The 55,141-nt window shown below is 69.1% G+C and carries 57 protein-coding genes (1 of these 57 cut by a window edge); 25 read left to right on the top strand and 32 right to left on the bottom strand.

Going from position 1 to position 55,141, the window contains the following annotated elements:
• The 3 genes in view from BI335_RS05350 to BI335_RS05340 are tightly spaced (at most 43 nt apart) and all read right to left on the bottom strand, a layout consistent with a single transcriptional unit that may run on beyond the window.
• Positions 1–11: the beginning of a heavy metal translocating P-type ATPase gene (locus tag BI335_RS05350; RefSeq protein WP_094405890.1), read on the bottom strand. Its footprint begins 2,248 nt before the window's first position; only the first 11 of its 2,259 coding nucleotides appear in the window; the start codon lies at positions 9–11; its stop codon lies beyond the left edge, outside the window.
• A gap of 37 nt (positions 12–48) precedes the next feature.
• Complete coding sequence (locus BI335_RS05345) at positions 49–261, bottom strand: heavy-metal-associated domain-containing protein (RefSeq protein ID WP_094355254.1); 213 nt, start codon at positions 259–261, stop codon at positions 49–51.
• Positions 262–304: 43 nt separating this feature from the next.
• Positions 305–619, bottom strand: a complete 315-nt coding sequence (locus BI335_RS05340) for a metal-sensitive transcriptional regulator (RefSeq protein WP_208109210.1) — start codon at positions 617–619, stop codon at positions 305–307.
• A 595-nt stretch (positions 620–1,214) separates the two neighbouring features.
• Between BI335_RS05340 and dnaB the strand changes: the two genes are divergently transcribed.
• From dnaB to BI335_RS05320, 4 genes are all read left to right on the top strand, one after another.
• Positions 1,215–2,528 (top strand): replicative DNA helicase, encoded by a 1,314-nt coding sequence (dnaB, locus tag BI335_RS05335; protein WP_229119460.1) that lies wholly within the window; start codon positions 1,215–1,217, stop codon positions 2,526–2,528.
• Positions 2,529–2,620: 92 nt separating this feature from the next.
• On the top strand, positions 2,621–3,517 hold the full coding sequence (locus tag BI335_RS05330; protein WP_094405889.1) for a sugar phosphate isomerase/epimerase family protein: 897 nt from the start codon (positions 2,621–2,623) through the stop codon (positions 3,515–3,517).
• A gap of 77 nt (positions 3,518–3,594) precedes the next feature.
• The gene (locus BI335_RS05325) at positions 3,595–4,017 is read left to right on the top strand and encodes a hypothetical protein (RefSeq protein WP_094405888.1); all 423 of its coding nucleotides are present in this window, start codon (positions 3,595–3,597) and stop codon (positions 4,015–4,017) included.
• A 59-nt stretch (positions 4,018–4,076) separates the two neighbouring features.
• Positions 4,077–4,520, top strand: coding sequence for a hypothetical protein (locus BI335_RS05320; RefSeq protein WP_094405990.1), 444 nt, complete (start codon positions 4,077–4,079; stop codon positions 4,518–4,520).
• Here the strand turns inward: BI335_RS05320 and BI335_RS05315 are convergent.
• Positions 4,513–5,379: a LysR family transcriptional regulator gene (locus BI335_RS05315; RefSeq protein WP_094405887.1), complete on the bottom strand. Its 867-nt coding sequence runs from the start codon at positions 5,377–5,379 to the stop codon at positions 4,513–4,515. The two genes, BI335_RS05320 and BI335_RS05315, sit on opposite strands and share 8 nt — an antisense overlap.
• Positions 5,380–5,440: 61 nt before the next feature.
• Between BI335_RS05315 and BI335_RS05310 the strand changes: the two genes are divergently transcribed.
• Positions 5,441–6,430 (top strand): aldo/keto reductase, encoded by a 990-nt coding sequence (locus BI335_RS05310; protein WP_094405886.1) that lies wholly within the window; start codon positions 5,441–5,443, stop codon positions 6,428–6,430.
• A 28-nt stretch (positions 6,431–6,458) separates the two neighbouring features.
• On the opposite strand, the gene BI335_RS05305 is transcribed toward BI335_RS05310, so the two are convergent.
• Positions 6,459–8,822 (bottom strand): arylsulfatase, encoded by a 2,364-nt coding sequence (locus tag BI335_RS05305; RefSeq protein WP_094405885.1) that lies wholly within the window; start codon positions 8,820–8,822, stop codon positions 6,459–6,461.
• Positions 8,823–8,825: 3 nt separating this feature from the next.
• Positions 8,826–10,154, bottom strand: a complete 1,329-nt coding sequence (locus BI335_RS05300; RefSeq protein ID WP_094405884.1) for an MFS transporter — start codon at positions 10,152–10,154, stop codon at positions 8,826–8,828.
• A 104-nt stretch (positions 10,155–10,258) separates the two neighbouring features.
• On the opposite strand from BI335_RS05300, the gene BI335_RS22460 reads away from it, so the two are divergent.
• The 4 genes from BI335_RS22460 (at position 10,259) to BI335_RS05280 (ending at position 12,460) form a co-directional block, all read left to right on the top strand.
• On the top strand, positions 10,259–10,465 hold the full coding sequence (locus tag BI335_RS22460; RefSeq protein WP_094405883.1) for a helix-turn-helix domain-containing protein: 207 nt from the start codon (positions 10,259–10,261) through the stop codon (positions 10,463–10,465).
• Positions 10,405–11,016 (top strand): LysR substrate-binding domain-containing protein, encoded by a 612-nt coding sequence (locus tag BI335_RS05290; RefSeq protein ID WP_166646757.1) that lies wholly within the window; start codon positions 10,405–10,407, stop codon positions 11,014–11,016. Before BI335_RS22460 ends, BI335_RS05290 begins: the two co-directional genes overlap by 61 nt.
• 63 nt (positions 11,017–11,079) lie before the next feature.
• Positions 11,080–11,970 carry an SDR family NAD(P)-dependent oxidoreductase gene (locus BI335_RS05285; protein WP_094405881.1) on the top strand — a complete coding sequence of 297 codons (891 nt, stop codon included), beginning with the start codon at positions 11,080–11,082 and terminating at the stop codon, positions 11,968–11,970.
• A gap of 13 nt (positions 11,971–11,983) precedes the next feature.
• The gene (locus BI335_RS05280) at positions 11,984–12,460 is read left to right on the top strand and encodes a MerR family transcriptional regulator (RefSeq protein WP_094355265.1); all 477 of its coding nucleotides are present in this window, start codon (positions 11,984–11,986) and stop codon (positions 12,458–12,460) included.
• Between the two features lie 5 nt (positions 12,461–12,465).
• Here BI335_RS05280 and BI335_RS05275 read toward each other — a convergent pair whose 3' ends face one another.
• Together BI335_RS05275 and BI335_RS05270 are read right to left on the bottom strand one after the other, a co-directional pair.
• Complete coding sequence (locus BI335_RS05275) at positions 12,466–13,872, bottom strand: DHA2 family efflux MFS transporter permease subunit (protein WP_094405880.1); 1,407 nt, start codon at positions 13,870–13,872, stop codon at positions 12,466–12,468.
• Positions 13,869–14,486: an NADPH-dependent FMN reductase gene (locus tag BI335_RS05270; RefSeq protein ID WP_094405879.1), complete on the bottom strand. Its 618-nt coding sequence runs from the start codon at positions 14,484–14,486 to the stop codon at positions 13,869–13,871. The genes BI335_RS05275 and BI335_RS05270 overlap by 4 nt, the downstream gene beginning before the upstream one ends.
• Positions 14,487–14,556: 70 nt before the next feature.
• On the opposite strand from BI335_RS05270, the gene BI335_RS05265 reads away from it, so the two are divergent.
• Positions 14,557–15,153 carry a TetR/AcrR family transcriptional regulator gene (locus tag BI335_RS05265; RefSeq protein WP_094402931.1) on the top strand — a complete coding sequence of 199 codons (597 nt, stop codon included), beginning with the start codon at positions 14,557–14,559 and terminating at the stop codon, positions 15,151–15,153.
• An 85-nt stretch (positions 15,154–15,238) separates the two neighbouring features.
• Here the strand turns inward: BI335_RS05265 and BI335_RS05260 are convergent, their stop codons facing one another.
• Both BI335_RS05260 and BI335_RS05255 read right to left on the bottom strand, forming a co-directional pair.
• On the bottom strand, positions 15,239–15,880 hold the full coding sequence (locus tag BI335_RS05260) for a maleylpyruvate isomerase family mycothiol-dependent enzyme (protein ID WP_094405878.1): 642 nt from the start codon (positions 15,878–15,880) through the stop codon (positions 15,239–15,241).
• Positions 15,881–15,963: 83 nt separating this feature from the next.
• Positions 15,964–16,944 (bottom strand): aldo/keto reductase, encoded by a 981-nt coding sequence (locus tag BI335_RS05255; protein ID WP_094405989.1) that lies wholly within the window; start codon positions 16,942–16,944, stop codon positions 15,964–15,966.
• 79 nt (positions 16,945–17,023) lie between these two features.
• Here BI335_RS05255 and BI335_RS05250 point away from each other — a divergent pair, with 79 nt between their 5' ends.
• Both BI335_RS05250 and BI335_RS05245 read left to right on the top strand, forming a co-directional pair.
• Positions 17,024–17,356, top strand: a complete 333-nt coding sequence (locus tag BI335_RS05250; protein ID WP_094355270.1) for an ArsR/SmtB family transcription factor — start codon at positions 17,024–17,026, stop codon at positions 17,354–17,356.
• A gap of 1 nt (position 17,357) precedes the next feature.
• On the top strand, positions 17,358–17,846 hold the full coding sequence (locus BI335_RS05245; RefSeq protein ID WP_094355271.1) for an SRPBCC family protein: 489 nt from the start codon (positions 17,358–17,360) through the stop codon (positions 17,844–17,846).
• 13 nt (positions 17,847–17,859) lie between these two features.
• Here the strand turns inward: BI335_RS05245 and BI335_RS05240 are convergent, their stop codons facing one another.
• Both BI335_RS05240 and erm read right to left on the bottom strand, forming a co-directional pair.
• Positions 17,860–19,569: an NAD(P)/FAD-dependent oxidoreductase gene (locus BI335_RS05240; RefSeq protein ID WP_094405877.1), complete on the bottom strand. Its 1,710-nt coding sequence runs from the start codon at positions 19,567–19,569 to the stop codon at positions 17,860–17,862.
• Between the two features lie 159 nt (positions 19,570–19,728).
• Complete coding sequence (gene erm / locus BI335_RS05235) at positions 19,729–20,490, bottom strand: 23S ribosomal RNA methyltransferase Erm (RefSeq protein ID WP_094405876.1); 762 nt, start codon at positions 20,488–20,490, stop codon at positions 19,729–19,731.
• 257 nt (positions 20,491–20,747) lie between these two features.
• Between erm and BI335_RS05230 the strand changes: the two genes are divergently transcribed.
• Entirely contained in the window at positions 20,748–21,038 is a 291-nt protein-coding gene (locus tag BI335_RS05230) for an ArsR/SmtB family transcription factor (RefSeq protein ID WP_094405875.1), read from the top strand.
• Position 21,039: 1 nt separating this feature from the next.
• A complete protein-coding gene (locus BI335_RS05225; RefSeq protein WP_094405874.1) occupies positions 21,040–21,429 on the top strand; it encodes a VOC family protein in 390 nt (129 codons plus the stop codon).
• Positions 21,430–21,483: 54 nt separating this feature from the next.
• Here the strand turns inward: BI335_RS05225 and helR are convergent, their stop codons facing one another.
• A complete protein-coding gene (helR, locus tag BI335_RS05220; RefSeq protein ID WP_094405873.1) occupies positions 21,484–23,637 on the bottom strand; it encodes an RNA polymerase recycling motor ATPase HelR in 2,154 nt (717 codons plus the stop codon).
• Between the two features lie 111 nt (positions 23,638–23,748).
• On the opposite strand from helR, the gene BI335_RS05215 reads away from it, so the two are divergent.
• The gene (locus BI335_RS05215; RefSeq protein WP_094405872.1) at positions 23,749–24,081 is read left to right on the top strand and encodes a YnfA family protein; all 333 of its coding nucleotides are present in this window, start codon (positions 23,749–23,751) and stop codon (positions 24,079–24,081) included.
• Between the two features lie 93 nt (positions 24,082–24,174).
• Here the strand turns inward: BI335_RS05215 and BI335_RS05210 are convergent, their stop codons facing one another.
• The gene (locus BI335_RS05210; protein ID WP_208109211.1) at positions 24,175–24,861 is read right to left on the bottom strand and encodes a GntR family transcriptional regulator; all 687 of its coding nucleotides are present in this window, start codon (positions 24,859–24,861) and stop codon (positions 24,175–24,177) included.
• Between the two features lie 148 nt (positions 24,862–25,009).
• On the opposite strand from BI335_RS05210, the gene BI335_RS05205 reads away from it, so the two are divergent.
• The 3 genes from BI335_RS05205 (at position 25,010) to BI335_RS05195 (ending at position 28,020) form a co-directional block, all read left to right on the top strand.
• On the top strand, positions 25,010–25,912 hold the full coding sequence (locus BI335_RS05205; RefSeq protein ID WP_094405871.1) for a fumarylacetoacetate hydrolase family protein: 903 nt from the start codon (positions 25,010–25,012) through the stop codon (positions 25,910–25,912).
• Positions 25,909–26,829, top strand: a complete 921-nt coding sequence (locus BI335_RS05200) for a VOC family protein (RefSeq protein ID WP_094405870.1) — start codon at positions 25,909–25,911, stop codon at positions 26,827–26,829. Before BI335_RS05205 ends, BI335_RS05200 begins: the two co-directional genes overlap by 4 nt.
• Positions 26,830–26,949: 120 nt before the next feature.
• Complete coding sequence (locus tag BI335_RS05195) at positions 26,950–28,020, top strand: DUF418 domain-containing protein (protein WP_094405869.1); 1,071 nt, start codon at positions 26,950–26,952, stop codon at positions 28,018–28,020.
• Here BI335_RS05195 and BI335_RS05190 read toward each other — a convergent pair.
• Positions 27,933–28,826, bottom strand: coding sequence for a 3-hydroxyacyl-CoA dehydrogenase family protein (locus tag BI335_RS05190; RefSeq protein WP_166646758.1), 894 nt, complete (start codon positions 28,824–28,826; stop codon positions 27,933–27,935). The two genes, BI335_RS05195 and BI335_RS05190, sit on opposite strands and share 88 nt — an antisense overlap.
• Before the next feature lie 47 nt (positions 28,827–28,873).
• Here BI335_RS05190 and BI335_RS05185 point away from each other — a divergent pair, with 47 nt between their 5' ends.
• Positions 28,874–29,206, top strand: a complete 333-nt coding sequence (locus BI335_RS05185) for a TfoX/Sxy family protein (protein ID WP_094405867.1) — start codon at positions 28,874–28,876, stop codon at positions 29,204–29,206.
• 137 nt (positions 29,207–29,343) lie between these two features.
• Here BI335_RS05185 and BI335_RS05180 read toward each other — a convergent pair whose 3' ends face one another.
• Complete coding sequence (locus BI335_RS05180; protein WP_094405866.1) at positions 29,344–30,315, bottom strand: NAD-dependent epimerase/dehydratase family protein; 972 nt, start codon at positions 30,313–30,315, stop codon at positions 29,344–29,346.
• A gap of 358 nt (positions 30,316–30,673) precedes the next feature.
• Between BI335_RS05180 and BI335_RS05175 the strand changes: the two genes are divergently transcribed.
• Entirely contained in the window at positions 30,674–32,047 is a 1,374-nt protein-coding gene (locus BI335_RS05175) for an HNH endonuclease signature motif containing protein (protein WP_172421748.1), read from the top strand.
• Between the two features lie 253 nt (positions 32,048–32,300).
• Here BI335_RS05175 and BI335_RS05170 read toward each other — a convergent pair whose 3' ends face one another.
• The 6 genes from BI335_RS05170 to BI335_RS05145 all read right to left on the bottom strand — a co-directional run bounded on the left by BI335_RS05170 (position 32,301) and on the right by BI335_RS05145 (position 39,023).
• Positions 32,301–33,161 (bottom strand): exodeoxyribonuclease III, encoded by an 861-nt coding sequence (locus BI335_RS05170; RefSeq protein ID WP_094429872.1) that lies wholly within the window; start codon positions 33,159–33,161, stop codon positions 32,301–32,303.
• A 10-nt stretch (positions 33,162–33,171) separates the two neighbouring features.
• The gene (locus tag BI335_RS05165; protein WP_094355286.1) at positions 33,172–34,656 is read right to left on the bottom strand and encodes an alanine/glycine:cation symporter family protein; all 1,485 of its coding nucleotides are present in this window, start codon (positions 34,654–34,656) and stop codon (positions 33,172–33,174) included.
• A 191-nt stretch (positions 34,657–34,847) separates the two neighbouring features.
• Positions 34,848–35,189: a tetratricopeptide repeat protein gene (locus BI335_RS05160; RefSeq protein WP_094427062.1), complete on the bottom strand. Its 342-nt coding sequence runs from the start codon at positions 35,187–35,189 to the stop codon at positions 34,848–34,850.
• A gap of 61 nt (positions 35,190–35,250) precedes the next feature.
• Positions 35,251–36,219, bottom strand: coding sequence for a DUF808 domain-containing protein (locus BI335_RS05155; RefSeq protein WP_094429871.1), 969 nt, complete (start codon positions 36,217–36,219; stop codon positions 35,251–35,253).
• Between the two features lie 109 nt (positions 36,220–36,328).
• On the bottom strand, positions 36,329–37,951 hold the full coding sequence (locus BI335_RS05150; RefSeq protein WP_144009074.1) for an LCP family glycopolymer transferase: 1,623 nt from the start codon (positions 37,949–37,951) through the stop codon (positions 36,329–36,331).
• A 127-nt stretch (positions 37,952–38,078) separates the two neighbouring features.
• Complete coding sequence (locus tag BI335_RS05145; RefSeq protein ID WP_094429869.1) at positions 38,079–39,023, bottom strand: LysR family transcriptional regulator; 945 nt, start codon at positions 39,021–39,023, stop codon at positions 38,079–38,081.
• Between the two features lie 106 nt (positions 39,024–39,129).
• On the opposite strand from BI335_RS05145, the gene BI335_RS05140 reads away from it, so the two are divergent.
• The 3 genes from BI335_RS05140 to BI335_RS05130 are packed head-to-tail and all read left to right on the top strand — an operon-like array spanning position 39,130 to position 42,289.
• Positions 39,130–40,572 carry a CitMHS family transporter gene (locus BI335_RS05140; protein ID WP_094429868.1) on the top strand — a complete coding sequence of 481 codons (1,443 nt, stop codon included), beginning with the start codon at positions 39,130–39,132 and terminating at the stop codon, positions 40,570–40,572.
• Positions 40,560–41,969 (top strand): acyclic terpene utilization AtuA family protein, encoded by a 1,410-nt coding sequence (locus BI335_RS05135; RefSeq protein WP_229119454.1) that lies wholly within the window; start codon positions 40,560–40,562, stop codon positions 41,967–41,969. Before BI335_RS05140 ends, BI335_RS05135 begins: the two co-directional genes overlap by 13 nt.
• Positions 41,966–42,289, top strand: coding sequence for an AtuA-related protein (locus tag BI335_RS05130; protein ID WP_094429867.1), 324 nt, complete (start codon positions 41,966–41,968; stop codon positions 42,287–42,289). Before BI335_RS05135 ends, BI335_RS05130 begins: the two co-directional genes overlap by 4 nt.
• Here the strand turns inward: BI335_RS05130 and BI335_RS22455 are convergent.
• From BI335_RS22455 to BI335_RS05095, 7 genes are all read right to left on the bottom strand, one after another.
• Positions 42,267–42,902: a septal ring lytic transglycosylase RlpA family protein gene (locus BI335_RS22455; protein ID WP_094429866.1), complete on the bottom strand. Its 636-nt coding sequence runs from the start codon at positions 42,900–42,902 to the stop codon at positions 42,267–42,269. The genes BI335_RS05130 and BI335_RS22455 overlap by 23 nt on opposite strands.
• A gap of 194 nt (positions 42,903–43,096) precedes the next feature.
• Positions 43,097–44,098: an alpha/beta hydrolase gene (locus tag BI335_RS05120; protein ID WP_094429865.1), complete on the bottom strand. Its 1,002-nt coding sequence runs from the start codon at positions 44,096–44,098 to the stop codon at positions 43,097–43,099.
• On the bottom strand, positions 44,095–45,108 hold the full coding sequence (locus BI335_RS05115) for a cation diffusion facilitator family transporter (RefSeq protein ID WP_094355295.1): 1,014 nt from the start codon (positions 45,106–45,108) through the stop codon (positions 44,095–44,097). Before BI335_RS05115 ends, BI335_RS05120 begins: the two co-directional genes overlap by 4 nt.
• Complete coding sequence (locus tag BI335_RS05110) at positions 45,105–45,641, bottom strand: hypothetical protein (RefSeq protein ID WP_094355296.1); 537 nt, start codon at positions 45,639–45,641, stop codon at positions 45,105–45,107. Before BI335_RS05110 ends, BI335_RS05115 begins: the two co-directional genes overlap by 4 nt.
• Before the next feature lie 69 nt (positions 45,642–45,710).
• Positions 45,711–47,021, bottom strand: coding sequence for a peptidoglycan recognition protein family protein (locus BI335_RS05105; protein ID WP_094429864.1), 1,311 nt, complete (start codon positions 47,019–47,021; stop codon positions 45,711–45,713).
• Between the two features lie 89 nt (positions 47,022–47,110).
• Positions 47,111–48,517: an FAD-binding oxidoreductase gene (locus tag BI335_RS05100; protein ID WP_094429863.1), complete on the bottom strand. Its 1,407-nt coding sequence runs from the start codon at positions 48,515–48,517 to the stop codon at positions 47,111–47,113.
• A gap of 43 nt (positions 48,518–48,560) precedes the next feature.
• Positions 48,561–49,052 carry an ASCH domain-containing protein gene (locus tag BI335_RS05095; protein ID WP_094355328.1) on the bottom strand — a complete coding sequence of 164 codons (492 nt, stop codon included), beginning with the start codon at positions 49,050–49,052 and terminating at the stop codon, positions 48,561–48,563.
• Positions 49,053–49,270: 218 nt separating this feature from the next.
• Here BI335_RS05095 and BI335_RS05090 point away from each other — a divergent pair, with 218 nt between their 5' ends.
• The gene (locus BI335_RS05090) at positions 49,271–50,056 is read left to right on the top strand and encodes a VOC family protein (RefSeq protein WP_094427075.1); all 786 of its coding nucleotides are present in this window, start codon (positions 49,271–49,273) and stop codon (positions 50,054–50,056) included.
• A 12-nt stretch (positions 50,057–50,068) separates the two neighbouring features.
• On the opposite strand, the gene BI335_RS05085 is transcribed toward BI335_RS05090, so the two are convergent.
• Positions 50,069–50,983: an amidohydrolase family protein gene (locus BI335_RS05085; RefSeq protein WP_094429862.1), complete on the bottom strand. Its 915-nt coding sequence runs from the start codon at positions 50,981–50,983 to the stop codon at positions 50,069–50,071.
• 28 nt (positions 50,984–51,011) lie between these two features.
• On the opposite strand from BI335_RS05085, the gene BI335_RS05080 reads away from it, so the two are divergent.
• The gene (locus BI335_RS05080; RefSeq protein WP_094429861.1) at positions 51,012–51,812 is read left to right on the top strand and encodes a DUF7134 domain-containing protein; all 801 of its coding nucleotides are present in this window, start codon (positions 51,012–51,014) and stop codon (positions 51,810–51,812) included.
• A 103-nt stretch (positions 51,813–51,915) separates the two neighbouring features.
• Here the strand turns inward: BI335_RS05080 and BI335_RS05075 are convergent, their stop codons facing one another.
• Positions 51,916–53,358: an alkaline phosphatase PhoX gene (locus BI335_RS05075; RefSeq protein WP_094355302.1), complete on the bottom strand. Its 1,443-nt coding sequence runs from the start codon at positions 53,356–53,358 to the stop codon at positions 51,916–51,918.
• Between the two features lie 405 nt (positions 53,359–53,763).
• On the bottom strand, positions 53,764–54,993 hold the full coding sequence (locus BI335_RS05070) for a septal ring lytic transglycosylase RlpA family protein (RefSeq protein ID WP_229119459.1): 1,230 nt from the start codon (positions 54,991–54,993) through the stop codon (positions 53,764–53,766).
• Between the last annotated feature and the right edge of the window lie 148 nt (positions 54,994–55,141).

Below are 55,141 nucleotides of genomic sequence, written 5' to 3'. Positions count from 1 at the left end.
AGCGCCGTCATGATCAACTCCTCGTGCTGCTGTTCTTCGGGGTACGCCTCAGGCCTGCGCGACCTGGTAGTCACCGGCCTCATCGACCGCTTCGGCGAGCTGGGACAGGTCCAGCGGCTGCTCGGAGGTGACGGTCATCCGGCCGCCCTCGAGCTCGACGGACACGTCGGTCACCCCGGCCAGGGCGGAGACCTCTTCGGTGACGGCCTGGACGCAGTGCCCGCAGGTCATGCCGGTGACGGTGTAGTTCGCGGTGGTCATGGTTCTCCTCTGATTGATCGTTGGGGGATTGATCTTGGTTCGGTCAGCTGCGGACGAGCCGGGCGATGGCCGCGGTGGCCTCGTCGATCTTCTCCTGGCCGTCGCCGCCGTCGGCGATGGCGTGCGCGACACAATGGTGCAGGTGCTCATCGAGCAGTCCGAGCGCCACGGACTCCAGCGCCCGAGTCGCGGCCGAGACCTGGGTGAGGACGTCGATGCAGTACTTGTCCTCATCGACCATCCGCTGCAGGCCCCGGATCTGCCCCTCGATGCGACGCAGCCGCTTGAGGTGCGCCTCCTTGTTGGCCGTGTAGCCATGGGTCGGCTGGGCCTGGTCGACCGCGGTCTCGTTCTCCATGGCCATAACCATACCCCCCTATGGTATCTGTCGCAAGACCTGGTCAGTTGATCACGGGCTGGGCCGGAGGAGTGTCCATGATCGTCAAGTTATGCACAGGTCGGCCCCAATCCCACACGCCTCAGGGCGCTGTCAAGCCCGCTCGGCGTGTCCCGAAGTCCCCAAAAATCGGTTCAAGATTTTCTTTCATCCACCGCCATTCTCGGGCGTTTCTGCTTGTCAGAGCGATGTTACTGGTGAGACTCCAGACTTACCCACAGGTCCATCCCCAGACCGTGCACAACTCCGCGCGGGGTTCACACAGGCTGTCCACATGCCCTGTGGATAACTTGGTTTCGGTCGGGCCCTCGGAGGGCGTACGGTGTCGGGGTCCGGTCCGCAGAACGGGACCACCAGGGGCTCCCGATGACACGCGCGGGAGCGTACGCGAACGAGTGTCAGTGGTCCCGGTTAGCGTCGAGAACATGCATCAGATCTGCCCGTGGGAGGTTGTGTGAGCACCGAGGTCTCCGACGACCTGGAGAGTGATTTCCGACCCGGACCCGGACCCGGACCCAGTGATCGCGCCCAGCGTGCCGAGCGGGCCGCCGGTGGCATCGACCGGACCCCGCCCCAGGACAATGAGGCCGAGCAGTCGGTGCTGGGCGCGATGCTGATGAGCAAGGATGCGATCGCCGATGTGCTCGAGGTGCTCAAGGGTGTCGACTTCTATGCGCCCAAGCACGAGTTCATCTTCGATGCGATCCTCGACCTCTACGGCCGCGGTGAGCCGGCCGATGCGGTGACGGTGGCCAACGAGCTGAGCCGCACCGGGCAGCTGCAGCGGGTCGGCGGCCACCCCTACCTCTATGACCTGCTCGCCTCGGTGACGATCGCCGCGAACGCCGGCTATTACGCCCAGATCGTGCGCGACAAGGCGATCCTGCGGCGGCTGGTGGAGGCCTCGGTGAAGATCGCCCAGCTGGGGTACGCCGGCGAGGGCGATGTCGCCGAGATCGTGGACCGCGCCCAGGCGACGGTCTATTCGGTCAACGACGGCAAGTCCAGCGAGGACTACCAGCCGCTCGCCGACATCATGGAGGCCACCCTCGACGAGATCGAGGCGATCGGCTCCCGCTCCGGCGACATGGCCGGCGTGCCGACCGGTTTCGTCGAATTGGACGAATTGACCAATGGATTGCACGGCGGACAAATGGTCATCCTGGCCGCCAGGCCTGCCGTCGGGAAATCAACTTTGGGCCTTGATTTCGCCCGCGCCTGCTCGATCAAACACGGCCTTTGCTCGGCAATTTTCTCCTTGGAAATGAGCAAGGTCGAAATCGTGATGCGCCTCCTTTCGGCCGAGGCGCAGATCCCGTTGAACCACATCCGCAAGGGCACGATGAACGAGGACGACTGGCAGCGGCTGGCCAGCAAGATGGCGGCGATCTCGGAGGCGCCGCTGTTCATCGACGACTCGCCCAACCTGACGATGATGGAGATCCGCGCGAAGGCCCGCCGGCTCAAGCAGCGGCACCAGCTCAAGCTGATCGTGATCGACTACCTCCAGCTGATGAGCTCCGGCAAGCGCGTCGAATCCCGCCAGCTCGAGGTCTCAGAATTCTCCCGCCAGATCAAATTGCTGGCGAAAGAATTGGAAGTTCCGGTCGTCGCGATGTCGCAGCTCAACCGTGGCCCGGAGCAGCGGACCGATAAGAAGCCGATGGTCTCCGACCTCCGCGAATCGGGATCGCTGGAGCAGGATGCCGATATCGTCATCCTGCTTCATCGCGAAGATATCTACGACAAGGAGTCCGCGAGACTGGGCGAAGCCGACTTCATCGTCGCCAAGAACCGTAACGGCCCCACCCGGACCATCGTGACGGCCTTCCAGGGCCACTACTCACGGTTCATCGACATGCAGCACTGACGGCCGGGGCACGCGTGTCCGGATGCGCGCGTGAATCACGTCGCGCCCGGGCAAGAAGCCCGGTGCCGGCGCCTATCCGATAGGAAGGAACCATGACCGACACCGCACCGACCGCTGCTCCGACCAACAAGCTCGGCGTCCACGCCCTCGTCTGGGTCGGCGATACCTCTCCCGAGAGCGTCGAGACCGCCGTCAAGCAGACGGCTGCCGCGGGCTACGACATCCTGGAGTTCTCGCTGCACGACTCGGTGAACCTGGATCAGCGGGCGACCCGTGAGCTCCTCGAGGCGAACGGGCTCGGCACGGTGTGCTCCCGCGGCCTGGCCAAGGACGCCGATGTCTCGAGCGAGGACCCCGCGGTGGTGGCCCGCGGTCAGCAGTTGCTCCAGGATTCGCTGGAGGTGACCGCCGGCATCGGCGGCACCATCCTCACCGGCGCGCTCTACAGCGCGTTCGGGAAGGCACCCGGCCCGCTCAGCAAGGCCGGCCGGGACAACGTCGTCGGTGTCCTCAAAGAGTTCGCCGCCGAGGCCGCCAAGGTGGGTGTCACCCTCGGCCTGGAGGTCTGCAACCGCTACGAGACCAATGTGGTGAACACCGCCCAGGACGCGCTGCGGCTGGCCGACGACATCGGTTCCGACAACGTGATGATCCACCTGGACAGCTACCACATGAACATCGAGGAGAAGGACTTCGCCTCCCCGATCATCGAGGTCGGCGACCGGCTCGGCTACGTCCACATCGGCGAGAACGATCGCGGCTACCTCGGCTCCGGCCACCTCGACCTCCCCGCACTGTTCGAGGCCCTCGCCACGATCGACTACCGCGGCGCGGTCACCTTCGAATCCTTCTCCTCCGCCGTGCTCTCCCCCGGCCTGTCCAACGATCTGGCGATCTGGCGGAACCTGTGGGACGACGGCTTCGACCTGGCCACCCACGCCCGCGAGTTCATGGCGGCAGGGCTCGCCGCACCGACAACCGGGCGCTGACGACTCCGCTCAGATTTCTTGTGGATAACCCCGTTCCGGCCCGGACACGGGTGCCCCGGGCGAACCAGACTCGAGGCATGACTTTCGAACAGCTCAAGGAAAACTGGAACACCCGACCGATCACCGACAGCAACCTCGCCGACGTCGTCGACCTCTTCCTCGCCCTCCGCGACCGGCACCGCAACAGCCTGCTGCTGCTGATCACCGACGACGCCGGCCGCCCCATTCCGACACCGATCATGCTCAACGAGGTCGACTGGCACATCGACCCGACGCAGGACCGGAACTTCATCGAGTTCCTGACCATGATCGCCGACCACGGCAGCGGCGTACTCGTCGGGATCGGCCACCCGCAACCGGGTGTCACCCTCGACGACCTGCGCTGGCGCGCCGCCCTGGCGAAGATCCTGCCGCGGATCGGGTTGCACCCACTCGGCTTCTTCACCGGCGACATGGACACGGTGGTGCCGATCCCCGACAGCGCGGACCTGGCCGCCTGAGGCGTACGCCGATCGGGCGCCTCCCGCGCAGGCAGAGACGCACGCCTAAAATGGCGGCCATGAATCTCACCGATCTTCCGCTGCGCGCGACCACCGGCGCCTTCATCCTCAACTCCGGGCTGACCAAGCTGCAGGGCGACGAGGCGACCGCTCAAGGGATCCACGGGATGGCCTCCACCGCCTACCCGGCGTTCAAGGACATGGACCCCAAGCAGTTCCTCAAGCTGCTCGGCGCCGGCGAGACCGCGCTCGGCGCGCTGCTGCTGGCCCCGCCGGTCTCCGGCACGGTTGCCGGGCTCGGCCTGCTCGGCTTCGGCGCCGGTCTGATGGGGCTCTACTTCAAGGTCCCGGGAATGCGGCAGGAGGACGGCATCCGCCCGACCCAGCAGGGCACCGCGATCGCCAAGGACTCCTGGCTCGTCGGCGCCGGGGCCACCCTCGTCCTGCAGAGCCTGGCCACCAAGCGGCGCAAGGCCCGCAAGGAGCGCAAGCTCATCAAGTGACCCGACCGGGGAACGCCGCCAGGTACGCCTCGGCGTTCCCGCTCACCCGGGTGGCGGTGCACAGCACCAGCCGAGCCGGTTCGAGGTCGCGGATCGGGATCGCCGCGACCTCGGATCGGCGATACAGCTCACCGTTGCCCTGCGCGATGATCGCGATGCCCAGCCCCGCATTGACCGCCTCGAAGGTCTCATCGGCGTTCTCGGCCTCCGCCGCGATCCGGGCCGCCACACTCCGCCGATCCGCCGCCAACCAGTAGTCCCGCACCACCCCGGCCGTGGCCGGCAGCGCGATCACCGGGTCGTCGGCGATCTCGGCGAAGTCGACGGCCGCCCGACCGGCCAGCCGATGGTTGGCCCCGACGATCACCGACCGCGGTTCCTCCCGGAGCACCCGCAGCGCGGTCACCCCGTCGGGCACCGGCTCCCACAGCAGCCCCAGATCCGTCGCACCGTCGACCAGGCCGGCGGTCGGGTCGGTCCAGGGCACCAACCGGACCGAGATCTGCCAACGCCCCGGATCCAATACCTCGGTCAGTTCGGCGACCACACCCCGACCGACCGCGGTCTGCAAGCCGATCCGCAACACCCCGGGCGCGGCTGCGGCCTGCGCCGCCCGGAGCCCGTCGGACCAGTCGGCGAGCAGGATCCGGGCCCGCGCGATCAATACCTCCCCGGCCGGTGTCAGCGAGACGCCGCCGGGTCGGCGTACGAAGATCTCGAAACCGACCTGCCGCTCCAGTGCCCGCACCTGCTTGGACACCGTCGGTTGCGCGATGTAGAGCCGGTGCGCCGCGGCCGTCACGTTCAGTTCGTCTGCCACCGCGACCGCGTACCGCAGATCACGCAGGTGAATGTCCATAGCCAAAGGCTATGCCGACGACTCTTGGACAGCCCGGGTCGAGCGCACCGAGCCTTGGACCATGACATCTGCGAACCGCACTCTCGGCGACCTCAGCACCTCAGCCATCGGCTACGGCGCGATGGTCCTCTCCCCCGGCATGTACGGCCCGATCGATGACGAGTCCGCCGCCCTCGCGCTGGCCGCCGCCGTCGACGCCGGCTGCACCCTGATCGACACCAGCGACGGTTACGGCACCGGCGGCCACAACGAACAGCTCGTCGGCCGAGCGGTCCACGACCTCGGCGACCGGGTCCAGGTGGCCACCAAGTTCGGCTTCCTGCTGCAACCCGGTGCCGAACCGCACACCTTCCCGGTGCGCTACGAGTTCGGCCAGCTTGCCGTGAACACCGACCCACGCCACGTCCGGGCGTACGCCGAGGCCAGCCTGCGGCGTCTCGGGCGGGACGTCATCGATCTCTACTATCCGCACTTCCCCGATCCGCAGATTCCCTATGCCGACACGATCGGTGCGGTCGCCGACCTGATCGACGCCGGCCTGGTCCGGCACCTCGGTGTCTCCAACGTGACCGCCGCCCAGCTCCGGGAGGCGCACGCGATCCATCCGGTCGCCGCCGTGCAGACCCAGTGGTCGATGTGGGCACCGATCGATCCCGAGCTGTACGCCGCAGCGCGCGAGCTGGGCGTCGGGGTGACGGCCTGGTCCCCGGTCGGCGGCGGTTTCCTCACCGGGCAACTGCCCGAGCTGGCGGCCGACGACTTCCGCAGGGCGATCCCGCGGTTCAGCGCCGAGAATCTGGCGACCAACCGCGACCGGTATGCCCCGATCCGCGAGCTCGCCGCCGGGCTGGGTATCACCCCGGGGCAACTCGCCCTGGCCTGGCTCCTCGATCAGTACCCGCATGTCGTCCCGATGCCGGGCAGCCGGACTCCGGCGCACATCCGCGAAAATGCTGCTGCAGCACAGATCGCGCTGGATGCGGAGACCCGCTCCGCGCTGACCGCGGCGCTTGCCGAGATCCGACCGGCAGGCGAGGTGAGCGTGCTCTGAGCGGGCAGTACCTGTCGGTCACCCGCCATCACTCGTGGACCAGCTGGGCCACCCGTTCGATGTCGATCAGCACCTCGGGGTCGTAATCGGCCTTCGCCCCGGGCAGATAGCGCACGGCGCGAAGTCCTCCCTGGTAACGGAATGCGCCGTGCACGCGATGGAGCTCCCAGTCGACCGGACCACCGCGATCGACACCGACACTGATCCCGGTGAACGGCGCCAGTCCGCACAGCTGCCGGACCACCGGCACCTCGACCGAGCGGCCACCGGCGGACAGGGTGACCGACCAGCAGACCCCCGGCAGCGCCTCGAATCGCAGCCGGACGTCCTCGACACCGGCCGGATCGAGCGGTAGCGCGACCCGATGCATCGTGCCGTATTCGTTGTAGCTGAAGCAGATCTCGTCGTCGCGGACGAACAGCACGTAACCGCCGCCCTGATCACCGTGGGAGACCAGCACCCCGCTGTCACCGGGGCGTACCGTGGCATCGATCTCGATGTCGAAGGACCGGAACTTGGTCAGTTTGCTGGATCGGAACCGCTCCAGGGTCGGGGTGAACGCCAACAGCTCGACGGGCCGCTCCAGCAATTCCTCGGTGGAGGGGCGCTGCCGGCTCAACGATCCGTCGTCGTTGATCGGGAACACCGTGTTGTACCAGGCGGTGCGGGTCCACTGCTCGGCCAGCTGCCGGGTCAGCTCCGGCAGGCTTTCGGCCAGATCGCGGGTCTCGGTCGGGTCGCTGGCCACGTCGTAGAGCTGCCAGCGACCGTCCGCCCAGTCCGGACTGCTGCCCAGCAGTGCACTGACCACCTTCCAGCCGTCCCGGACGAAGGCCCGCCGACCCTGATACTCGGTGTACTGGGCGACGTGCCGGGTGTCCTCCTCGGCGTCCTGCAGCACGGGTACGAAGGAGGCTCCGTCCCGCTCCGGTGCGGGCCGCCCGTGCCGCTGCTGCAAGGGGCTCACCCCGGCCAGCTCCAGCACCGTCTCGCCGATGTCGGTGACATAGGTGAACTGGTCCCGGACGCCGGGATCTCCTTCCTGCCTTGGCATTCCGGCCGGCCAGGAGACGATCATCGGGACCCGGATCCCGCCGGCGTGGGCGAAGAACTTGTAGAGCCGGAACGGCGTGTTCGAGGCGTACGCCCAGCCGCGCGGATAGTGGACGGTGGTCTGCGGCCCGCCGATCAGCTCCGGGTCGCGCGGCTGGTGCTGCTGCCACCAGTCGGGTAATTGCGCGCTCTGCGCGAAGTGGCCGAAATAGCTGCTGGTGCCGACCGGCCCACCCTCACCGGTGGCGCCGTTGTCGGAGGTGAAGACGATGATGGTGTTGTCGAGCTCACCCAGGTCCTCGAGCACCCCGAGCAGGCGGGCCAGGTTCTGGTCGACGTTGTCGACCGCTGCCGCGTACACCTCCATGTAGCGGGCGAAGAGCTCCCGATCCTCCTCGCTCAGCTCGTCCCAGGCGGGCACCTCCGCCCCGGGCTCGGTGTTGCGGGGTGCGTTCACCGTGCCCTCCGGGAACAACCCGTCCGCCAGCTGGCGGCGGAACCGTTCGTCGCGGACCCGATCCCAGCCGAGGTCGTAGCGGCCGCGGTATTTCGCGATGTCCGCGGGCTTGGCCTGCAGCGGACCGTGCACCGCCTGGTGCGCGAAATAGAGCAGGAAGGGCTTGTCGGGATCGTTGCCGCGCAGCCCCTTGATCATGTCGATCGCGTTGTCGGTCAGATCATCGGTGAGGTAGTAGCCCTCGGGATACTCATCGATGACCAGCGCCTGGTTGTCGCGGACCAACCGGTGCGGGTGATGCAGCGAGGTGCAGCCGTCCAGGCAGCCGTAGTACTGGTCGAAGCCGCGCTGCAGCGGCCACGAGCTGCGATCGGCGGCGTCGTGCTGGTTGGCCTCCTTGGTGAGGTGCCACTTCCCGACCATGTAGGTCGCATAACCCGCCGCCCGGAAGCTCTCGGCCAGCGTCGGTACGTCGTCGGCGAGTTCCAGGGTGGCGCCCGGAAAGCCCGGATCGGAGTGCGCGACGGAGGCGAAGCCGGCGCGGTGCGGGTTGATGCTGGTCAGCAACGCGGCGCGGGCCGGTGAGCAGACCGGCGGCGTCTGGTAGTTGGTGAAGCGGTAGCCGCGCTCGGCCAGGCCGGCCAGCGCCGGGGTGGCGATCTCCCCGCCGAAGGGGGCGATGTCGCTGAACCCCATATCGTCCATCAGCATCACCACCACGTTCGGTGCACCCTGCCGGGCGCGTACCGGGGCCGGCCAGGCCGGGGTGGATCGGGAGGCGAACTCGTCGACCACCCCGGCGAAACCCTCGTAACCGCGATGGGCGTGGCCGTTGGCGTGCACCCGCGGTGCGGTGGGTGTGGTGTCCCCGTCGTGCGGCATAGGTCAGATCCTCCTCAGATCCTTGTCCCGTCCCTCGCGGCTGAGCAGGACGGCCAGACCGGAGATCAGCAGGGTGGCCATCCAGGCGATGCCCAGGACCAGAATGTTGCCACCGGTCAGCAGCAGGACACCGGTCGCGGCCATCGGGGTGAGACCGCCGGCGATGGCGCCCGCGCCCTGATAGGCGACCGAGGCGCCGGTGTAGCGCAGCCTGGTCGGGAAGAGTTCGGCGACGTACGCCCCGAACGGGCCGATGATCAGGCCCTGGCAGAGCTGGCCGAGGATCACCGCGGCACCGTAGCCGAGGACGGTTCCGGTGCTGGTCAACCAGACGATCGGCAGCGCCGAGAGCACGGCCGCACCGACGCCGGCGAGCAGCACCGGGCGGCGGCCGAACCGGTCGCTCAGTCGGGCACCGAGGATGATGGTCAGCAGGGCACCCACGGCGCCGATCGCCTTGGCGTTCAGCACCCCGGTCTGATTGGCGCCGTTCTGGACCGCGAAGGAGACCGCCCAGACCGTCACCATGCCCGAGAGGGTGAAGATGCTCATCGCGGCCAGGAAGCCGAGCAGCAGGGCGCGCGGGCTGTGCACGAACAGTTCGACGACCGGGGTCTTGCGCTCCTCGACCTTCGCCTCGAGTTCCTGGAACAGCGGGGATTCGGAGACCTTCAACCGGATCACCAGGCCGACCGCGATCAGCAGTGCGCTGAGCAGGAACGGGATCCGCCAGCCCCAGGCCAGGAACTGCGCGCGGGGCAGCAGGGTCATCGCGCTGAACAGCAGGGTGGCGCTGAGTACGCCGACCGGGCCGCCCATGTTGGCGAAGCTGGCCGCGAAGCCCCGTTTGCGGTCGGGGGCGTGCTCGAGCGCCATCAGCACCGCACCGCCCCATTCACCGCCCAGCGCCAGCCCCTGGACGATCCGCAGCACGACCAGCAGGATCGGGGCCAGCATGCCGATCTGCGCCGATCCCGGCAGCAGACCGATCGCTACGGTGCCGACGCCCATCATCAGCATCGAGATGACCAGCACCGTCTTGCGGCCCACCAGGTCACCGAAGTGGCCGAAGATGACGCCGCCCAGGGGCCGGGCGAAGTAGCCGACCGCCAGGGTTCCGAAGGATGCGAAGGTGGCGACCCCGGGGCTGCTGCCGGCGAAGAAGAGCGGACCGAAGACCAGAGCGGCCGCCATGGCGTACAGCAGGAAGTCGTAGTACTCGATCGCACTGCCCATGAAGCTGGACGCGAGGATCCGGCGCATCTCCGCAGGACTGGCCGTTCTCGGCTGCGCGGATGTCTCGGCGACGGGAACGTCGGCGTTGTTGGTCATGCCCCACCTCTTTGTGATCGACCGGTTTCGACACGACTAGAGTGCGAGGCGAACAGAGTTGTGTAAAACACAAGTAATGTAGATCAGATTTCGGGAAATCAGCTATGGATGTCACGCTCCGACACCTGCAGTACCTGCTGGCGGTCGCCGACCAGGGCAGCGTCAAGGCCGCGGCGCAGGCGTGCCACGTCTCACCGAGCAGTGTTTCGCTCGCCCTGGACGACCTGGAGCGATCAATCTGTCGGTCTGGTTGCTGCCCCGCCTGCTCGATCGGTTCAGCCGGGACTATCCGCAGGTCCAGGTCCGGTTGAGCGAGGGCAGCCCGCACGCCATCCAGGAGCAGTTGGTCGACGGCGCCCTGGACGCGGCCTTCATCCAGCGCAGCCAGACCTGGCGCGAATTCGACACCACACCGATCGTGCCGCTGCACGTCTACGCCGTCCTCTGGCAGGGGCATCCGCTCTCCGTGCGCGACACGGTGAGCCTGGTCGACCTGAAGGACGAACCCGCGATCCTGATCGGTTACGAGCCGGCGATGAGCAACGCCCGTGCCATGTTCCGGGCGGCCGGTGTCGAACCGTGGATCCGCTGGACCGGTGAGAATGTGGAAATGGTGCGTTCCCTGGTCGCCCGCCGTCTCGGCTATTCGCTGATGGTCGGTCGGCCGCTCGGCGGCAGCAGCTATGAGGGTCTCCCGCTCATCCACCGTCGGCTGAAGGAGTCGGCCACCGACAACTTCGTTGACATCGCCACCCCACGCAACCTGACCCGGACCAAGGTGACCGAAGCCCTGATTTCTGTGTGTCAGCAGGAATTCTCACCACTGGCGCCGCCCACGGAGTACAGCGACCGACAGGCCTGAGGCGGATCGGTTCCGCGCTGCGTCTTGCCTTCGAGCGCGCTTCAATCTTTAGCGTCTGGTGTCATGACACAGACACAGCAGACCGAACAGACCCCGCACCGCACCTGGCTGATCACCGGCGCGACCTCCGGGATCGGCCGGGCTCTCGCCGAGGCCGCACTGGATGCCGGGGAGAATGTCGTCGGCACCGCCCGGCGGATCGAGCGGTTCACCGGCTGGACCGAGCCGCATGGGGACCGATTCCTGCCGGTCGCCCACGACGTCCGCGACACCGATGCGGCCGCCGCGGTCGTCGCACAGGGAATCGAGCGGTTCGGCGGAATCGACGTGCTGGTGAACAATGCGGGTGTCGGGCAGGTCGGCGCCGCCGAGGAGGTGAGCGACGACCAGTTGCGGGACATGCTCGCCCAACACCTGTTCGGCCCGGCAGCGCTGGTCCGGGCGGTGCTGCCGGCGATGCGGGCCACCGGTCGCGGTGCGATCGTGCAGGTGAGCAGCCAGGGCGGCCGGATGTCGTTCCCGGGCGCGGGATCCTATTCGGCCGGCAAGTTCGCCCTGGAGGGCTGGTCGGAGGCACTGGCCGGTGAGGTACGCGGTTTCGGGATCCGGGTGCTGATCGTCGAACCGAGTCGGTTCCGGACCGGCTTCAACGATGACGATGTGCTGCTCAATGCCACCGAGAGCGAGGCCTATGACCAGGTGCTCGGCGCTGTGCGCACGGAGTTGCGGTCCGTCGCGGGCAGCCAGGAGGGCGATCCGGTGCGAGGGGCCGGGATCATCCGGGAGGTGCTGGCACTGCCCGAGACGCCGTTGCGGCTGCCGCTCGGCGCGGAGGCGGTGCGCAATCTCGCTGAGGCGTACCGGCAGGGAATCGCGGAGCTGGATCGCACGGCGGCGTTCGCCGAGGCCGCCGACTTCCCCGATGCACCGCCCTCACAGCGGGCGTTCCGCTGACTAGAGTGCAGGCATGTCCACCGACGCCCTGATCACCCGGTTGCTGGACGATGCGGAGCAGACGCCGTCGTCCTCGACGATCGACGCGCTGCACACCCTGCTGGACGATTCCACCCTGGAGGCGTCGGCGGCACCGAAGAGTGTCGCCGACGCCGCCCGGACGGTCGGACTGTCCACCTCGACGCTGCGCTACTACGAGAATCAGGGGCTGGTACGCCCGCAGCGCAACCTCTCCGGTTATCGCGAGTACACCCCGAAAGACCTGCGCCGGTTGATCTTCCTGACCCGGATGCGACTGTCCGGGATGAGCATGAGCGACCTGAAGAGCTACATCGAACTGGTCGACCAGGGCCCGGCCACGATCCCCGACCGTCGCCGACTGATGCTTGACCATCGCGCCAGAATCGTCCGCCAGCAACGAGAACTCGCGCTCGCACTGGAGGCAACCGACTACAAGATCACCACCTACGGCGGCCATCCCGAGGGGTGAGTCCCTCACGCCGGGTGGTCGCCCGCCCGGCTGCTCCGGATCAGGAGGGCGCCGATCGTGCACCCGACGGCGCTGACCACCAGTGCCATCGCGGCCTGACTGAACGCGGCGGCCGGATCGGCCGGAGTGCGGGCGATCAGCACCGCACAGATCGCGCCGCCGAGCGAGCCGCCGACGCGTTGCAGGATGTTGACCTGGGTGATCGCATCCGGCAGTCGGTTCGCCGGAACTGCCTGGTAGGCGGCGATTCCGGCGGGCATGGCCACCAGGTTGACCGCCGCCCCGAAGCCGACCAGCAGCACCTGCACCAACCACAACGGTGCCGTCACCGGCAACCAGATCAACGGCAGGGTCGTGGCCAGGGCGAGCAGTGCGCCGACCAACGCCACTGGCGCCGGCCCGCTGCGATCCACCCAGCGGCCGGTGAGCGGAGCGGTGATCGAGGTCGCGGCGGCCACCCCGATCAGGCTGATACCGGCCTGGAACGGGCTCTGGCCCCGGCCCAGTTGGAAATAGAGGGCGAACAGCACTCCGCTGCCGAAGATCAGCACCCCGGAGAAGAAGGCGGTGATCGCACCGGCACGGAAGGCGCCGAGGCGATACAGACCGACATCGAACAGCGGCTGGGCGGAGCGCAGGCTGACCAGCACGAATCCAGCCAGAGCGAGGATCGCGAGTGCGGCGACCCCCAGCACGCCGGCATCCAGGTGGCCGGTGTCACCCCACCGGGTGGTCGCATAGACCAGCGCCGGCAGACCGACCGCGATCAGGACCAGGCCGGTACGGTGCAGCGGCTGGGTGTTGCTGGACTCGCCGCGCGGGATCAGTCGCCGGCCGAGCAGCAACCCGGTGGCCCCGATCGGCAGGTTGATCACGAACAGCCAGGGCCAGGGGGCGTACCGCAGGATCACTCCGCCGAGCAGGGATCCGATTGCCGGGGCCGCGCTGACCGCGATCCCGAGCGTACCCATCGCACGCCCCAGTCGTGCCGGCCCGACTGCCTGGCCGAGCACGGTCTGCCCGGTGGGGATGAGGATTCCGCCCGACAGGCCCTGCAGCACCCGGGCCACGATGAGCAGTTCCACGCTCGGGGCGAGCGCGCAGCCGAGCGACGCGATCGTGAACGCCGCCAGCGCGAGCAGCCACAGACGGCCGCTGCCGAGACGCCGGGACAACCAACCGGCCGCCGGCAGCGACACCGCGAGCGCGAGCAGATAGCCGCTGGCGACCCACTGGGTGAGTGACAGCGGGGCACCCAGGGATCGGCTCATGGTGTCCAACCCGACGTTGACGATGGCGGCATCCAGACCGCTGGCGAAGGCCCCGAGAACGATCACCCAGCACAACCGCCAGGTCCGCGCGTCGATCGGCTCCAGCTCGGCACGGGCGCCCGACGCGGTTCTCGCGCTCACACCGAGGCCCGCGATCGCAACCCGCGCAGGGCATTCGCCCAGTCGACGATCTCGTCGAGCATGCGCTCCAGCACCGCGCCGTGGTGTCCACCCGGTGCCAGCTCGCCGACCTCGAGCATGTCGGGCAGCTCGAAGTCGCTGAACAGATTCAGTGCGACCTGACTGCGCACGGTGGCTACCTTGACCTCCGCCAGCGACAGCCGGAGCTGCTCGACCGCGCGTACGCCGCCGGTCAAGCCATAGCTGACAAAACCGGCGGCGCGGTCGTTCCACTCCGCGAACAGATAGTCGATCGCGTTCTTCAGCGAGGCCGGCATCGCATGGTTGTACTCCGGGGTGACGAAGACGAATCCGTCACAGCGACCGACCTGCTCGGCCCAGCGCAGGGTGTGCGGTCGGGTGTATTGCCCGATGGCCGCCGGCACGGGTTCGTCGAGCAGCGGCAGCTCGAAGTCGGCAATGTCCAGAAGTTCGATGCTCGCCCGGCCGTCGAGGTACTGCTCGGCGCAATGCCGCACCCAGTCGGCGACCAGCCGGGACCGGCGGCCGGGCCTGGTGGAACCGACGACGATCGCGATCCGGGGAAGTTCAGTGGGTTCGGTGTCGATACTCATGCAGACTAAAGTACAACGTTCATTGCACTATGTACAATGGGTGTTGCAGTTTGGTCGAGGGAGGCTTCCGATGCGTGAGGACAAGCAGCAGGCGTTGCTGCGCGGCGCCCTGCGGGTCTTCGCCCGGGACGGATACACCCGAGCGAGCATTCAGACGCTGGCGGCCGAGGCCGGGGTGTCCACGCGCACGATCTACAACCAGTACGGCAACAAAGAGGCCCTGTTCCGCGCCGTCATCCTGGACAGCGCCCGACAGGTCGCGGAGCGGGAGAGCGCACTGGCGGATCGCCTGCTGGGCCGGATCACCGACCTGCGCGCGGATCTGATCGAGTTCGGCATCGCCTGGGCCACCCCGGATCCCGCATCGGCGGACCACTTCGCGATGGTGCGGCAGGTCCGCGCCGAGCAGGACCACATCGACCCCGAGGTGTTGGCGGCCTGGCAGCAGGCGGGCCCGGAACGGGTCGCCGGGGTGGTCGCCGGGCATCTCGCCGCGATGGCCGAGCGTGGACTGCTCCGGATCGACGATCCGGACCTCGCCGCGGTGCACCTGATCCAACTCACCGCGAACACCGTGCAGAGCATGCCGGCCGCCGCCGACCCCGAGCGCATCGTCACCGCCGGTGTCGATGCGTTCCTGCACGGATACGGCCGGTCAGCCGACTGACGGGGTGATCGCGCCGGCGGCTACCGAAGCGCCTCCTCCGGAATCACTTGCGCAGCGTTCCCCCGCGGCATCCCGCCAGACAGCGTCAGCGGCTCAATCGCTCCCGCAGGATCACCGCACCGGGTCCGCTGAGCTGATCGAGATACTGTGGCCGCCCGGCCAGGGTCATCATCAGCGCACGGGCCGGTCCGGTGACCTCCGGCCCCTCACCGGAGGCGAACGGGGCGTCGGTCGCCCGCAGCCCGAGACCACGGCTGGTACGTCGACTGGGCACCGTGAAATCCCTGCTCACATAGAAATCCAGCACAGCGGTGCCCGCGTCCGTGGACGGCGGCGCGTCGATGCCCAGCGGCCGGCGGATGTCCTCCCCGTGCACGAGGACCTCACCGAGGTAGGCCGCCAGGTCCTTGCTCGGGGCGATCCGCAGCTCGATCGACTCGCGGAATCGGGCGTACGTCCCGGCAGGGGTGTCACCGAGCTGCTCCCGCAAGCGCCGCGCGTTGTGCACCGCCGGCCGGAATCCGGACCCGACGATGCTGCGGATCCAGCGCCACTGACCGACGCGGGCGGCGGCGGTGAGATGGGCGAGCACCTGCTCGGTGTCCCATTCCCCGCACAGCGATCGCGTACGCCACTGCTGGCCCGTCACATCGGCCAGATCGTCGGCCAGCTGCCTGCGGGCGGCCCGGATCAGCTCCCAGTACTGGTCGGTGGTGGTGATCGGCACTGTTCGGCCCTCCGCTCGTTCTGGTCTCCCACCGAGTCTGGGAGATCGGGCGAGTGCTGCGCTTCTCCGTTCTTGCGCCTCGATCAGCGGGAGGTGGCGAAGGAGGCGTACCCGGTTCCCGAACCGCGCGGTACCACCTCATCGAGCGCCTCCAGGTCGGCGGCGCTCGGCTCCCACTCGATCGCCTCGACGTTGGCGGCGATCTGCTCGGGGCGGCTGATCCCGGAGATCACCGACCCCACCGCCGGCTGGGCCGCGAGGCCGCCCAGAGCCACGCTGAGCAAGGAGATCCCGCGCTCATCGGCGTACGCCTGCAGGGCCTCGACCTTATCGAAGTCGGCGCCCTGCAGCCGCGCTGCCTGGCTGTCGCCGGAGAGCCGGCTGCCCTCCGGGGCCTTCTCGCCCCGGCGGTACTTCCCGGTCAGCAATCCGTACGCCAGCGGGAAATACGGCAGGATGCCGATGCCCATCGCCCTACACGCCGGCACCAGCTCGGCCTCCGCGGACCGGTTGTAGAGCGAGTATTCGTTCTGCGCCGAGATGAACCGCTGCAGACCATTGGAGCGCGCGATCCAGTCGGCGTCCACGATCTCCCAGGCGGTGCGGTTCGAGGAACCGATGTGCAGCACCTTGCCCTCGGTGACCAGATCGTCGAGCACCTCGAGGGTCTCCTCCAGCGGCGTACCCCGATCCGGGGTGTGGAACTGGATCAGGTCGATGAAGTCGGTATCCAACCTGCGCAGGGATTCCTCGACCGCGACGCGGACATAGCGCCGGGATCCGCGGGCGCCGAAGTCGGGGCCGTTGGCGCCACCCATGTCCATGCCGAACTTGGTGGCGATCACGAATCGGTTCCGCCGCCCACGCAACGCCTGGCCGAGCAATCGCTCACTCTCGCCGCGGGAATAGGAGTCGGCGGTGTCGAAGAAGGTCACCCCGTGCTCCTCGGCGGCGTCGACGATCCGCACCACCTCCTCGGCCGAGGTCCGGGCGCCGAAGGAGTTGCACCCCACGCCCAGCGCGGAGACGACGAGCCCACTGTCACCAAGCCTGCGATAGTCCATGGTCCCGACGATAGCGCCGGCCGGTTCGGCGAACCGCACCCCTTGACAACGTACAACCACTTGGTTGTATGTTTGCGTCATGGCCAGCGTGGAGCAGGAGGACCGTATCGATGCGATCTTCCACGCGTTGGCCGATCGCACCCGGCGCGACATCCTGCGTCGGGTGCTGGCGGACGACCAATCGGTCACCAGCCTGGCAGCCAACTACGACATGAGTTTCGCGGCGGTCCAGAAGCATGTGGCGGTCCTCGAGAGGGCAGGGCTGATCACCAAACAACGCAGCGGACGGCAACAGCTGGCCAGCGGCCAGGTGACCGCGGTGCGTTCGGTGTTCGGCCTGCTCACCGAGCTCGAGGGGCACTGGCGGGGCCGCATCGACCGCATCGATCAACTACTGGGAGAGGAACCCTGACATGCCTGTCACCGACATCACCAAGAACACCGACGACAACAGCATCACCATCACCGCGGAGTTCGAGGCTCCCCTCGAGCGGGTCTGGCAGCTGTACGCCGACCCGCGCCAGCTGGAGCGGGTCTGGGGGCCGCCCACACATCCGGCCACCTTCGTCGAGCACGAGCTGCGCCCCGGGTCGCGGACCACCTACTACATGACCGGGCCGGAGGGGGAGAAGTACGCCGGTTACTGGCGGATCACCGAGGTGGACGAGCCGAACAGCTTCACCTTCGCCGATGGGTTCGCCGATCCGGAGGACTTCTCACCGAACACCGACCTGCCCGAGTCGCAGAACGTCTACCGCTTCGAATCCACCGCCGACGGCACCCGGGTGACCTTCCTCTCCAGCTACGCCACCAAGGAAGCGCTCGAGCAGGTGCTCGCGATGGGCATGGAGGAAGGCGCCACCCAGGCGATCAACCAGATCGACGCTTTCCTCGCCCAGTAAGGACTTCTGACGGTCAGGGAACCGGTTCCGGGGCGGGTGCGAGCCAGTCGTGGATGAGCGGCACGACGCTCGCCCCCTCACCGGTCGCCGAGGCGACCCGCTTCATCGACCCGGAGCGCACGTCGCCGACGCAGAAGATGCCCGGCACGCTGGTGGTGAGCACCGCCGGCGGCACACCGTCGATCCAGTCCGCCTGGGGCAGGTCGCGGCCGGTGACGACGAACCCGTGGTCGTCGCGGGCGACCTCGGGCGGCAGCCAGTTGCACTGCACCACCGCACCGAGCAGCAGGAACAACCCGCGCACCTCCTTGCGGCTCTGCTCACCGGTCCGGGTGTCCTCCAGCGTCACCCAGGACAACCGCTCGTCCTCATCGGCACCGCCATCGACCACGATCGCGTTGCCCACAACGGAAATCCGGGGATTGAACTCGATCTCTGAGATCAGATACTGCGACATCGTCTCCGACAGGTCGGCCCGGCGGACCACGATCGTCACCGAGCGGGCGAAGCGGGCCAGATGGACCGCGGCCTGACCGGCGGAGTTTCCGCCGCCGACCACGATCACGTCGACGTCCTCCATGTCCCGGGCGGCGGTCATCGCGGCGCCATAGTTGACGCCGTTGCCGACCAGCTCCTCGATCGATTCCACCCCGAGTCGGCGATAGCTCACCCCGGCCGCGACGACCACGGACCGGGCGGACACGTCACCACCCTCGGTGTGCACCACATGCGGACCGCCATTCGCGCTGATGGTGACCCCGGTCGCCGGCCACCCGGTGAAGAACCTGGTACCGAAGCGGATGGCCTGGTTGCGGGCCCGTTGGGCGAGCCGCATCCCGCTGATGCCACGGGGAAAGCCGAGATAGTTGCGGATCATCGAGGAGGTGCCGGCCTGCCCGCCGATCGCCTCCGCCTCCAGCGTCACCGTGCTCAGCCCCTCGCTGGAGGCGTACACCGACGCCGCCAGACCCGCCGGTCCGGCGCCGACGATGCAGACGTCGACACAGTGGGTCAGCTCGATCTCATCGGGTCGCCCGTAGAGCTGGATGGCCAGGTCGTGGACCGAGCGCGGTGCGCAGATCTGATCGTCGGCGAACACCTGCACCAGCGGGTACGCCTCGGGGTCGAGTCCCCACTGGGGAGCGTTGCCGCGGATCCGCTCCCCCGCCACGCTCTCGGGTGCGACCACACCGTTCGGGATGCCGATCCGGTCGAGGTAGTCGCGCAGCGCCAGGGTCAACCGATCCTGCCGCGGTGTGACGATCTCCACGGTCGCCACCTCCGGCGCGGCGACGGTCGAGCCCCAGTCCGACAACAGCTCCACGACCGCGCCGTGGTATTCCTCATCCCGCGGACCGCGCGGGGTGAGCAGGAAGGCGTCGTACTTGCCCTTGGCCAGCCCGTGCCGCAGCGGCTCGGCGTCGCTGCGGAAGTTCTGCCAGCGCGCGGTGACGATGCGGCGCGCCGTGGGCACCAGATGACGCAGCTTCGCGATGGCCTGATAGACGCTCTCCGCGGCGTTCGGGTCGACCACCCGCGAGTCGGCGACGAAGAGCGCGACCTGCCCGCCGTCGGCGAGGATCCGCTGCACGGCCTCGACGGCCTCGGGCAGTCCCGGTACGCCGACGACCTCGTATTCGCGGGCATAGCGGTCGAACTGGGACAGCAACTCGTCGAGGCCGACCCCGGCGACGATCACGATGCTCGGCATGCTGCGGTTCATGAACCGATGTTAGGCCCTCGACGACGCCTGACCGAGTGCTCATCGAGCAGCTCGGCATGCGGAGCGAAGCGAAGCAATGCCGAACTCACCCACGCTCATCGAGTAGCTCGGCATGCGGAGCGAAGCGGAGCAATGCCGAGCGTGTCGAGATGAATCGCCTCACAACCCGACCTGTTGCCGGTACGCCTCGGCCCAGTCCTCGGGGCGCAGGTCGCGTGGGAGCACCAGGCCCCGCCGACTTGTCCGGCGGCGGGCAATCCTGGTGGCCGTCGGGACCGGCACTCCGTTGCGTACCAGGATGTCCTGGATCCCTCGGCCCCGGCTCCCGAAGACCCGCGCGACCCAGGACTGGTACCGGCCGCGCTGCCGGATCGGGAGCAGCGGGTCGGTGCGCCGGTCGATGACGAGCAGGCCCGCATCGACCGAGGGGCGCGGCCGGAAGACGGCCGCCGGCACCCGGCGGTCCAGGCGGAAGTCGAACCAGGGCCACCACTGGGCGGTGAGCTGGGTGGCACCGCCGACACCGGCACGCTTGCGGGCGACCTCCCACTGGGTGAGCAGCACGGCCGCCTGCCAGCCGGGTGTGGAGAGCAGATGGCGCAGGATCGGGGTGGTCAGGTGGAACGGGATGTTCGAGACGACGACCGAGCCGGCGGGCGGGGCGTGCCGCAGGATGTCCCCTTCGCCGATGCAGACGTGCGGGCCGGTACGCCGGTCCAGCGCGCGAGCCCGCCGGCCATCGACCTCGATACCCTGCAGCGGTCGGCCAAGTGCGGCCAGCGGGAGGGTGAGCGCACCGTCCCCGGTACCCCATTCGACGATGTCACCGGGTCGTTGCCGGACCAGTTCGACGACGCGGGTGATGGTCGCGGGATCGGTGAGGAAGTTCTGACCGAGTTCATGGCGGCCGGTTCTGGGCATGGAAAAGCTCCTGTCCTGGAAGGGATTGGAGCCGGGCAGCACGAAGCGCCGCCCGGCAGGGATGCCGGATGGCGGCGCGGATGCGGTGAGGTTCAGCTGATCCGCGCCGTCAGCGGCGGCGGATCCGAACGACCGTCGTGCAGTTCATGTGGGTCAGGTTAGAGCACCCTCGCCTCGCTCGCACCCGCTTTTCCCCACGCTCATCGAGTGTCGAGACGAACTAGACACGCAAGCACACACTTGCCTATCATCGCACCGTGACCGACGTGTACGCCGCGATCGCGGATCCCAATCGGCGCCTGCTCCTGGACGAGCTGGCCCGGCGGGACGCACAGCCGTTGTTCGAGCTGTGCGCGCGACTGACGACCGTGCACGGGGTTCCCCTGTCCAGGCAGGCGGTTTCGCAGCATCTCGCGGTGCTGGAGGAGGCCGGCCTGGTCACCACCCGACGCGAGGGGCGGACGAAGCTGCACAGCTTCAACCCCGACCCCCTGCGCGAGATCACCGACCGATGGCCCCGGACCAGACAGCAACCAGCAGAGGAATGACATGCCCCGTATCACCGTGACCAGCGTCTTCGTCGACGACCAGGACAAGGCACTCGCCTTCTACACCAACAAGCTCGGATTCCAACCCAAGAACAACATTCCGCTGGGTGAGTTCAGCTGGCTGACCGTGGTCTCCCCCGAGCAGCCGGACGGCACCGAGCTGCTCCTCGAACCCGATCAGCACCCGGCCGCCAAGGCGTACAAGCAGGCGCTGGTCGCCGACGGCATTCCCGCCGCCCAGTTCGAGGTGGACGACGTCCGCGCCGAGTTCGAGCGGCTCCGCGATCTCGGCGTACGCTTCACCACCGAGCCCACCGAGATGGGCGATGTCACCGTCGCGGTCCTCGATGACACCTGCGGCAACCTCCTCCAACTGGCCCAGTTGAACTGAGCCCCACGCTGGTTGAGCGAGCAAGGAACGAGCGAGACGAAACCACCGGGGGAGTCACTCCAGGATGACCAGCTGCCCGGTGGCACGGGTCATCGCCACATATCGGTCGACCGCGCCCTGCGCACCGTCGCCGAAGTCACCGGGACGGATGAGCACGACCAGGTCGAACTCCAGACCCTTCGCCGTCGCCGGGGTGAGTGACCGCACCCGGTCCGCACCCGGATGGCTGGGATCGCCGATCACGCAGGCGATTCCGTCATCGTGGGCGGCCAGCCAGTCGGCGAGGATGCGATCCCGATCGGCCACCGCGCCGTGCACCACCGGCAATCCGTTGTCGCGGATGGATGTGGGCACATTCGCATCCGGCACGGCCGCCCGGATCACCGGCTCGGCCTCGGCCATCACCGCCTCGGGCGTGCGGTAGTTGACCGTCAGCGAATCGACGGTGATCTGGTCGAGGCCGATCCGGGTGAGCCGTTCGACCCAGCTCTCGCTGAAACCGTGCCGTGCCTGCGCCCGATCCCCGACGATGGTCAGACTGCGCGAGGGGCATCGGGCGAGCACCAGCTGCCACTGCGCATCGGTCAGCTCCTGGGCCTCGTCGACGACGACGTGGGCGAAGGGCCCAGCGAGCCGATCCGGTGCGTCCTCGGCGACCACCTCGTCGTCATCCAGGGCGCCCCGCAGGTCCTGGCCCCGCAGCATCGACATCACCTGCATCTCGGTCGGGTCGCTGGCGATCAGGTGCTGGATCACCTCATCCATCTCGGCCCGTGCGGCTGCCTGCGCCGCCTCCCGCCGGCGCAATCGGGCGGCGGCCCGCGGGTCACCGAGCCGGCGACGGGCGGCATCGAGCAGGGGCAGGTCGGCATCGGTCCAGGCGTACGCCTCGGCGCGCTGCAATCCGGCGATCTGGTCGGCCGACAACCACGGAGCGCAGCGCCGCAGATAGGCCGGTACCGACCACAGGTCGGCGATCAGGTCGGTGGGCTCCAACAACGGCCAGGCGGTCCGTACCATCTCGGCCAACTCCTCGTCGGCGCGCAGCAGCGCCGGCAACCGCGCCGCATCGACCTCCGCCTCCGCCAACTCGTCCGCCAGCTGGTCCGCCGCGAGCTCGCCGAGTGCGGACCACAGCTGCGCCCGGGCCTCATTGTGCGGGGTGCCCGGTTCCACCGCGGCGAACACATCCACCCAGTCCCGGCGACTGATCGAGACAGCGCCGATCGGCGTCTCCACCTCGATCGGTTCACCGGGTGGCTCCTCGTACAGCGCGACGGCCGGTTCGACCGCGTCCACCATCCGCGCCTCGGACTTCCACCGCGCGACCTCCGGATCCTGCTCCGGCACCGCCGCGCCCCCTTCGGGGACCAGTTCGCGCAGCGTGCAGGTCAGCACTCCCTCCTCACCCAGACTCGGCAGGACGTCGGAAACGTAGTCCAGATAGGGAATCGAGGGGCCGATGAACAGCACGCCACCGCGGCGGTGGCCGAGCCGCGGGTCGCTGTAGAGCAGGAAGGCGGTGCGATGCAGGGCGACCACGGTCTTGCCGGTACCGGGTCCGCCGTCGACCACCAGCGCCCCGCGCGAGCTCGCTCGGATGATCGCGTCCTGGTCGGACTGGATGGTCGCCAGCACGTCCCGCATCCGCTCCGAACGGGGCCCGGAAAGGCTTGCCACGAAGGCGGACTGGTCATCCAGGGCGGCATCGGTGCGCAACCCCTCCGCGGTGAACACCTCGTCCCAGAAGTCGGCGATCCGGCCCCCGGACCAGCGGTACCGACGGCGGCTGAGCAGACCCATCGGATCGGCGTGCGTCGCGGCGAAGAACGGCTCCGCGGCCGGCGTACGCCAGTCGACGAGCAACACAGCCCCGTCACGGTCGCGCATCCCGAGCCGACCGACGTAGGTCACCGTGCTGTCGGCGGCGGTCATCCGGCCCAGGCAGAGGTCCAGGCCGTAACGCTGCAGCAACCGCAGCTGGGCGGTCAGCCGGTGCACCTCCTGGTCCCGCTCCAGGGCCTGCGTGCCGCCGCGGGCCGGTGCGGCACGGGCGACCTGGAGGCGATCGGTCAGTGCGTCGGTCAGCGTGCCGAGGGTGGATCCGAGGGCGGCGAAGTGCAGCTCGTCGGTGGCTGTCAGTTCCGGATCCGCCTTGTGGGCAAGGCGTTCCGGCAGATCGAAGACATGGGTGGGGGCAGCGGTCACAAGTAGGCTCCTGGTCGGTGAGGCATCGATTGTGCGCCCTCACCAGGGCCTTGCGGCAAGACCCCTGCTCCGCTATACCTTGGAAATGCGAGGACTGCGAGACTTGACCGCATGATCATCGCCCGCTCCCTGATCCTCTTCGCCCTGGCCGCGCTGGCCGAGATCGGCGGCGCCTGGCTGGTCTGGCAGGGCATCCGCGAACACAGGGGTTGGATCTGGATCGGTTCCGGGGTGCTGGTGCTCGGCGTCTACGGATTCATCGCCACCCTGCAGCCCGATGCCCACTTCGGCCGCATCCTGGCCGCCTACGGCGGGGTGTTCGTGATCGGTTCGCTGCTGTGGGGGATGGCGATGGACGGCTTCCGCCCGGACCGGTTCGACATCATCGGCGCCCTGTTCTGCCTGGCCGGGGTCGGGGTGATCATGTACGCGCCGAGAGGGTGATCCCTCGACTCGTCGCTGCGCTCCTCTCTCGGGGAAACGGGGCTGATCCCTCGACTCGTCGCTGCGTTCCTCGCTCGGGAACTGGGTGAGGGGTCAGCTGGCCGCCGAGTCCGGACGGTCCTGGGCGAGCAGCGTCTGCAGGGTGCCCTCGTAGTGCTCGGCCAGGGCACGGCTGGCCGCCTTCGCGTCCCGGGCCAGCACCGCTTCCAGGATCCGCCGGTGTTCACCCGGCACGTCGCGCTCCTGGTCCTGGACCCCGGCCCAGCGGCGATAGAGCTCGGCGCTGTCCCGCAGCTCGTCGGTGATCTCCATCAACCGCGGGCTGCCGCAGCCGGCCAGCACCGCTCGGTGGAAGGCGGCGTGCGCGGTCTCCCACTCATCGGAGACCCGCACCGGCTCACCCGAACGCATCGGCGTACGTTCCAGGCGGTGATGGGCGGCCACCAGGGCGGACTCCCAGTCGACGCTGCCCCTGGCGACCGCCAGGCGTACCGCCACCGATTCGATCTCGATCCGGGTCGCGGTCAGGTCGCGCAGGTCCTCATCGGACAGGGCCGCCACGGTGAACCCGATCCGCGGCTCGCTGGTGACCAGCCGCTGCTCACAGAGCCGGGTCAGGGCCTCCCGCAGCACCCCGACGCTGGCGGCGTACCGTTCTGCCAGGGGCGCGAACTTGAGCCGGCTCCCGGGCGGGTGGACTCCGGCCAGGATGTCGGCGCGCAATCGGTCGTGCACCTCTTCGGTGCTGGCTCGGGCGCGGACCCGCTCGGTACTCGTCACAACTGGAGAGTCTAAATCAAATCGGTCCCAGAATCAGCAGATCCCGGAAACTTTCGAAAATATCTTGTATCTGCGAATAGGATCTGATGTACTCGAGAAGTGTCCGGTCGGTGTCGACCGGAATCGGCACAGAGGGAGAGATGTCACGATGAAAATTGCCAACCTCAACGGCCGCGCCGTCCTGGTCGCCCCGGACGGGACCGCCACCGATGTGCAGAAGGCCAGCGACGGCCGATTCGGCCCGTCGGCGGCGGATCTCTATCCGGTGTGGGCGGAGTTCAGCGACTGGGCGGCCACCGCCCAGGTCGGCGACGGTGAGCAGGTGCAGCCCGAGCAGCTCGGTGCGCCCTCGCCCGCACCCACCCAGATCGTCGCCTTCGGCATCAACTACGCCGAGCACGCCACCGAGTCGGGTTTCGACTCACCCGTCGCGCTGCCGCCGGTCTTCCCGAAGTTCGTCTCCAGCCTGAGCGGCCCGGTCACCACCGTCGCCCTTCCCGAGGGTGGGCAGACCGACTGGGAGGTCGAGCTGGTCGCGGTGATCGGCCGCGGCACCGAGGGCCGCACGATCAGCGAGGACGAGGCCTGGGATCACGTCGCCGGGGTCACCGTCGGTCAGGACATCTCCGATCGCGCGAGCCAGTTCTCCACTCCCGCCCCGCAGTTCGGGATGGGCAAGTCCTTCCCCGGCTTCGCGCCGACCGGCCCCTGGCTGGTGACCGTCGACGAGCTGCCCAACCGCGACGATCTCGAACTGCAGTGCACACTGGACGGCCAGACGATGCAGAAGGGCCGGACCAGCAATCTCATCTATTCCGTTCCGCAGCTGATCGCCGGCCTGTCCGGTGTGATCACTCTCTATCCGGGTGATCTGGTCTTCACCGGTACGCCGGAGGGCGTCGGTCTGGGTCGGGATCCGCAGGTGTTCATCCAGCCCGGCCAGGAGCTCGTGACCAGCATCGAAGGCATCGGCGAGTTGCGGCAGAAGTTCGTGGCCTCGGGTGAGGGTGGCGCCAAGCCGGTGCGCACCCTGAAGAAGGAGGGATCATGAGTCTGCACGGCCTCAGCCACATCGTGATGGGCGTGCCGAATGTCGAGGAGACGGCCGCCTACTACGAGGAGTTCGGGCTCGGTCGCGGTGAGCAGAATCGCTTCTCCACCAGAGATGGTGGCGAGCAGCTGCACATCGTCTCCGAACCGCGCCGGCGGCTGGTCGAACTCGGCGTACGCGCCGATGACCCCGACGACCTGGACCGGATCGCGGTCGCGCTGACCAAGCTCGGTTTCGAGCACGAGCGGCCCGATCCCGAGACGCTGACCTCGACCGATCCGGTCACCAACATCCGCGCGAAGATCAAGGTGGCCGAGCGGATCTCCCAGCAGAGCGAGCCGACCCCCTACAACGGGCCGGGTCGGATCGAGCGATACGGCCGCGCGCCGGGCATCGTGCGCGAGGATCGGGTACGCCCCCGCAAGCTCGGGCACGTGGTCTCGGGCACCGTCGATCTGCAGGCCACGACCCGGTTCCTGGTCGACGGTCTCGGTTTCCAGGTCTCCGACTACATCGGCGACAAGGGCGCGTTCCTGCGCTGCAGCAACGACCACCACAACTTCCTGGCGCTCGCCGCCCCGGTCAGCTATCTGCATCATTCGAGCTGGCAGGTGGACGACATCGACGATGTCGGCCGGGGGGCCACCGCGATGCTGGAGGGCAACCCGGAGCGGCACATCTGGGGGCTGGGTCGGCACTATGCCGGGTCCAACTTCTTCTGGTATCTCAAGGATCCCGCCGGGAACTTCTCCGAGTACTACTCCGATCTCGACGTGATCCCCGAGGACGAGATCTGGGACCCGCAGGTGATGGAGGGGGCCCAGGGGCTCTACAGCTGGGGTCAGCCGCCGCCCCCGTCCTTCCTGGCACCGGAGGATCTGGCCGCCCTGATGGTGGGTGCGCACAGCCCCCGGTGACCGAACTGACGGCGTCCACCCAGGGGTTCCTCCACCCCTGGGTGGATCTTCGTTCCGAGGCGACCGACCGGGGCCGGAAAACGGCCGATCCGCGGTGCGCGCCCGCCTAGCGTTCTGCTCATGAACGCAACCACCAGCACCCGATTCGGGTTCCTCGACGCCCTCCGCGGCTTCGCGATCGCCGGCATCCTGCTGGTGAACATCCCCGACATGACGCGGCTCGGCGTGGACGCCCCGCCCGCTCCCGTCGGTGACTACAGCACCACCCAGCAGCTGCTGCACTTCCTGGTCAGCACCCGCTTCGTGCCGATCTTCATGCTGCTCTTCGGCGTCAGCCTGGTGCTGGTCCGCGATGGGGCCCGGCGTCGCGGGGTGAAGGCCTGGCCGGTGCTGGTCCGCCGCCTGGTCGCCCTCTTCGGCTTCGGGTTGCTGCACTCGTTCCTCTATCCCGGTGAGGTGCTGCGCGAGTACGCCGCCGTCGGCCTGCTCGTGCTGCCGGTGGTGCTGCTGGCACCGGGGTGGGTGCTGCTCGGCCTGGGCGCGGTCGGCACCATCGGGGCGTACGCGGTCACCGGCGGTGGGATCCTCACCATCCCCGGGGTGCTGCTGCTCGGTGCGGGTGCCGCGACCGTCGGCGTACCGGCCCGACTGGAGCGTGCCGACCGCTGGGTGGCGATCGCCGCCGCGACGCTGGCCGTGGTCGCGATCCCGGCGCTGGCCTGGCAGCGGGCGAACCCCGGTGATCCGCGATTCAGCAACGCCGGCGGGATTGCCGGTGGCGTGCTGGCCCTGCTCTACATCGCGCTGCTCTCGCTGGCCTGGCGTACGCCGCTGCGGGCCCTGTTGCGCGCCGCCTTCGACCCGCTGGGCCGGATGGCGTTCACCAACTACGTCACCGCCTCCTGCCTGGCGGTACCGGCCGGGCTGCTGCTCGGCTTCGCCCAGACCCGCGACCTGGCATCGGCACTCTGGCTGGCGCTCGGCATCCTGGTGCTGCAGAACCTCGGATCGCGGCTCTGGCTGCACTGGTTCGCCTACGGGCCGCTGGAGTGGCTGTGGCGCTGCCTGACCTGGTGGCGGATGGTGCCGCTGCGCCGCTCGACTCAGGAACCGTCCGGCCCGGCGGACTCGGCGTACCGCTCCGCCAGTCCGCGCAGGTACGCCTCACCGGCCGGCTCGGCCGGGTCGTAGGCGCCGCGGCCGGACTTGGCGCCCAGCTCACCGGCGGCGACCCGCTGCTGCAGCCAGGTCGGCACGGTGTCGGTGCCCAGGTCGGGCCAGAGCCGCCCGCAGACCGCGGCCCAGACATCCAGCCCACCGAGGTCGCTGATCCGGAACGGCCCGGCCAGCGACCAGCGCACCCCGATCGACGCGGTGACGATCTCATCGATCCCCGCCACGTCGAGAACCCCCTCTTCGACCAGGTGGATCGCCTCGCGGAGCAGCGCCGCCTGCAACCGGTTCGCGACGAATCCGGGGACGTCGCGGCGCAGGCGGACCACTGTCCTGCCGGCTCCGGTGAGCAGGTCCTGGACCGCATCGAGAACGCCGGGATCGCTGTGCTCACTGGGAACCAGCTCGATCAGCGGTACCACGGTGGCCGGATAGAAGAAGTGCGCGACGACCAGCCGGGCCGGGTCGGCGGCATGCGGTGCCAGCTCGCTCGGGCCGAAGGTGGACGAGTTCGATGCGATGATCGCCGCCGGGGCGAGCCGGCCCAGTTCACCGAGCAGGTCGGCCTTGACCTGCAGATCCTCGCTGACCGCCTCGACGACCAGTCCGGCGCCGAGCACGGCCTCCGCAAGGATCTCGGCGGGCCGCAGTGTGGAGATCGCCAGCCGTTCGGTGACCTGGTCGGCGACCCCGGGCCGCGCGTCGACCAGGCGTACCTGATTGCCGGCCCGGGCCAGCACCTCGGCGATGCCGGCGCCCATCTGGCCGGCGCCGACGACGGCGATCGGGTCGAGGCGGTGCTCGGTGTCGGGCTGATCGGGCATGAGATCCTCCTCGTCGGTTCGGTCCATCATTCCGCATACTGTGCTCCATGACCTACGACGACGAGCTGGCCGACCGGATCCGCGCGGTGCTGAGCACCGAGTCCGGGGTGAGCGAGAAGCGGATGTTCGGCGGGCTGGCGTTTCTCGTCGATGGACACATGGCCGCGGCGGCGAATCGCGCCGGGCAGCTGATGGTGCGCGTCGATCCGGCGACCTCGGCGGAGCTGACCGAGCAGGACGGTGTCGCGCTGATGGTGATGCGGGGCCGGGCGATGCCGGGCTGGTTGGACATCGAGCAACAGGTGGTCGACTCCGAGGCCGAGCTGCACCGCTGGGTGGGCCTCGGGGTGGCGTACTGCCGCTCCCTCCCACCGAAGTGACCGCACGTTCATCGAGTAGCTCGGCATGCGCAGCGAAGCGGAGCAATGCCGAGCGTGTCGAGATGAACGCCGTACACCGGCTGAGCGAGGAGGAACCACGAGACGGAGCCAAGCCCCGGCACGCAGCAGAAGAACAGCTAGCTCAGCATCCCCCGCACCCGCAGCTCGTCGGCGTCGGTGAGACCGGCGGGCCGATCGGCGGGATCGCGGCCGTTCTCGTACGCCAGGGCCGCGGCCAGGGTCGCGGCGAGCGGGCGAGGTTTCAGACCGTCGGCGATGGCTCGATCGCTGTCCAGGGTGGAGAAGCCGCGCAGGGCCGGGTCGTCGACCCAGAGCGGGAACGAGGCCGGCCCCATCCAGGCCCGCAGCCCGAGCTCGCCGAGCCGATCGGGCGGTACGCGCAACCGGGGTAGCGTGCTGCCCGCGACCTCGGCTGCGGTGTCGAGCAGCTCGGCCAGGGTGATGGTGGGGCCGGTGGCGTTGCGGATGCCGCTGATCCGGTGTTCGGCACAGTGCACCAGCCAGGCTGCGAGGTCACGGACGTCGATCAGGGCACAGGGGGCTTGCGGATCGTCGGGCACGGCGACGTCGGGACCACTCGGGTGTGCGAACCGCCACGGCCAGTAACCGGATCGCGCGGACCAGTCCCCCGGACCGCCGATCAGCCCAGCCCGCACGATGATCGCGGAATCCGTTGCCAGATAGGCATTCTCGCAGGCAACCTTGGCTTCACCGTACTGCTCCATCGATGCCATGGTGTCCTCGGTGAGCGGTGGCCGCAGTGGAGCGTCCTCGGGCTGGTCGAGCCGTCCGAGCTCGGCGTACACATTGGCCGAGGAGACGAATACCCAGTGCCGGGTGGTCAGCTCGGTCACCGCGCGGCGGGCCTGGCCGGGTTGCCTGGTGACGTCGATGACGGCGTCCCAGACCTGATCCCGTACGCCGGCGAGACCGTCCGGCTCCTCCCGGTCGGCGCGCACGAAGCGGGTGCCCTGCGGTGGCTCGGCCGAGCCGCGGGCGAGACAGGTCACCGCATGCCCGCGCGCAAGCGCCTCTTCGGCGATCACCCGCCCGAGGAAGGCGGTGCCGCCCAGTACGAGAATGTCCATGTCTGCAGCGCATCACGCGCCCCTCGCAACCACAACCCCCGTTCGCTGTCAGCAGCAGCGGGGCTCCGCCCCCGTCAACCCCCGAAACGCGAACAGCGACCGTGCCTCCCCACGTTCATCGAGTAGCGCGGCATGCGGAGCGCAGCGGAGCAATGCCGCGCGTGTCGAGATGAACCCCCACGCCGGTTGAGCGACACCTCCCACGTTCATCGAGTAGCTCGGCATGCGCAGCGAAGCGGAGCAATGCCGCGCGTGTCGAGATGAACCCCCAAGAAAGTTATCCACAGATTTCCATATTCCTTTCCAGGACGGCGAATCCGGGCCAGAACTGTCAGACCCCTCGTGTTGGATCGATCGTATGGACAGCAGCGCAGCAGCCATCATCGAGACCGCGACCGCGGTCGATGATCTGCTGCGCCAATTGGTTGCGATGGACGACCGGCTGCTCACCGACGAGCAACGCCTCCACCTGGGCGAGTTGAACGAACAGATCACCGCCCGCCTGCACGCCCACACCACCCGCACCCTCGCCGGGATCGACCAGGCTGATGCGTCGAAACACGTGCATGGGGTGTGCACCACCACCTGGATGCGGGAACGCCACGGCTACTCCGGACCGGAGGCCTCCGGGGTGCTGCGGGAAGCGATCCGGATCGTGAACGCACCGCTGGTGTGGGAAGGGCTCGCGCAGGCCCGGGTGTCGCCGCGTCAGACGACCGCGATCCTCACCGCCCTGAAACACCTCCCACCGGAGTTGCCGGCTTCCCAGGCGACTGCGGCGCAGCAGACGATGGTGGATCAGGCGCAGCGGTTCGGTCCCTCGGAGCTGCGGGTGCTGGGCGACCGGCTGGTCGAGGTGGTCGACCCCGACCACGCCGACGCATTGTTGGAACGCCGGTTGGAGCAGCAGGAAGCCGCGGCCCGCCGCAACCGAGAACTGCACCTGTATCCCGATGGGATGGGCTCCACCATCATCAAAGGCCGCGTCCCCGCTGTCGAGGGGGAGAAGCTCCTCGCCCTGCTGGATGCAGTGCTGGAGAAGAACACCACCGACGATCCGCCGCCGTGTGGGTCGTTGTGTCCCGGACCCTCGTGTGGGTTGTGCGGGGGTCGTCCGTCGCGGGCGATGCGCCGCGCCGACGCGCTCATGGAACTCGTCCAGACCTACGCCGATGCCAACCGCGCACCCGCCCGCGGCACCGATCGAGCCCGGGTCAACGTGACCGTCGACATCGGCACCCTGCGCCGGGGGATCGGGTGTGTTGACACCCCGGCCGGACCCATGTCGGCGCAGCAACTCCGGCTGCTGGCCTGTGATGCGGAGATCATTCCGATGGTGCTCGATGGTTTCGGTGTTCCGTTGGATGTGGGGCGGAGCCATCGGTTCTTCGAGGGTGCGATCCGGGCGGCGCTGGTCGCCCGTGATCGGGGGTGCGTCTTCCCCGGCTGTGACCAACCGGCCCGCCGGTGCGCCGCGCACCACATCCGACCGTGGTGGTGCGGTGGCCCCACGTCCCTCGACAACGGCGTCCTGCTCTGCCCGCACCATCATGCGCTGGTCGAACCGTCTCGATCCCAACTCCACAACGAGAACCGTTGGGAGGTCCGCCTCAATCCCGAGGATCGACTCCCGGAATTCCTGCCACCACAAGGATTGGACCGCAACCGGAGACCAAGACGCCATCTCCGCCACCGCATCCGACAACGGCCCCTCGGCGACAACGATCATTGACCGGTTCATCTGGATGTTCCTATGCCTGGACCCGCCCCCTCAGCGCGGCCTGCGAAATTTGCGGCTCGATCGCGGAACCGACCGATCTGGGCACCGATTGGAAATCGAGCCGCAAATTTTGGTGGGCTGAGCGGGCGAGAGACCGGGAGTTCATCTCGACACGGTCGCTGCGCGAGCTACTCGATGAACGTGGGGAGCACTTGGCTTCGACTCGTCGTGACTCCTCGCTCAACCGGCGTGTACTCGATGAACGTCACTTCGACTGCGGGAGCTTCTTCTTTCCGGGAGGGCGTTTCGCGGAGGGCGGGGGGACGACGGGGCCGATGTCACCGTCGGGGGCGGTGTCCAGGTCGACCATCACCGGGGCATGGTCGCTCGGCGCCTTTCCCTTCCGTGCTTGGCGATCCACCCAGGCCGCCTGCACCCGATCGGCCACCGCGCGGCTGGCCAGCACCAGGTCGATCCGCATGCCGAGGTCCTGATGGAACATGCCGGCACGATAGTCCCAGTAGGAGAAGAACCGGTGATCCGGCCAGCGGCGCCGGACCACGTCGATCAGGCCGGCGTCCTCGATCGCCTGCAGCGCGGCCCGCTCCGGGGCGGTGACATGGGTGTGCCCGGCGTACGCCTCGGGATCGAAGACGTCGTCATCGGCCGGCGCGATGTTCACATCACCGCAGACACACTGCGACTCCGGCCCGGCGGCCACGAAATCCCGCAGCTTCGCCAGCCAGTCCAGCTTGTAGCGATAGTGCTCGGAGTCCACCTCCCGACCATTGGGCACATAGACCGAAGTGACGCGCACCCCGTCGCAGACCGCGGTGATCGCCCGTGCCTCGGGCTCGGGAAACCCTGGCATACCAGGAAATCCGACCTCGACCTCGGCGAGCCCGACCCGGGACAGCAGGGCGACACCGTTCCACTGCGCCTGGCCCGCTGCGGCGTACTCGTAACCGCGCTCGCGCAACGGTTCGTCGAGCAGTTCGGCGAACCGCTCCTCGCTCACCTTGGTCTCCTGCAGGCAGACCACATCGGGTGCGCGTTCGTCGAGCCAGGGCAGCAGCCGCGGAATGCGTTGCTTGACCGAGTTGACGTTCCAGGTGGCGATCCGCACGAGCCCCAGCCTAGTTGCGACCGGTCGGCGCGCTGCCGGTCGGGGCGTCGGCCTCTGGCTCCCCGGTCACCTGACCGCGGCTCTGCCAGAACTCGAGGTGCCCCGGTACGCCGACCTCGGAGGCGACGAAGACCGGATCCTTGCCCTGCTTGAGCTGCCGGCTGTAATCGCTGAGCGTCCGCAGCCCCAACCCGGACAGCAGCAGGATCGCGATCAGGTTGACCAGGGCCATCACGCCCATGATCTGGTCGGCGGTGCTCCAGACCAGCTGCGCCGACAGCAGCGAGCCGACCAGGATGGCGGCCACCGCGATCACCCGATAGCTGGCGAGGACCGTCCGGCTCTCGCCGAACATGAAGCCCACATTGGATTCGCCGTAGTAGTAGTTGCCGAGGATCGAGCTGAACGCCAGCAGGAAGATGATCACCGTCAACAGCACCCCGGCCCACGAACCGAGCCCGCTGACCATCGCCTCCTGGGTGAGGGTGATCCCCTTCGGCGCATTGGTCACATCCGGGCGGGAGCTGAGGATGATGAAGGCGGTGATGCTGCAGACCACCAAGGTGTCGAAATAGACGCCCAGGCTCTGCACGAAGCCCTGCTTGGCCGGATGGGTGACCGCCGCCGAGGCGCCGGCGTTCGGCGCCGAGCCGAGACCGGCCTCATTGGAGAACATGCCGCGCTGCACGCCGATCAGGATCACCGTGCCGATCGCGCCACCGGTGGCGGCGTTCGGGGTGAACGCGTCGGCGAAGATGCTGCCGATCATCGTGGGCACGTTCTGGATGTTGATGACCACGATCACCAGGCCGACGATCAGATAGAGGATCGCCATGATCGGGACGATCTTGTCGGCCACGTTGGCGATCCGGCGCATGCCGCCGAAGACGACCGCGGCGGTCAGCACCGCGAGCACGATGCCGACGGTCAGGTTGGCGGAGCTGCCGGTCCAACCGGTGGTGTTGGTGATCGCGTCGGTGATCGTGTTGGCCTGCAGCGAGGAGAACGCCAGCGGGAAGCAGAGCACCAGCACGATCGCGAACAGGATGCCCATCCAGCGCCGGCCCAACCCGTACTGCATGTAGTAGGCCGGTCCGCCACGGAACGACCCGTCGGGGTCGACCCGCTTGTAGATCTGCGCCAGCGTCGACTCGATGAACGCCGAGGAGGCACCGATGACCGCCATCAGCCACATCCAGAAGACCGCACCGGGCCCGCCGGTGGCGATCGCGGTGCCGACGCCGGCGATGTTGCCGACACCCACCCGGGAGGCGGCGGAGACGCAGAACGCCTGGAACGAGGAGATCGGCTTCGCCTCGCTCGGGGTGTTCGGCACCGGGTCACGCAGGGTACGCAGCATCGCCGGGAACATCCGGATCTGCACGACCTGGGTCCGGATCGTGAAGTAGAGCCCGGTGATCACCACCACCGGCAGCAACAACCACGTCCAGAAGGCCCCGCCGACGGTCTCGATCAACTGCTGCGCTGCATCCATGCGGGCACCCTAACCGGACTCCGACAGAATGCACACATCCTCCTGCGGCTCGCGCCCGCGCACCCAATCCCCGCCCTTCATCGCAGTCGTCGAAATCCCCGCGCCGACTCAGTACGAACGACTGACCAACGCGAGGATTTCTCCTTGATGCTCTTCCAGAGCGGGGGTGCGCTTACCGACGCTCGCCGCTGCTACCCGAGCTCATGACCGGCCAGGTGCCGGTCGTCACCGGTCAGCACCGCGAGCACCCGGCGTACGCCGGCGGCCTCCTCGGGCCGGTTCTGGCGCTCCAGCGCGCGGGCCAGCAGCAGCTGGGCGTACTCGTTGGTCGGATCCTGCTCGAGCAACGTGCGCAGCTCCGCCTCGGCCTTGCCCAGGGCGGCCCGGTGATAGTGGCAACGGGCCACGTACTCGCGCACATTGCGGTTCTCCGGTTCCGCCTCGAGCAGGTCGGCGAACAACTGCCCGGCGCTGCGGTAGTCGCGCTCCTCGAAGGCCGCCACAGCGGTCTCGTACAGGTACAGGTTGTCCATCTCTCGCTCCTCTCGATCAGCGGGACATCGGCTCAACGCTGTCCGAGAGGATTTATTCCCCTCACTCCCGGGGGGTATGCGACTGCTGACCGGATTCGCCCTCACCGGCGGTCTTGTGGGCCTTTTCGGCCTTCTTCTTCTTGAACGGCAGCAGGTGCATGATCAGCACCACCACCGCGCCGACGATCAGCCCGGCGACCGCGGAGAAGAAGGTGTTCACCAGCCAGCCCAGGAAACCGCCCACGCCGGGCACGTGCTCCGCCGGCGCCTCGAGGGCGAGCACCAGGTCATAGGGCGCCTTCCAACCCAGGTCACCGACGCCGACCAGCAGGATGTGCCCGCCGACCCAGAGCATCGCCACGATCCCGACGGTGGACAGCACGCTGAGCACCTTCGGCATCGCCGCGACCAGACCCCGGCCGAGGCGCTGGGCGCCCGCGGAGTCCCGCTCGGTCATCTTCAGGCCGATGTCGTCCATCTTCACGATCAGCGCGACCGCGCCGTAGACCACCGCGGTCATCAGGATGCCGACGACGATCAGCACGACCGCACGCTGCAGCAGCGGCTGGCTGGCGACCGAGTTGAGGGTGATCACCATGATCTCGGCGGACAGGATGAAGTCGGTGGTGATGGCGCCGCGGACCATCTTGTCCTCGAACTCCTTGCCCTGTTCGGTGGCGGGCTGGTTCTCCTCGGCGGCGTGGTGACCGCTGATCAGCTCCCAGATCTTCTCCGCGCCCTCGTAACACAGATAGGTGCCGCCGATCATCAGGATCGGGGTGAGCAACCAGGGCAGGAAGGCGCTGAGCAGCAGCGCCAGCGGCAGGATGACGATCAGCTTGTTGCGCAGCGAACCGAGCGCGATCCGCCAGATGATCGGCAGCTCGCGGGCCGGGCTGAAGCCCCGGACGTAGCGCGGGGTGACGGCGGCGTCGTCGACCACCACGCCGGCGGCCTTGCCGGCCGCGGCGCTGGTCAGTTTGGCGATTGCGGCCACGTCGTCGAGCAGGGCGGCGAGTCCACCAGCCATCGGTCCTCCAGTCTCTGCGGGCTGTCTCCCGGGTACGCCGGTGCGGCGACCCGGCAAATCCTAGCGGGACGATGGGGCGTACGCCTCAGATCGGCGGCTTCGCGTCGGCTCAGAAGGGCGGGTTCGCCAGCGCGGCCTCGGCCTGCACCGGGTCGTAACCGCAGGCGGACTTGAGGTCGTCACTGGAGGCGACCGGGGTGCTGCTCGGCGTACCGGGGGCGTTGCCGACCGGCAGGGTACGCCGGACGCTCGGGGTGGCGGGGGCCGGGGCCTGCCCGGCGGTCGGGGCCGAGGGAGCGGCACCGGTCGGCGCCGGCTGCCCGGCCCCGGGGGCCGACGGGGCCGCCGGTTCGGACTGCTTGATGGCGAGGTCGACCCGGGCCCGCATCAGCGCGAAATCGGGGTTGGTGGAGTAGAAGCCGTCGACGCCGTGCTTGAAGGTGACCGAGCGCACCGGGGCGGTCTTCACCTTGTTCGACAGCTCGACGATGGCCGGCAGCACCTCCTGCGGGATGTCGGTCTGCACCATGTCCTTGGAGGCGGCGGCGATCGCCTCGTACCGGGCCAGCATGTTGGCCGGATTGGCCTGCTCGATGATCGCCAGCACCGTGCAGCGCTGCCGGTCCATCCGCTGGAAGTCGTCGGCACCGTAGCGGCCGCGGGCGAACCAGAGGGTCTCGGTGCCGTCCAGCTTCTGGTTCGGACCGGGCCGCAGCCACTTCGAGGGCTTGATGCCGGCGTCGGTGTCGCCACCCATCGCCACCCAGGTGTTGATGTTCACCGTGATCCCGCCGAGGGCGTCGGCGAGCGCCTTGAACCCGGAGATCTCGACCAGCAGGTAGTAGTCGATCGGCAACCCGGTGGCCTCCCCGACCGACAGCTTCAACGCATCGGCGCTCAGGTTGTCGGTGGGGCCGAGCACATCGGCCGGCACCTGCTGCGGCAGGTTGTCCCACATCGAGTTGACGAAGTACTCCTGGTCGGAGGAGTCGCCGCCATAGAAGCCGTTCGGGTAGTACTGCTTCAGCGGCGAGTCGGCCGGGAAGGGCATCCGGGCGGTGTTGCGCGGGATGCCGATCAGGGTGGTGGCACCGGTCCGGGTGTCGATGCTGGCGACCATCAGGCTGTCGGTACGCACCCCGGTGCGGTCCTTGCCGGCATCGCCGCCGAGGATCAGGATGTTCACCCGCGGCTTGTTCTTCCACGGATCGGCGTTGTCCAGCCGGGGCGCGGTCTGCGACTTGATCTGGTCGCTGCCGCGGAAGACCCCGCCGACCAGGTTCGCCTGGTCCCAGGCGTAGACGGCGGCGACGGCGAGCGGTGCGGTGACCGAGAAGCAGAGTACGCCGACCAGCCCGGCTCCCAGGCCGCGGCGCAGCCGGTCCCAGCCGGCCGGGCGGAGCAGCAGATGGGTGAGCACCACGATCCCGGACCAGATCAGCCCGATGACCGGCAGGATCACCGTCAGCACCCGCAGCAGCACGGGGTTGACCGCGACCCGGAGCAGCTGCGAGCGGTCCAGCAGGCCGACCAGCAGCAGGCCGAGCAGGGCCGCGAACCAGACCGCCAGGATGCCCAGGCCGAGCCGGCGCCGGCCGGCCTTCCAGAGCCCGAGCCCGGGCAGATAGGTGCCGATCGCGGTCCACAGCGCGGGGCCGCCGAAACCGGGCCAGGCAGGTCGCCGCGGTCGGCCACCGGCCACTCGACGTGCGCCACCCAGTCCATCAGTCACGGTCCACCACCCTAGGCGGCGGATCGGGTCGTGCGGTCGGTCGGACGCCAGGCTTGGCCCCTGGTCTGACCCCTGGGTGTACGCCGGGGACCACGGTCTGGTGCGCGGCCGGCACCCTCGGCCGGTCTCAGTCCCCGCGCGGCACCCATTCGACGGCCGGCGGCAGCGGGCTGCCGGTGCCGGCCATCGCGTCCAGCAGGTCGATCAGGGCGGCGGCCGCGGGTGCCGGGACCCGGTCCCGAAGTTGCAGCAGCTGGATCCCCCGGTACGCCTCGGGTGCGGTCAGCGGCCGGTGCCGGAGCCCGGCGAAGGCCATCATCGGCAGCACCAGCCCCGGTACCACCGAGACGCCCATCCCGGCGGCGACCAACCCGGCGACGGCACCGACGTTGCGGGCCTCGGCCTGCTCACCGAGGTCGAGCTGCTGGTCACCCAGGATCCGGTCCACATGCCGCCGGATGCTGCTGGCGGTGGTGAACCGGACGAAGTCCTCTCCGGCCAACTCGGCCCATGCCAGCTCGCCGTCCGCTGCGGCGTACCGATGATCCCCGGGGAAGACGCAGCAGAACCGATCCCTGGCGATCCGGCGGACCCGGAACGACTCCCCCGTCGGCGGGGCCACCGAGAACGCCAGATCGACCTCGGCCCGCCGGATCAGCTCCTCCACGTCCGCGGCGAGCCCGTCCTGGACGATCAGCTCCACGCCGGGGCGTTCGGCGCGGAACCGGGCGATCGCCGGGGGCAGCAGCCCGGCCGCGATCGAGGGCAGGGCGGCCAGCGCCACCCGGCCGGAGCTGCCCGCCAGCAACCCGTCGAGCTGCCGCATCGCCCGCTCGTGGCCACTCACGCACTCCCGCGCGATCGCCAGCACCTGTTCGCCGGTCGCGGTGACCACCACCGAGCGGGTGGTCCGTTCGAACACCGGCCGGCCGAGCCGGCGCTCCACCTCCGCGACCGTGCGGCTCAACGAGGACTGGGCGATCCGGAGCCGCTCGGCGGCGGCGGTGAACCCGCCGGCGTCGGCGACCGCGACCAGGGCGCGCAGCTGCCGCAGATCCAGATCAATGCTCACGGTGCATGAATCTATCGCCGATTGATGTTGGACAGGCAGAGGTCCGACCGCTCAAGGTGGGGGCACCACCGGTGCTGCCCGTGCCGACCCAGCGAAGGAGCTGCGCATGTTGACGCTGATGGGCTTCCTGGCCATTGCGGTGATCCTGGTCCTGCTGCTCACCAACCGGGTCGCGGCCGTGGTCGCGCTGGCCGGGGTACCGGTGGTGGCCGCGCTGATCGCCGGCTTCGGCTTCACCGACATCGGCAAGTACGCCGCCGCCGGGATCAAGAGCGTCGCGCCGACCGCGGCGATGTTCATCTTCGCGATCGTCTTCTTCGGCGTCCTCCGCGATGCCGGGATGTTCGACCCGATCATCAAGCGGCTGGTGGGGGTGGCCGGCAATGCACCGGTGAAGGTGTGCTTCGCCACCACGCTGCTGGCGATCTGCGTCCATCTAGACGGCGCCGGCGCCACCACCTTCCTGATCGCGATCCCGGCGATGCTGCCGGTCTTCGACAAGCTGCGGATGAGCCGGTTGGCGCTGACCACCTGCGTGGGCCTGGGGGCCGGGGTGATGAACCTGCTGCCCTGGGGCGGCCCGACCGCGCGCGCCGCCACGACGGTCAAGGTGCCCGCCAACGAACTCTGGATCCCGCTGATCCCCGCCCAGATCACCGGCATCATCGCCGCGCTGGTGTTCGCGGTGCTGATCGGCCGCCGCGAGCAGCGTCGGATCGCCCGGCTCGATCCGGTGGCCGAGACCGTCGGCGCGGCGGCCGTCGGGGGTGACGCGGGTGACGCGGGTGGCGCGGGTGGTGCCAGCCGGGTGGGTGGCCCACCGGAAGGATCGGTGGACGACAACTCCGGGGGCGGACGCTCCACCGGCGGTTCCGGGGGCGCCGGAGAGGTGCTCAGCGAGGAGGACCGGGCGCTGCGCCGACCGAAGCTGTTCTGGTTCAACGTGATCCTCACCGTGGTGGTGATCGGCGCGATGATCGCCACCGTCTCCACCCCGGAGCTGATCTTCCTCTGCGGCGTGGTGATCGCGCTGCTGGTGAACTTCCCCGGTCTGAAGCAGCAGACGAAACGGATCGAGGCGCACTCGCACGGGGCGATGCTGATGGCCACCACCCTGCTCGCCGCCGGGGTCTTCCTCGGCATCCTGGAGGGGACCAGGATGATCGACGCGATGGCGCAGTCGGTGGCCTCGCTGATCCCGCAGGCCGCCGGGCCGGCGCTGCCGCTGATCGTCGGCATCCTCGGGGTCCCGCTGAGCCTGCTCTTCGGCCCCGATCCCTACTACTTCGGCGTCCTGCCGGTGCTCGCCGGGGTGGGTCAGCAACTCGGTGTCAGCCCGGTCGATCTGGCACAGGCTTCCCTGCTGGGGCAGGAAACCGTCGGCTTCCCGATCAGCCCGCTGACCGGTTCGTTCTATCTGCTGGTGGGGCTGGCCGGGGTCGACATCGGCCGGCACATCAGAAGCCTGATCGGCTGGGCCTGGGCGGCCAGCCTGATCATGCTCGCGGTGGCCATGCTGACCGGGGCGGTGCCGCTGTGGGCGAACTGACTGCCGATCCGGGGTCACGCACGATCCGGCTGGGCGCCGGAGCCGGGTTCGCCGGGGACCGGATCGATCCGGCGGTGCAGATCGCCCGCGACGGTGAGCTGGACTACCTGATCTTCGAGTGCCTGGGCGAACGCACCGTGGCCCTCGGCCAGGCCCGCCGGCTGGCCGATCCCAGCAGCGGCCACGACCCGATGCTGGCCGAGCGGATGCGGGCTGTGCTGCCGCACTGCGTCGGCCGGACCCGGATCATCACCAACTCGGGCGCCGCGAATCCGCGGGCGGCCGGGGAGCTGGTACGCCGGGTGGCCGACGAGCTCGGACTGGGCGAGGTGCGGGTCGCCGTGATCGAGGGAGACGATGTGCTGGCTGCGGTACGCCGGCTCGATCCACCCACCTGGGAGGACGGCCGGCGCCTCGGCGAGATCGACGAACCGGTGATCTCGGCGAACGCCTATCTCGGCTGCGCGCCGATCGTCGAGGCACTGGCCACCGGTGCCGACGTGGTGATCACCGGCCGCTGCTCGGATCCGGCGCTCTATCTGGCGCCGCTGGTGCACGAGTTCGGCTGGGCGACCGAGGACTGGCAGCGGCTCGGCCGCGGCACCCTGGTCGGGCACCTGCTGGAGTGCGCCGGCCAGCTCACCGGTGGCTACTTCGCCGATCCGGTGACCAAGCCCGTACCGGGGCTGGCCCGGCTCGGTTTTCCCTTCGCCGATGTGGATTCCGACGGCAACGCGATCTTCGGGAAACCGGCCGGCAGCGGTGGCCGGCTGGACGCGCAGACCTGTGCCGAGCAGCTGCTCTATGAGGTCGACGACCCGGCGAACTATCTGACCCCCGACGTGGTCGCGGACTTCTCCGCGGTCCGGTTCACCGAGCTCGGCCCGGACCGGGTGCGCGCCGAGGGGGCCAGCGGGAAGCCCCGGCCACCGACGCTCAAGGTCACCGTCGGTTTCCGCAGCGGCTGGCAGGGCGAGGGGCAGTTGAGCTATGCCGGTCCGCGCGCCCTGGAGCGGGCCCGATTGGCCGCCGAGGTCACGATCGAGCGGTTGCAGGAACTGCACGGATTCGCCGCGGAGGAGCTCTTCGTCGAGCTGATCGGTGCCGGTGCCGCGCTCCGGCTGCGACCCGAGATGGCATCGTACCGGGGTGCTGAGGACCCGATCGAGGTCCGGCTCCGGGTCGTCGGCCGCGCCGCGACCGCCGAACGGGCCCGGTTGGTGGGTCAGGAGGTCGAGGGCCTCTACACCAACGGGCCGGCCGGTGGCGGCGGATCCCGGCAGTCCCATCACGAGGTGATCGCGATCCGCTCGGTTTCCCTGCCCAGCAACGAGATCCGGGCCTCGGTGCAGCTCGACCGACCGCACCTCGCCGAGCCTCAGGGGGCGTACCGATGATTCTGGACGAACTGGCGACCGCACGGACCGGGGACAAGGGTGACACCCTGATCCTGGCGGTTTTCCCACGAAACAAGGAAAACTTCGATCAGCTGGTCGCCGAGGTGACCGAGCAGCGAATGGCCGAGCACTTCGGCCACACTGTCACCGGCCCGGTGCAGCGGACCGTGCTGCCGCAGTTGCCCGGGATGGTGTTCCGGCTGCCCGGGGTGCTGGGTGGGGGCGTCACCGGCGCCCCCACCCTCGATGGCCACGGCAAATGCCTGAGCAGCTACGCGTTGCTGCTGCCGCTCGGGATCACCCCGCCGGAGCGACGTTGACCTGCATCAACCCGTCGTTGGGATCACCGATGGCGGCGAATGCGCCCGCGGACAGGTCGATGCAGCGGCCGCTGATGTAGGGGCCGCGGTCGTTGATCCGCACGGTCACCGACTTGCCGTTCTGCGGATTGGTGACGGTGGCGGTCGAGTTCAGCGGCAGGGTCAGGCTGGCGGCGGTGAGGCCCTGCGGATCGAACTGCTCACCGGTGGCGGTGAGCTGACCCTCGTCATACATCGAGGCGGTGCAGGTGGTGCCACCGGTGCTCGCCGTCCCGGTGCTGGTGGTACCGGCGCTGCTGGCCCCGGCGCTGGCCCCGCTGCTCACCCGCGAGACCGTGCGATTGCCGCTGGCATTGGAATCGCTCGACCCGCTGCCCGTCGAACCGGCGTGGCTGCGGCTGTGCTTCGTGTGGTGATGGGAGCTGCGCTGCTGGCTGCCGTCGTCGGAGGATGCGCTCCGGCTGGCGACGGTGCGCTGCTGCGAACCGGAACTCGAACTCGAGCCACCGGTGCGCTCACAGGCGAAGGCCGCGGTCGAGAGAGATGCGACCAGGACCCCGCCCAGGGCGCCGGCGCCGAGCAGGCGGCGGGCGATCTTCGTGGAAGTGGACATGGTTCTCCTTGGTTCACCGCCGTAGCGGGTTGCCGCGGTGACAACGTCCGGGAACGTACGCCTCCCTGAGAGCAACTGCAACGTTTGCTGAGAGATTCACAGAAACTGTGAATGGGAGCGAGTTTGTCAGCAGTTATCGCCCGTGCCCGCGCAGTGGACCGGCCATAGTCGCTGACAAACTCGCAACCGGGGGGTCAGGCCGTGATCCGCAGCGCGCGGCGCAGCGCGTCCATCATCTTGCCGCGGAAGACCTGCATGGATTCGGCCTCGGGGCGGAACACGTCGGCGGCGTGGTACATGCCGGGTTCGATGTCGAGCTGACAGGGCACCCCCGCCTCGCGGAGCCGGGCGGCGTACGCCTCGTCCTCGGGCAGGAACAGGTCGAGGTCGCCGACCCCGATCCAGGCCGGCGGCAGCCCGCTCAGGTCCTCCCGCCGCGCGGGGGCGGCGTACGGGCGGTCCTCCCCCTCGTCGAGCGGATGGCCGAGGTAGGCCTGCCAGGCGACCCGGTTGGAGGTCTGGGTCCAGCCGAACCGGCCCCGGTTGCCGTGGTCACGGATCTGCGTGGTGCGGTCGTCGAGCATTGGATAGACCAGCGCCTGGAAGCAGACCGGATGGCCCGCGTCGTGGGTCCGCTGGACCAGCGCGGCGGCCAGCCCGCCGCCGGCGCTGGCCCCCGCGACGGCGATCCGCTCCGGGTCGACCCCGAGTTCAGCGGCGTTCTCCTGCAGCCAGCGCAGCGCGGCGAAGCAGTCGTCGAGATCGGCCGGGAACGGGTGCCGGGGCGCCAGCCGGTAGTCCACGCTGACCACCGGGAGCCGCAGTTCGCGGGAGAGCCAGGCGCACAGCTCGTGGTCGATCGCGGCGCTGCCCATCACATGGCCACCGCCGTGGATCCACAGCACCGCGGCCCCGGTCTCGGCGGCCTGCGGCCAGGCCCGGTAGATCAGCACGTCGGCGCCGAAGGCCTCCGGGGAGGTGACCCGCCGCCGGGTCACCTCGACCCCCTCGGGATCGGGCACCCGGATCGGGATCCGTTGCAGCGCCTCGGCGACCAGCGGGTGCGGCAGGTCCAACGGCAGATAGAGCTGCGGCGCCCGCAGCTCGCGGGGCACCTCCTCGACCTGGCGGCGCCGGTTCACCAACCAGGCGGCGGCACCGGCGGCGGCCCAGCGGCCGGCTCGGGAGAGTTTCATGACACCTTCCTCGGGTTGGGATCGTTCACCCCGGGATCACCGGGCAGCAGCGCCGGCTCATCGGGGGCGGACAGCGTGAGCCGCGCCCGCTCGATGAAATCCGCCCGCTCCAGGTCGTCCTCGATCGCCTGCATCCGCCGCTGCAGCACCGATTCGGTGTCATCGCGGGACATGTCGACCGCGGCGACCAGATAGACCCGCGAGGGGCCGACGTATTCGAGCCACAGGTAGGTCACCCGGTCGATATCGGGCATCCCCAGCAGCGACTCGAGGGCCTTGTTCTGCAGCACCGGATCGACCGATTCGCCGACCAGGAACTGCCCGTTGCGGACGATCAGGATGAGCGCCACCACGCCGAGCAGGATGCCGACCAGGATGGAGCCGAGCGCATCGAAGACGGCATTTCCGGTGAGCTGGTGCAGGCCGATGCCGGCACCGGCGATGAGCAGGCCGATCAGCGCGGCCAGGTCCTCGAAGAAGACCGCCCGCAGGGTGGTCTCGGAGGTGCGCAGCACATACCGCATCGGCCGCAGCCCGGCGGCCCGCGCGGAGCTCCTGGTCTGGCGTACCGCCTGGCTGAACGAGATCCCTTCCAGCACGAAGGAGATCGCCAGCACGATGTAGGCCCACTTGTAGTCCACCGCCTCCTGCTCGGTCGCGGTGAGTTGGGAGATGCCGTGGGTGATCGACAGGATCGAACCGGCGGTGAACAACCCGAAGGCGGCGATCATCGCCCAGACGTACGCCTCCCGGCCGTAGCCGAGCGGATGGGAGCGATCGCGGGGGCGTACCGAACGTCGCTCGGCGATCAGCAGCAGCACCTCGTTGCCGGTGTCGGCCCAGGAGTGCGCGGCCTCGGCGACCATCGACGCCGAGGCGGTGATCAGTGCGACGACCGTCTTCGCGGTGGCGATCAGCGCATTGGCGGCCAGCGCGATCAACACCGTCAGCAGTCCCTCTGGTTTCTTGCCGGAGGTGGTGGGTGTCGACTCGGCCGGGCGACTCGTCATGGGCCGACCCTATCGGGCGGTCCGGGCCGGGTTTCGGCGATCGTGCGGTATTCGCGCAGCGTCCAGGTGCTGGCCGGCAGCTCCAGTCTGGTGCAGCAGAGCAGCTCCGGGTCGAGCTCCAGGGTGCCCACCGCGCCGGGCGGTTCGCCGGCGAGCAGGGGGCGCGCGGTGCGCAGCACCAGTTGGGCGGGGCCGTGCATCCCCTCGATCATCTGCACCGGGCGGAACCGGTCCCCCGGCCGGCCCCAGACCGGCAACCGGTCCGGCCACAGCATGCCGACCAGCGGATGCACCCAACCCGGCGGATGGTCGTGCTCGACCGGGCGGGCGCCGGCCGCGGACAGCACCTGCCAGCAGTGGATGCCGGTCTCGTCGGCGACGTGCTCCATCGAATGGCTGCGGACCACCCAGCGTCCCGGCGCGACCGACACCTCGGCCAGATCGTCATGGGCGGCGACCAGCCCCGCGGCCCGGCGCCGCCCGGCACGCTCGCTCACCCGCTGCAGCAGCTGATCGAGGGCGTCGGCGTCCATGCACCGATGGTGCCCGGGTTTCGGTGCGGGGGCCAGACCTTCGGCCGATTCCGCCGGTCGGTGAACGGCTCAGTCCAGCAACAGGTCGAGTACGCCGCGGAGGGCGCCGCGGCGGCCGACACCGGTGGAGGCCAGGCCGCCGGTGCTCTCCGGCTGCGCCGGGCGGGCCGGTCGCGGGTCGCTGGCGGCGGCCGGGTTGGCGGGTCGGTCGGTGCTCGGTCCGACATTCGGGTCGCCGGCCGCCTCGTTGCCGTCGGCGGCGATCGGCAGCTCGTTCGGGTTCACCCGATGACCGGGCTCGGGGATCGGCACCTCGACCGGTGGCTGCTGCCGCCGCGGGGTACGGGTCGGCGCCGGGGTCCGGGGTGCGCTGGTCGTGGGCGCGGTGGTCGGTGCCGTGGTGGGCGCGACCGTCGGCTCGAGCGTGGGATCGGCGGTCGGGGTCGCCGTGGGGCTGGCGGTGGGCCGCGGGGTCGCGGTCTGCTCGGGTGTCGCCGTCCGCGTCGGGGTCGCGGTCCTCGTCGGGGTCGCGGTCCGGGTGGGCTTGCCGGTCGGGGTCTTCGTCGCGGTCGGTGTGGGCTTACCGGACGGGGTCCTGGTCGGCGACCCGGTCGCCGTCGGGGACTTCGTCGGCGTCGGCTTGCGGGTGGGTGTCTTCGTCGGTTTCTTCGTCGGGGTCTTCGTCGGCGTCGGGGTGACCACCGGCGTACCCTTCAACCTCTTCGCCACATCCGCACGCAACTGCGTCAGCTTCGAGTGGAACAGCTCACCGGGGCAGCGGGTGGCCGATTCCTTGTCGTCCTTGTGTCCGATGATCCGGTTGGTGGGGATGCCGTAGGCCAAGCAGAGGTAGGCGAGCAGGCTGACCAGCGCATCCCACTGCTTCTTCGGCGGCAACCATTCGGTGTACATGCCCTCGTTCTCGATGCCGATCCCGCGCCGGTTCATCCCCGGGGCATGGATCCCGCGGACGAACTTCTTGCGGGTGCTGAGCGCCGCCAGGGTGCCCTGCCGGGCCTCCATGATGTAGCCGCCGCGGCTGATCGTGAACTGCTGCCCGGAATCGCCCCAGCCCTGGTTCATGTGTTGCCGCTGGATGCTGCGCGCCAGCGCGAAGGCCTGCTGCTGCGAGAAATCCGAGGTGTTGGCGCTCGCGGTGTGGTGCACCACCAGATAGGTCGGCTTGTAGTTCAGCGTCTCGATGGTCTGGTCCGGCTTCACCGCACCCCAGGCCGAGGCGGGATGGATCTTCGGCTTGCTGGGCGCCGCCAGGGCGGGCAGGGTGGCCGCACCCAGGCCGAGGCCGACGACACCGAGTCCGGCGGCGCCGCCGAGGATGGTACGCCGGGAGAGTCCGGTGGGCTGGGCGGTCTCGGTCATCGGGGAGCTCCTCGTCGGGTGAACTCCCCCGACGGTAGGCAGCCACCGGCCCGGCGGTCACGCCGCGAACGGCGGATCTTTCCTTCTTGTCAGGCCCGGAAGACCTTGCCCGGGTTGAGGATGCCGAGCGGGTCGAAGGCGGCCTTCACCCGGCGATGCAGTTCCAGCGACAGCTGCCCGACCTCACGCTCCAGCAGATCGAGCTTGAGCGTGCCGACACCGTGCTCGCCGGTGATGGTGCCGCCGAGGTCGAGGCTGAGCTCCATGATCGCGTCGAAGAGTTCCTGGGCGCGGCGGGTCTGCTCGGCATCGGTCGGGTCGAAACACACGGTGGGATGGAAATTCCCGTCGCCGGCATGTCCGACGACCCCGACCATCAACGAATACTTCTCGGCCAGCGCGCGGGTGCCGTGCACCAGTTCGACCAGTTTGTCGCGCGGTACGCAGACGTCGTCGATCATCGTGGTGCCGAAGCGCTCGAAGGCGGTCAGCACCTGCCGGCGGGCGGCGAGCAGCGCCTCTCCCTCGGCGGGGTCCTCGGCGACCATCGCATCGCCACCGGCCGCGGCGAAGCATTCCTCGAGCTGCGCGATCTGGCGTACCGCATGATCACCGCCGATATCGGACTGGGCCAGCAGCACCGCCTGCACGTCGTCGTCGAAGCCCATGTTGAAGGCCTCGTTGACCGCGTCGATGCTGGCCCGGTCCATGAACTCCAGCAGCGAGGGCTGGACGCCGCAGGCGACGACGGCCGAGACCGCGGCGGCGGCCTCCTCGCAGGAGCCGTAGGTGGCGACGACGGTGAGCGGCTGCTCGGTCTTCGGCCGCAGCATCAAGGTGGCCTCGGTGATCACACCGAGAGTGCCCTCGGAGCCGACGATCAGCTTGGTCAGGTCGTAACCGGCGACGCCCTTGACGGTACGCCGACCGGTGCGCAGCACCTGCCCGTCGGCGAGCACCAGTTCCAGGCCGAGCACATAGTCGGTGGTGACACCGTATTTCACGCAGCACAGGCCGCCGGAGTTGGTGGACAGGTTGCCGCCGATCGAGCAGAACTCCCAACTCGAGGGGTCCGGCGGATAGTAGAGCCCGTGTTCGCCGACGGCCCGGGACAGGTCGGCGTTGAAGATGCCGGGCTGGGTGACCACGAGCCGGTTGGCCGGGTCGATCTCGACGATCTGGTTCATCCGCTCGACGTTCAGCAGGATGCAGCCGTCGCTCGCGGTCGCCGCGCCGGAGAGGCCGCTGCGGGCGCCCTGGGGGACGACCGGGATCCGGTGTCTCGTCGCGGTCCGCATCACGTGCTGCACCTGCTCGCGGTCCCGGGCGCGGACCAGCGCGATCGGGCGGCCCGGCTCGGCGAACATCGCCCGGTCGATGCTGTAGCTGGCCAGCACGTCGGGGTCGGTGCTCAGCACTCCCTCGGGCAGGCCGGTGGCGAGGTCGGCGAGTGCGGCCTCGATGGCGGTGTCCCGGTCGACAGCGGTGTCAGACATGGTGAAAGCCTACGCGCCGGTCCGGCGTCGCCGAGACGGTGGTTCACCGGGTGACGAGCACCTTGAACCGCTCCAGCACCACCGGCATGTCGGCGCTGAAACCCCGGTCGTGGCCGGCGTGCTGGGTGAAGAACTGCTGGTGCACCTCGCGCCAACCCGCCAGCGACCGGTCGCCCTCGCCCTCGGCGTACGCATGATCGGAATCCACCTGGTCGAACGGGACCACACTGACCTCGGTGGTCCGGATCAGGGCGCGGGGATGGCCGGCGCCGTCGAGGATGATCGAGAGGTCACCGGGGGTCGGCAGCGCCTCCCCCTCGACCTTGTAGTCCCATTCGGCGCTCGCGGTGGCGGTCTTGGTGCCGTCGAGGACCAGTTGCAGCAGCCGGTCGGCCTGGTCCGGATCGGCGCCGAAGGACCAGGCGGGCGGCGGCATCGACTCCGAGGTGGTGGGGCCGGTGAGGGCGTGGGCCGGGTTCAGCCCGGCACGTACCCGCGCATCGGCCCAGAAGGCCTCGATCTCCTGCTGGTCCATACCGGTGAGCGTACCCGCGTCGCGCGGCCCCGTCGCCGCCCGGAGCCGCGATCCATCGAACCCTGGGTGCATCCGTCGCGTGCTGCAGCACTCCATGGATGGCGCGAGGGTTCGATGGATCGCGGATGCCGCAAGATCGGACAAGCGCGGGCGGTGCGGGGAGGTCTAGCGTGAGGCCCACCGGTCGGGTGACCGGTCGCTTGACTCGAGGAGAGAGCATGGCCAGCAATACCCGCACCGGTGCCCCGATCTGGATCGACCTGTCCACCCCGGACACCGAGGGCGCGAAGAAGTTCTACAGCGAACTGTTCGGCTGGGAGTTCACCGACACCGGTGAAGACTTCGGTCACTATCAGATGATCACCAAGGACGGGTTGCCCGTCGGCGGGGCGATGAGTTCGGAGATGGGCGACGGGTCCGCGCCGACGGCCTGGGGTGTCTATCTGCGCAGCGAGGACAATGCCGCCACCGTGCAGGCGGTGAAGGACAACGGCGGGCAGGTGCTGTTCGACGCGATGCCGGTCGGTGAGCTGGGGTCGATGGCCATCTACACCGACCCGAGCGGTGCCGCGATCGGCTCCTGGGAGGTCAAGGAGTTCGCCGGCTTCGAGACCCCGCAGACGCAGGGTACGCCGGTCTGGTTCGAGCTGATGAGCACCGACTACGATGCCGTTGCGCCCTTCTACGAAAGGGTTTTCGGCTGGACGCTCAGCCCGATGGATCCCGACGACACCAGCTTCCGTTATTCGACCTTCGGCGAGGGCCCGGAGGCGGCCGCCGGCCTGTGCGATGCGAAGAACTTCATCGGTGATTCGCCGTCGTTCTGGCGGATCTATCTGGCCGTCGACGACACCGACGCGGCGGTGGCGAAGATCACCGAGCTGGGCGGCAAGCTGCTCGACGGTCCGGAGGATTCGCCGTTCGGACGGTTCGCCACCGTGGCCGACCCGCAGGGGGCGATGTTCCAGATCAACGCCACCGCGAAGGGCGACGCACCGGCCTGATGGCGTCCGGGATCAGGGCGCGCCGATGAGGCGTACGCCGTTGTCCCAGCAGACCTGACGCAGCCACCCGCTGCCCAGCTCGAGGCGTTCCAGCGCCTCGAGCTGGTGCAGATAGGGGTAGGGGATGTTCGGGAAGTCGGTGCCCAGCACCACCCGGTCCCCGTGGTCGGCGAGCCTGGGCAGCAGCTCGGTCGGGAAGGGCATCAGCCGTTCGGTGAAGTCGGTGAACACCATCGTGGTGTCCAGCCAGACATTCTCGTGTTTTTCCACCAGGGCGAGGAAATCGGCGTACTCGGGCATTCCGGCGTGCGCGATCACCAGCGGAAGCCGGGGGTGCCGGCGGAGCAGCTCGGCGATCGGCTCCGGGCCGGTGTGCCGGCCGCGATTCGGGCCGTTGCCGCAGTGGATGACCGTCGGCGTACTCGAGTCGGCGAGTTGCCCCCATACCTTCTCCAGCAACCGATCCAGCGGATCGTAACCGCCGACCTGGACGTGGGCCTTGAAGATCACCGCACCGTCGGCCAGCGCCTTGGCCACGTAGCCGGCGGCGGACTCCTCGGGATAGAAGGTGGCACTGTGCGCGCAGTCGGGGGTACGCCGGGCGAAGTCGGTGGCCCAGTCGTTCAACCACTCGGCCATCCCCGGTCGGTGCGGATAGAGCAGAGAGGTGAAGCGGCGGACACCCAAGGAGCGCAGGATTTCCAGCCGTTGGCCCTCGTCGTGGCGGTAGCTGATCGGCCAGCGCAGCGGGCCGTGTTCGGGGTGCTCGGTGAGCTGGTCGAAGAAGGCCCACACCTTGGTCAGCACCCGTTCGGGCATGAAATGGGTGTGCACGTCGACCACCCCGGGCAGGCCGTGGCGGGTGCAGAACTCCTGGACCCGGGCTGCCTCGTCGGCCGGTGGTCGTTGCGTCGAGAGGGGTGTCATATGGGGGTGAGCCTATTACCGTGGGGACATGTTCCGCGGCAGGACCTCAGTGACCCAGGGCGCGCACGAAGACCTCGTGCTGTTCGGCCTGGTGGTGCTGATGACGCTGGTGCTGCCCGGGCTGGTCGCGGTGTCGCTGGGGTTCTGGGCGTACGCCACCCCCGCGCAGGCGGTGGTCGGGGTGGCGATGGTGGTCCCGCTGTTACTGCGTACCCGACACCCGATGGTGATGCTGGCGCTGGTCACCGCGGCCGGGATCGCGCACCTGTTCGTCACCGACCGGCCGCTGCCCTCGCTGGTGGTGGTCCCGATCGTCGCCTACTCGGTCGCGCGGCTGGTCCGGTCCCGCTGGTCCCGGGTGGCGGTAGCGATCGGTGCGCTGGCCTCGATCGCCGGCCCGATCACCTGGTACGAGCCGGATCGCGGCTGGAACCCGGAGATCGCCACGCTCACGGTGCTGGGCTGCGGGCTGATGGTGCTGACGCCCTACATCATCGGCCGCCGGCGGCTGGAGACCGCGATCGAGGACAAGAACCGGGCCCGCGCCGCACAGGAGGCCGCCGAGACGATCCTGGCGGAACGGGAGCGGAACCGGCAGTTGCAGGAAACTCTTGTCCGCCAGCAGATCGCCAGCGAATTGCACGACATCGTGACCCATTCGGTGTCGCAGATGGTCGTGCAGGCCGAGGGTGGTCGCGCCGCCTCCCGGAAGCGTCCCGAGCTGGCCGCCCAGGCACTCGATGAGATCTCCGAGACCGGGCGCGAGGCGCTCACCGAGATCCGCCGGGTGGTCACCCTGCTGCGGGATGAGCGTACGCCGCACCAGTGACTTCGTCTGGTGACTGCGTTCCTCGCTCAGTCGACGGCGGGCGCCGCCCGGTCCGGAATCCCCACGGGGACAGGGATTCCGATCCGGACGGCGCGTTCGGGGGTCACCTGTTCTTCTTGCCGCCGTTGGAGTTCGGTGCACCGTTCGACGGACGGCCCCACGGGCCGGTGATGGCCAGCGTGTAACCGGGGCCGCTCTGGATGTTGCAGAACAGCGTGGTGCCGGCCTTGTTGAACACCGGGCCGCAGAACTCGGAATCGTTGACCTGGTTGAGCGCCAGCGGATAGGCCTTGCCCTGCTCGGTGATGCCGACCAGATGCTGCTTGCCGTCGCCGTCCTCGGCCAGGATCAGGCCACCGTAGGGGGAGACGGTGATGTTGTCCGGGCCGTCGAAGTTGGTGCCCTCCTCGTCCGGGTTCGGATTCACCCCGAAGATGGTGGTCAGGGTGATCCGCTGCTTGCTCGGGTCGTAGTGCCAGACCTGGCCGTCGTGCTCGGCGACCGAACCGTCGGAGGTGCGGGCGAAGCTGGCGACGAAGTAGGCACCGCCGTCACCCCACCACTGGCCCTCGAGCTTGCGGGAGCGGGTGATCTGGTCCTCGGTGAACTGCTTGCGGACGCTGAGGGTGCGGGCGTCGCGGTCGGGGACCTTGACCCATTCGACGCGGTACCTGGTGTTCACCTCGGTGGCCTGGGCCAGGTCGCGGACGTGGTTGCCGGCCTCGTCGAAGCACTTCATCGCCTCCAGCGCACCGACCTCGACGGCGCCGTCCTTGGCGAGCTTGTGCAGCGAGTGCAGACCACCGGTGAAACCGGCCGGCGGGGTCCAGCGGTAGTAGAGACCGTTGGGGTTGCCGGCGTCCTCGGTGAGGTAGATGTGGAACGTCTCGGGATCCACCGCGACCGCCTCGTGGGCGTACCGGCCGAGGAACTTCAGCGGGATCGGCGCCATGCCCACGTTGGCCTGCTGGCTGGCCGGGTCGACCTCGAAGACGTAGCCGTGATCCTTGGTCAGCGCACCACCGGCGCGGGCCTCGGTCTCCTCACAGGTCAGCCAGGTGTTCCACGGGGACACCCCGCCGGCACAGTTGTTGATGGTGCCGGCCAGCGAGGTGTAGTGCTCCCGCACGTTGTTCTGGGCGTCGATCAGGAAGGTGCTGGTGCCGCCGCGGGCGCCGGTGTCATAGACGACGCCGCTGTCCTGATGCGGAACGGCGTACTTCTCGGAGCCGCCGATCTCGTGGTTGGAGATCAGCGTGCTGGCGCCGTTGCCGGCGTCGAAGACACCCATCGCGTCCGGATCGGAGGGCTGCACCATGCCGCCGCTGGCCTTGCCGGACTCGGCGATCACCGTGTAGCTGAACCCCTTGGGCAGCGCGAGAATGGCGCCCGGGGTGTACTGCAGGGGCCCGTAACCGAGCGCGGGCTTGGTGGCGGCAGCGGCCTCACGGACGAACGGCGCCAGGCTGCCGGCGCCGCTGATGGCGAAGCCGAGCACGGCGGCGGAGCCGCCGAGGAAGCCACGGCGAGTGACGGAGTCGGTCATGGGGAGTCCCTTCATCGAGTGCAGACCCACCCATCCAACTCACCGCCCGGTACGCCCACCCGGCCAGCAGGTGACCGATCGGTGAACGTCCGCTGAGGTTCCTCTCATGCCGGAACCCCGGACGCGATCCATCGACTCGTCAGTGCATACCCCTTTCCCTCTAGCAATCCACTGATGCACCGAGGATTCGATGGATGGGACGCGGCCGGCCGAGGGGCGGGGTGATGGCGCGCCGCGCGCGAGCCGACATCACGGGAGGCGAGCGTCCAGCGGCGCGCCCCCGCGATGCAGGCCCACCAAGGAGAAATCCCCGCGTGGCTCACGCCACCATCCGCCGACCCACCGCGCGGATTTCGACGACTGGGCCGAAGAGCGGGGTGATGGCGCGCCGCGCGCGAGCCGACATCAAAGGGGCGTGACGTCGACGTTGATCAGGCCCTGCCGCGGGTCGCCGATGGCGGAGAAGGAGGCGGTGGACAGGTCGATGCAGCGGCCGGCGACGTAGGGGCCGCGGTCGTTGATCCGGACGTCGACGCTGCGCCCGTTGGCCAGGTTGGTCACCCGGACCCAGGTGTTGAACGGCAGCGTCTTGTGGGCCGCGGTCATCGCGTTCGGGTTGAAGTATTCACCGGAGGCGGTCAGCTGACCCTCGCTGTAGAGCGAGGCCACGCACTTCTCGCCGTTCAGCACCGGGGCGCCGTTGTCGACCGAACCGGTGGCCGGGTTGTAGACCAGCTTGTCGCCCTGGAAGTTCTGGGTGATCGTGCCACCGGTGCCGAACTCCGAGGAGGTCGGGTAACCGAGCCGGCCGGCCTCCCAGCCCTGAGCGGCGTACCCGGCGAGGATCGCGCCACGCACCGGATGCGAACCCGACGGCGGCGACCAGTAGATCATTCCGCCCTGCAGTCGCTGGGCGCAGCCGCCGTCGCGCAGTCCGCAGAACTCACCTTCGGTCGGGTAGCCGAGCGGGCCGGTCTCGAAACCGGCGCCGGCGTACGCCTGGCTGATGGCTCCCCACATCGGGGCCGGGCCGGAGGCGGGCCACCAATACATCAACCCGCCCTGGTAACGCTGCGCACAACCACCGTCGCGCAACCCGCAGAACTCACCCTCGATCGGGTAACCGAGCTTGCCGGTCTCGAAACCGACCCGGGCGTATCCCTGGCCGATCGAACCCCAGACCGGGCGGGGGCCGGAAGCCGGCGACCAATACATCAGTCCGCCCTGGTAACGCTGCGCGCAACCACCGTCGCGCAGCCCGCAGAACTCACCCTCGATCGGGTAACCGAGCTTGCTGTTCTCCCAGGCCACTCCGGCATAACCCTCGCGGATCGAGCCCCAGACCGGGTTGGCACCGGAGGCGCCGGACCAGTAGAAGAGGCCGCCCTGGTAGGTCTGCACGCAACCGCCGTCGCGCAGGTCGCAGCGCTCGTCGGAGATCGGGTAGCCGAGCCGGCCGCGCTCCCAGGCGTAGTTGCCCCAGGCCTGGGCGATCGATCCGCGCACACTCCAGGGACCGCTGGCCGGGGACCAGTAGATGGTGCCGCCGGTGAAGCGGTGGAAGCAGCCGCCGTCGCGCAGCCCGCAGACCTCGGGGGCGACCGGGGCGCCGAGCCAGCTGTTGTAGCCGCCCATCGCGGTCCACTTCTGCCCGATGATGCTGCCCTCCTTGGGCAGGTTCGGGTCGGTGGTCGGCGCCGCGGCGGCCCGCTGGGCGACCGGTGCCGGCGTCGGGGAGGCGGTCGGCCCGGGGGTCGGCGTGGCGGCCGGGGTCGGGCTGGGT

This window comes from Enemella evansiae (assembly GCF_002250705.1).
In the GTDB taxonomy this organism is placed as follows: domain Bacteria; phylum Actinomycetota; class Actinomycetes; order Propionibacteriales; family Propionibacteriaceae; genus Enemella; species Enemella evansiae.
This window is presented reverse-complemented; position numbering and strand designations above follow the sequence as displayed.

What these genes read in the sequence shown, in the direction of transcription:
- BI335_RS05320 (WP_094405990.1), top strand. Translation starts at nt 4,077, where the DNA reads ATGAATCTCACCGATCTTCCGCTGCGCGCGACCACCGGCGCCTTCATC.
- BI335_RS05250 (WP_094355270.1), top strand. Translation starts at nt 17,024, where the DNA reads ATGGCCAGCGTGGAGCAGGAGGACCGTATCGATGCGATCTTCCACGCG.
- BI335_RS05110 (WP_094355296.1), bottom strand. Translation starts at nt 45,641, where the DNA reads ATGGACGCCGACGCCCTCGATCAGCTGCTGCAGCGGGTGAGCGAGCGT.
- BI335_RS05280 (WP_094355265.1), top strand. Translation starts at nt 11,984, where the DNA reads ATGTCCACCGACGCCCTGATCACCCGGTTGCTGGACGATGCGGAGCAG.
- erm (WP_094405876.1), bottom strand. Translation starts at nt 20,490, where the DNA reads ATGCCCAGAACCGGCCGCCATGAACTCGGTCAGAACTTCCTCACCGAT.
- BI335_RS05330 (WP_094405889.1), top strand. Translation starts at nt 2,621, where the DNA reads ATGACCGACACCGCACCGACCGCTGCTCCGACCAACAAGCTCGGCGTC.
- BI335_RS05325 (WP_094405888.1), top strand. Translation starts at nt 3,595, where the DNA reads ATGACTTTCGAACAGCTCAAGGAAAACTGGAACACCCGACCGATCACC.
- BI335_RS05100 (WP_094429863.1), bottom strand. Translation starts at nt 48,517, where the DNA reads ATGTCTGACACCGCTGTCGACCGGGACACCGCCATCGAGGCCGCACTC.
- BI335_RS05185 (WP_094405867.1), top strand. Translation starts at nt 28,874, where the DNA reads ATGACCTACGACGACGAGCTGGCCGACCGGATCCGCGCGGTGCTGAGC.
- BI335_RS05105 (WP_094429864.1), bottom strand. Translation starts at nt 47,021, where the DNA reads ATGACCGAGACCGCCCAGCCCACCGGACTCTCCCGGCGTACCATCCTC.
- BI335_RS05080 (WP_094429861.1), top strand. Translation starts at nt 51,012, where the DNA reads ATGTTCCGCGGCAGGACCTCAGTGACCCAGGGCGCGCACGAAGACCTC.
- BI335_RS05115 (WP_094355295.1), bottom strand. Translation starts at nt 45,108, where the DNA reads ATGACGAGTCGCCCGGCCGAGTCGACACCCACCACCTCCGGCAAGAAA.
- BI335_RS05285 (WP_094405881.1), top strand. Translation starts at nt 11,080, where the DNA reads ATGACACAGACACAGCAGACCGAACAGACCCCGCACCGCACCTGGCTG.
- BI335_RS05095 (WP_094355328.1), bottom strand. Translation starts at nt 49,052, where the DNA reads ATGGACCAGCAGGAGATCGAGGCCTTCTGGGCCGATGCGCGGGTACGT.
- BI335_RS05255 (WP_094405989.1), bottom strand. Translation starts at nt 16,944, where the DNA reads ATGGACTATCGCAGGCTTGGTGACAGTGGGCTCGTCGTCTCCGCGCTG.
- BI335_RS05305 (WP_094405885.1), bottom strand. Translation starts at nt 8,822, where the DNA reads ATGCCGCACGACGGGGACACCACACCCACCGCACCGCGGGTGCACGCC.
- BI335_RS05205 (WP_094405871.1), top strand. Translation starts at nt 25,010, where the DNA reads ATGAAAATTGCCAACCTCAACGGCCGCGCCGTCCTGGTCGCCCCGGAC.
- BI335_RS05315 (WP_094405887.1), bottom strand. Translation starts at nt 5,379, where the DNA reads ATGGACATTCACCTGCGTGATCTGCGGTACGCGGTCGCGGTGGCAGAC.
- BI335_RS05155 (WP_094429871.1), bottom strand. Translation starts at nt 36,219, where the DNA reads ATGGCTGGTGGACTCGCCGCCCTGCTCGACGACGTGGCCGCAATCGCC.
- BI335_RS05265 (WP_094402931.1), top strand. Translation starts at nt 14,557, where the DNA reads ATGCGTGAGGACAAGCAGCAGGCGTTGCTGCGCGGCGCCCTGCGGGTC.
- BI335_RS05130 (WP_094429867.1), top strand. Translation starts at nt 41,966, where the DNA reads ATGATTCTGGACGAACTGGCGACCGCACGGACCGGGGACAAGGGTGAC.
- BI335_RS05190 (WP_166646758.1), bottom strand. Translation starts at nt 28,826, where the DNA reads ATGCCCGATCAGCCCGACACCGAGCACCGCCTCGACCCGATCGCCGTC.
- BI335_RS05270 (WP_094405879.1), bottom strand. Translation starts at nt 14,486, where the DNA reads ATGAGTATCGACACCGAACCCACTGAACTTCCCCGGATCGCGATCGTC.
- BI335_RS22455 (WP_094429866.1), bottom strand. Translation starts at nt 42,902, where the DNA reads ATGTCCACTTCCACGAAGATCGCCCGCCGCCTGCTCGGCGCCGGCGCC.
- BI335_RS05120 (WP_094429865.1), bottom strand. Translation starts at nt 44,098, where the DNA reads ATGAAACTCTCCCGAGCCGGCCGCTGGGCCGCCGCCGGTGCCGCCGCC.
- BI335_RS05175 (WP_172421748.1), top strand. Translation starts at nt 30,674, where the DNA reads ATGGACAGCAGCGCAGCAGCCATCATCGAGACCGCGACCGCGGTCGAT.
- BI335_RS22460 (WP_094405883.1), top strand. Translation starts at nt 10,259, where the DNA reads ATGGATGTCACGCTCCGACACCTGCAGTACCTGCTGGCGGTCGCCGAC.
- BI335_RS05240 (WP_094405877.1), bottom strand. Translation starts at nt 19,569, where the DNA reads ATGAACCGCAGCATGCCGAGCATCGTGATCGTCGCCGGGGTCGGCCTC.
- BI335_RS05215 (WP_094405872.1), top strand. Translation starts at nt 23,749, where the DNA reads ATGATCATCGCCCGCTCCCTGATCCTCTTCGCCCTGGCCGCGCTGGCC.
- BI335_RS05140 (WP_094429868.1), top strand. Translation starts at nt 39,130, where the DNA reads ATGTTGACGCTGATGGGCTTCCTGGCCATTGCGGTGATCCTGGTCCTG.
- BI335_RS05075 (WP_094355302.1), bottom strand. Translation starts at nt 53,358, where the DNA reads ATGACCGACTCCGTCACTCGCCGTGGCTTCCTCGGCGGCTCCGCCGCC.
- BI335_RS05345 (WP_094355254.1), bottom strand. Translation starts at nt 261, where the DNA reads ATGACCACCGCGAACTACACCGTCACCGGCATGACCTGCGGGCACTGC.
- BI335_RS05160 (WP_094427062.1), bottom strand. Translation starts at nt 35,189, where the DNA reads ATGGACAACCTGTACCTGTACGAGACCGCTGTGGCGGCCTTCGAGGAG.
- BI335_RS05310 (WP_094405886.1), top strand. Translation starts at nt 5,441, where the DNA reads ATGACATCTGCGAACCGCACTCTCGGCGACCTCAGCACCTCAGCCATC.
- BI335_RS05165 (WP_094355286.1), bottom strand. Translation starts at nt 34,656, where the DNA reads ATGGATGCAGCGCAGCAGTTGATCGAGACCGTCGGCGGGGCCTTCTGG.
- BI335_RS05300 (WP_094405884.1), bottom strand. Translation starts at nt 10,154, where the DNA reads ATGACCAACAACGCCGACGTTCCCGTCGCCGAGACATCCGCGCAGCCG.
- BI335_RS05225 (WP_094405874.1), top strand. Translation starts at nt 21,040, where the DNA reads ATGCCCCGTATCACCGTGACCAGCGTCTTCGTCGACGACCAGGACAAG.
- BI335_RS05340 (WP_208109210.1), bottom strand. Translation starts at nt 619, where the DNA reads ATGGAGAACGAGACCGCGGTCGACCAGGCCCAGCCGACCCATGGCTAC.
- BI335_RS05195 (WP_094405869.1), top strand. Translation starts at nt 26,950, where the DNA reads ATGAACGCAACCACCAGCACCCGATTCGGGTTCCTCGACGCCCTCCGC.
- BI335_RS05180 (WP_094405866.1), bottom strand. Translation starts at nt 30,315, where the DNA reads ATGGACATTCTCGTACTGGGCGGCACCGCCTTCCTCGGGCGGGTGATC.
- BI335_RS05090 (WP_094427075.1), top strand. Translation starts at nt 49,271, where the DNA reads ATGGCCAGCAATACCCGCACCGGTGCCCCGATCTGGATCGACCTGTCC.
- BI335_RS05245 (WP_094355271.1), top strand. Translation starts at nt 17,358, where the DNA reads ATGCCTGTCACCGACATCACCAAGAACACCGACGACAACAGCATCACC.
- BI335_RS05070 (WP_229119459.1), bottom strand. Translation starts at nt 54,993, where the DNA reads ATGGGCGGCTACAACAGCTGGCTCGGCGCCCCGGTCGCCCCCGAGGTC.
- BI335_RS05200 (WP_094405870.1), top strand. Translation starts at nt 25,909, where the DNA reads ATGAGTCTGCACGGCCTCAGCCACATCGTGATGGGCGTGCCGAATGTC.
- BI335_RS05085 (WP_094429862.1), bottom strand. Translation starts at nt 50,983, where the DNA reads ATGACACCCCTCTCGACGCAACGACCACCGGCCGACGAGGCAGCCCGG.